The sequence below is a fragment of the Pseudomonas sp. FW305-70 genome (genome assembly GCF_058783925.1).
On record NZ_JBYSYZ010000009.1, the window covers coordinates 1 to 57671 of the forward strand.

Here is a 57671-nt window from a genome sequence, read left to right on the forward strand (position 1 = left end):
ACGATGCATCGCCGATGGTAGTGTGGGGTTTCCCCATGTGAGAGTAGGTCATCGTCAAGATTAAATTCCGAAACCCCTATCTGCGTATGCAGGTAGGGGTTTTGTTTTTGCGCCTCCATACACCTCAAACGCTGTTCCCTGTAGGAGCGAGCCTGCTCCGGGCGGCGTTCCGACGAAGAACTTCAGCGCACCGCGTTACCCCAGGCAACCCGCGTCATCGTTGACGACCTTCGCGAGCGAGCTCGCTCCTACAAATGCTAAAGTCGTCCCTCGAATTTGTGTTTTCCAAGGAAGCCTTATGCCGGACGCCACGTCCCTCAGTGCTGGTTTTATGGTGGTTCACGGTAATCGCCTCGACGAGTTGCGCAGCCTGGTGGTCAGCTGGATGCGGCGCTACCCGCTGGCTCCCCTGGAGAATGAAATCGCGCTGGTGCAAAGCAACGGCATTGCCCAATGGCTGAAGCTGGCACTGGCAGAAGATGCCGAAGAAGACGACATGGGTGGCTGCGGAATCGCCGCCGCTATCGACGTGCAGTTGCCCGGCAGTTTCATGTGGCAGCTCTATCGCATGGTCCTTGGGCGCGATGAAATTCCGGCCAAGTCCCTGCTCGATAAAGCTCCGCTGACCTGGCGATTGATGCGCCTGCTGCCGCAGTTGATCAACCAGCCACACTTCGAGCCGCTGCAGCGCTTCCTGACCCATGACACCGATCTGCGCAAACGCTATCAATTGGCTGAGCGTCTGGCGGACCTGTTCGACCAGTACCAGGTCTATCGGGCTGACTGGCTTGAAGACTGGGCAGAAGGTCGACATCAGACAAGAAGCGCCAGGGGCGAGGCCAAAGCCCTGACGCCGGCCAATTGCTGGCAGGCAGAGTTATGGCGTGCACTCTTGCTGGATGTCGGAGAGCAAGGCATGGCGCAAAGCCGTGCCGGGGTCCATCAGCGATTCGTCGAGCGCATCAACAACCTCGAAAAAGCTCCCCAGGGATTGCCCTCGCGAGTGATCGTTTTCGGGATTTCTTCGCTGCCTGCTCAAGCCCTGGAAGCACTGGCGGGGCTGGCACGATTCAGTCAGGTCCTGCTGTGCGTACACAACCCGTGTCGTCACCATTGGGCGGACATCGTCGCCGATAAAGACCTGTTGCGTCATCAATACAAGCGTCAGGCCCGCAAGAGCGGCATGCCGGTAGTGATCGATCCGCAAACCCTGCACCAGCATGCTCACCCGCTGCTGGCTGCCTGGGGTAAACAGGGGCGGGACTATATCAACCTGCTCGACAGTTACGACGATCCCAACAGCTATCGCTCCGCATTTCGTGACGGGCGCATCGACCTGTTCAGTGACGGTCAGCCGCTGAATGTGCTCAACCAGTTGCAGGATGACATCCTCGAGTTGCGTCCCCTCAACGAGACTCGGGAGCGCTGGCCGGCCATCGATCTGCAGACGGACGAATCGATCCGTTTTCACATTGCCCACAGCGCCCAGCGAGAAGTCGAGATTCTCCACGATCAACTGCTCGCGCGCTTCAGTGCCGATCCGGCATTGCGCCCCCGGGACATCATCGTCATGGTCCCGGACATCGACAGCTACGCCCCGCACATTCGTGCCGTGTTTGGCCAGCTCGACCGTCAGGACCCGCGCTTCATTCCGTTTACGCTGGCTGACCAGGGCCAGCGTGGTCGCGATCCACTGTTGATTGCGGTCGAGCACCTGCTCAAGCTGCCTGACAGCCGATTCCCCGTCAGTGAGATTCTCGATCTGCTGGACGTCCCGGCACTGCGCGCCCGCTTTGGTGTCGAGGAGCGTGACCTGCCGACCCTGCACCGCTGGATCGAAGGTGCCGGCATTCGCTGGGGCATGAATGCCGAGCAACGTGCCGGACTCGGCCTGCCCAATGAACTGGAGCAAAACAGCTGGCGTTTCGGCTTGCGACGGATGTTGCTCGGTTATGCCGTTGGCAGCGCCGATGCCTATGAGGGTATCGAGCCCTACGACGAGATCGGTGGTCTGGACGCTGCGCTCATTGGTCCGCTGGTTGCGCTGCTGGACGCGCTGGAAGTGGCGCACCACGAACTCTCTCAGCCGGCACCGCCGCGCCAATGGGGCTTGCGCTTGCAGGCGTTGGTGCAGTTGTTCTTCCTCGCCAGCAACGAACACGATGACTACTTGCTGGCCCAGCTAGAAGAGCTGCGCGAGACCTGGCTCGAGACCTGCGAGTCCGTCGGCTTGCAGGACGAGTTGCCGCTGACGGTCGTCCGTGAAGCCTGGCTTGCAGGCCTGGACCAGGGCCGTTTGTCCCAACGCTTTCTGGCCGGTGCGGTGAACTTCTGCACCTTGATGCCCATGCGCGCTATCCCGTTCAAGCTGGTCTGCCTGCTGGGCATGAATGACGGCGATTATCCGCGCGCGCAACCGCCGCTGGATTTCGATCTGATGGGCAGTGATTACCGGCCAGGCGATCGCTCCCGACGTGAAGATGACCGTTACCTGCTACTGGAAGCCTTGCTGTCGGCGCGTGATCAGCTCTACATCAGTTGGGTGGGCCGCAGCATCCGCGACAACAGCGAGAGGCCGGCGTCGGTATTGATCGGCCAGTTGCGTGACCACCTGGCCAGTGGTTGGCGATTGGCACAAAGTGGCGAGGATCTGCTTGAAGCCATGACCCGGGAACACCCCTTGCAGCCTTTCAGCGCCCGCTACTTTCTCGAAGGGGATGAGTCGTTCAGCTACGCCACCGAATGGCAGGTCCTCCATCAAGCGGCAGAGCAACAGGCGAGCGCCGAAGTGCTTGAGGCTCACGTTCAGGACGAACCCCTCAGCCTCGGTCAGTTGCAGGATTTCCTGCGCAATCCGGTACGGCACTTTTTCAGCCAGCGACTGAAAGTCTTCTTCGAGGCGGCTGAAGTGCCGTTGGCCGATGAGGAGCCTTTTGTCCTGGATGCACTGCAGCGTTACAGCCTCAGCGATCGCTTGCTCGAAGCGGCGCTGGCAGATCCGGGAAATACCGGACAGGCACTGGAGGATCAGGCCAAACGCCTGCAAAACAGCGGGCTGCTGCCCATGGCCGGTTTCGGTGAGTGCCTGCAACGTGAATTGATCGAACCATTGCCCGACTTGCTGCAACGCCACCAACAGCTCCTGGCTTTGTGGCCGACACCGCTCAGCAGTGCGTTGCCCGTCAATCTTGAACTGCAAGGCCTGCACATCGAGGGCTGGCTCAGCGGTCTGCATCAACGCGCTGATGGCGGTTTGCTGTCTGTCACGACGATCCCCAACAGTATCGGCTCGATCAAATCGCGCAAATGGCATCGACTCACGCGCCCGTGGCTCACGCATCTGGTGGCCTGTGCCAGTGGCATGGCGTTGACCACTGCACTGGTGGCCAGCGACGACAGCCTGTTGCTCGCACCGATGGACGAGTCCACGGCACGGAAAATTCTCGGTGACCTGTTGATGGCCTGGCAGTCGGGCATGCGCCAGCCTCTGCCGATCGCGGTCAAGACCGCCTTCGCGTGGCTGGGGCAAACCGCCCCGGACAAAGCCACGGCCTCTGCGCGCAAGGCCTATGAAGGCGACGGGCTGACGACGGACGGAGAGCGGCGCGAAAGTCCGGCACTTGCACGCCAATTCGCCGATTACGACGCCCTGACCGCCGATGAAACCTTCCCCGACTGGTGTGATGCGCTCTATCGCCCGCTGCTTGAAGCACCCTGGCGTTCACTGTCCAGCGAGGAGTCGCGTTGATGAGTACAAAGACACCCCTGGCCCTGGCCTTCCCGCTGCGTGGCAGTCAACTGATCGAAGCCAGCGCCGGGACCGGCAAGACCTTCACCATTTCCGCGTTGTACCTGCGCCTGGTACTTGGCAATGGTGGAGAGCACAGTGGCTTCGGACGTGAGCTCTTGCCGCCGCAAATCCTCGTCGTGACCTTTACCGACGCCGCCACTAAAGAGTTGCGCGAACGCATTCGCACGCGACTCGCCGAGGCCGCACGCTTTTTCCGCGATGAAACGCCTGCCCCCGACAGCCTGATTGCCGAGCTGCGTGATCAGTACTTGCCCGAGCAATGGCCCGGGTGCGCAAACCGCCTGGATATCGCCGCCCAATGGATGGACGAGGCAGCAGTGTCGACTATCCACAGTTGGTGCCAGCGCATGTTGCGCGAGCACGCCTTCGACAGCGGCAGCCTGTTTACCCAGACCCTGGAAACCGACCACAGCGATTTGCTGGGGGAGGTCCTGCGCGATTACTGGCGGCTGTTCTGCTACCCGATGCAAGGTGATGCGCTGAATTGGGTGCGCAGCAATTGGGGCGGTCCGGCGGCGCTGCTGCCGCGGATTCGTGCGCTGTTTGCCAGTGAGCGCGATACGCTTCAAGGCAAAGAGCCCGCCGAGATGATTTCGCAATGCTTGCAAGAGCGACGGGCTGCCCTGATCGAACTGAAAAAGCCCTGGCCGCAGTGGTCGGACGAGTTGCTTGCCATCTGCCACCAGGGCGTCGCGAGCAAGAGCGTCGACGGACGCAAGATGCAGGCACGCTATTTCGAACCATGGTTCGAAAAAATCAAAGCCTGGGCCGAAGACGAATCCCTCGAGCAACTGGATATCGGCACCGGTTTCACGCGCCTGACCCCGGATGGCATGGCCGAAGCCTGGAAGAGCGATGCACCTCGACATCCGGGGCTCGATGCGATGGCCGGTCTCAAGGCCTGTCTCGACGGGTTGCCAACGCCCGATGCTGCCGTGCTGCAACATGCCGCCCGCTGGGTCGGGGCACGATTCGAAGAAGAGAAACGCCGTCGTGCGGAAATGGGCTTCGATGACATGTTGCTGCGCCTTGATGCCGCCTTGCAGTCCGATGGCGGCGAGCGGCTGGCCACCCTGATACGTGAACAGTTTCCGGTCGCCCTGATCGATGAGTTCCAGGACACCGACCCGGTGCAATACCGGATCTTCGAGAGCATCTACCGCATTGAAGAGAACAGCCCCGAGTGCGGCCTGTTCCTGATTGGCGACCCGAAACAGGCGATCTACGCTTTTCGCGGGGCCGACATCCATACCTACCTGCGCGCCCGCCAGGCCACCACCGGCCGCCTGCACACCCTGGGCACCAACTTCCGCTCAAGCCATGGCATGGTCAACGCGGTGAACCATGTGTTCGAGCGTGCCGAAGCCCGGGAGTCGGGACGGGGCGCATTCCTCTTTCGGGAACCGAATGGCAATAACCCGGTTCCGTTCATGCCGGTGGCCTCCCAGGGTCGCAAAGAAGTCCTGCATATCAATAATCAGCCTGTCCCGGCCTTGAACATCTGGCACTTGCCGGCCGAACAACCGTTGTCCGGCGCGGTGTACCGGCAACATCTGGCGGCGGCCTGCGCCAGTGAAATCACGGCATTGCTCAATGGCGGGCAGCAGGGGCAAGCGGGATTCACCCAGGACGGCAAAGCCTTCAGGGGCCTGCTGCCGGCGGACATCGCCATCCTGGTGCGCGATGGCAAGGAAGCGCAGGCGGTGCGTGGCGAATTGACTGCACGGGGCGTGCGCAGTGTCTACCTGTCGGACAAGGACTCGGTGTTCGCCGCCCAGGAGGCGCATGACGTGCTGACCTGGCTCAAGGCCTGCGCCGAGCCGGATGTCGAGCGCCCGCTGCGGGCTGCGTTGGCCAGCATCACCTTGAACCTTTCGTTGACCGAGCTGGAGCGCTTGAATCAGGACGAATTGGCCTGGGAGTCCCGGGTCATGCAGTTCCGTGGCTATCGCGAAGTCTGGCGCAAGCAGGGTGTACTGCCGATGCTGCGCCGATTGCTGCACGACTTCCGCCTGCCCCAGGCGTTGATCGCCCGCAGTGACGGCGAGCGGATTTTGACGAACCTCCTGCACCTGTCCGAACTGCTGCAACAGGCAGCCGCCGAGCTCGACGGCGAACAAGCGCAGATCCGGCATCTGTCCGAGCATCTCGCGTTGTCCGGGCAGGCTGGCGAGGAGCAGATCCTGCGGCTGGAAAGTGATGAGCAACTGGTCAAGGTCGTGACCATCCACAAGTCCAAAGGCCTTGAATACCCCTTGGTGTTCCTGCCGTTCATCTGTTCGGCGAAACCGGTGGATGGCAGCCGCCTGCCGTTGCACTACCACGATGAATCAGGCAATGCCCAGGTCACGTTGAAGCCGACGCCAGAATTGATTGCCCTGGCCGACGATGAGCGTCTGGCCGAGGATCTACGCTTGCTCTATGTCGCCCTGACCCGGGCGCAGCACGCCTGCTGGCTGGGGGTGGCTGACCTCAAGCGCGGTAACAACAATGGTTCGGTGCTGCATCTGTCGGCCTTGGGTTATCTGTTGGGTGGCGGTGCACCATTGGCCGACTCCCCGGCGTTGCAGCAGTGGTTGCGCGACCTGCAACAGGACTGCCCGGCGCTGGCCTATGCCCAGATGCCTGACGCGACAACAGAGCATTACCTGCCACCGCAAAACGACGCGGCGCTGCTGGCTCCGCTGATCCCGAAACGCAAGGCCAGTGAAAACTGGTGGATCGCCTCTTACAGCGCATTGCGCATTGGCGACACCCTGAGTGTCGGCACGGACGAGGCGCCGGAGAGTCCACAGGCGCAAAAACTGTTCGATGACGAACGTCTCGACCCGCAGGCTCCCAGGGAAGTGGTGGCCAGTGGCGGCGATATCCATCGCTTCCCGCGCGGGCCGAACCCCGGCACCTTCCTCCATGGTCTGCTCGAATGGGCGGGGGGCGAGGGGTTTGCTGCGGCACCCCAGGAGGTGATCGACGCCATTGCCCGTCGCTGCAATCGCCGAGGCTGGGAGGGCTGGATCACCACGCTGAGCGACTGGCTGCAGCATCTGCTCAAGTCGCCGTTGCAACTGGGGGCCGATCAGGCGCCGGTGATATTCGGGCAGTTGACGCAATATCAGGTCGAGATGGAATTCTGGTTCGCCAGCCATAAGGTCGATGTACTCAAGCTCGATGCGCTGGTGTGCCAGTACACCCATGACGGCGTGGCCCGGGTGGCCGCCGAACCGGTGCTGCTCAACGGCATGTTCAAGGGCTTCATCGACCTGACGTTCGAACACGACGGCCGCTATTACGTTGCCGACTACAAATCCAACTGGCTTGGCGCCGATGATGCGGCCTACACCGTGCCGGCCATGGAGCAGTCGATTCTCGACAACCGCTATGACCTGCAATATGTGTTGTACCTGTTGGCCCTGCATCGCCAGCTCAAGGCGCGACTCGCCGATTACGACTACGACAGGCACGTCGGCGGTGCGTTGTACCTGTTCCTGCGGGGTACGCGTGCGGCCAGCCAGGGTGTGTTTTTCACCCGTCCACCAAGAGAACTCATCGAGCGTCTGGACAGGCTGTTCCAGGGCAAGCCAGAGCCCAAGGCCGAGCCCGCCTGGGAGCAGGGAGTACTGTTATGAGTCGCACCTTCACCGATTTGCTGCCGACATCGCTGGCAGCCGAAAGCCTGACCGATCTGGCGCCGCTGAGTCGTGCCGACGATTTGCTGTTGCTGCTCACGCGTTGGGTCGAACGTGGCTGGCTGCGCGCGCTGGACAAAGCCTTTGTGGCGTTTCTGCATGAGCTGGCCCCGGAGGATGATCCGTTGGTCTTGCTGGCAGCCGCGTTGACCAGCCACCAATTGGGCCACGGGCATGTCTGCCTCGACCTGTTCGAAACGCTGAAAGAACCGGACTTCGCCCTGTCATTACCACCCGAAGGTGACGTTCAAGGCGGCGCCATGCTGTTGCCGTCGCAATTGCTCGGATCGCTGGACGGTGCTCATTGGTGCAAGGTGCTGGCCGCCAGCAACCTGGTCGCCCTGGCCGCTGACAGCCGTGACAACGTGCGTGACCGACCTTTGGTGTTATCGGGCAAACGCTTGTACCTGCGCCGCTATTGGGCCTACGAGCGGCGGATCGACCTTTCGCTACGCGAGCGCCTGGCGGAGCACGAGTCCACGCCGAACGACCTGCTGCAGCGCCTCACCGGTTTGTTTGGGCCTGCCCGGCCGGGTGAAGTGATCGACTGGCAGAAGCTGGCCTGCGCCCTGGCGACCCGCAGCGCCTTCAGCATCGTGACGGGGGGGCCGGGAACCGGCAAGACCACCACCGTCGTGCGCTTGCTGGCGTTGCTCCAGGCGCCGGCGGTCGAGGCCGGCATGCCTTTGCGCATTCGCCTCGCCGCACCGACCGGCAAGGCCGCGGCGCGTCTGACAGAGTCCATCAGCCAGCAAGTCCGGACCTTGAAAGTCAGCGAAGCCATACGCGAGAAGATCCCGTCCGACGTCACCACCGTTCACCGTCTACTGGGTAGCCGCCCCGGGACACGTCATTTCCGGCACCACGCGGGCAATCGCCTGCCGCTGGATGTGCTGGTGGTGGACGAGGCCTCGATGATCGACCTGGAAATGATGGCCAATCTGCTCGACGCTTTGCCGGCCCATGCGCGCCTCGTGCTGTTGGGGGACAAGGACCAGCTGGCTTCGGTAGAAGCCGGTGCGGTACTGGGGGATCTGTGTCGCGACGCGGAGGCTGGCTGGTACAGCCCGCAGACACGCCAGTGGCTGGAAGCCGTCAGTGGCGAAAGCCTGCAGGCCGGCGGATTGCAGGAGGATACCCAGGGCGCTCATCCACTGGCCCAACAGGTGGTGATGTTGCGCCATTCCCGGCGATTCGGTGAGGGCAGTGGTATTGGTCAGCTCGCTCGTTGGGTCAACCAGCAGCAACCGGAAGAAGCCCGCAAGTTGTTGTCTGCGCGAAGCCATGACGATGTGTATGGCTTGTCCCTCAAGGGCGAGCAAGACCGGACCCTGGAGCGTTTGCTGCTCGAAGGCCATGGTGAGGGGCCGCAGGGTTATCGGCATTACCTGACCCTACTGCGCAAACAGCGGCCGCCACTCGACAGCCCGCTGGACGATTCGAGCTGGACCGACTGGGCCCGGGAGGTGTTGCAAGCCTTCGACGCGTTCCAGCTGTTATGTGCCGTGCGCAAGGGGCCGTGGGGTGTGGAGGGCCTGAACCAGCGAGTGACGGAGGCGTTGCTCAGGGCACGCCTGATCGAAAGCGACCAGCAGTGGTACGAAGGTCGCCCCGTGCTGATGACCCGCAACGATTACGGGCTGGGTTTGATGAACGGCGATATTGGTATCGCTCTCAAGCTCCCGGAGCAGGAGGGCCACGGAAAACAGGTTTTGCGTGTGGCGTTCCCACGCAATGACGGCCAGGGCGGTGTGCGATTTGTCCTGCCAAGCCGTCTGAATGATGTCGAAACCGTGTACGCCATGACTGTGCATAAATCCCAGGGCTCGGAGTTCGCGCACACCGCGTTGATTCTTCCTGACGCCTTGAATCCGGTCCTCACCAAGGAATTGATCTACACCGGGATTACCCGGGCCAAGGATTGGTTCACCCTGATCGAATCGCGCGCGGGCGTGTTTGAAGAGGCGGTGAAACGCCGGGTCAAGCGCTTGAGCGGGCTGATGCTGGAGCTGAAGGAAGACAGCGGGCCCGCAGGCTGAAAGGTCAGTGACAGGTTGTAGGAAATTGTCTGAGGCCGCGTAGTTCGTGGCCGCACCAGGAATCGCTGGGGCGCAATCGTGGTCAACTCCGACTAATCGGCAAACAACATCTCCCGGCTTTCGCCCATCAGCAGGCCGTGATTCTGCTCGGTCACCTGGCGGATGTAATCCCACAACAGGGTGATCCGCTTGAGCTTGCGCAGGTCTTCGCGGCAGTACATCCAGAACTGTCGGGTGATGTTGATTTCCTGCGGCAACACCGGCAGCAGGCGCGGGTCTTGAGTGGCGAGGAAGCACGGCAGGATCGCCAGTGAGCGCCCTTGCTGCGCCGCCACGAACTGCGCGATCACACTGGTGCTGCGCAGGTTGGCGCTGGCGCCTGGCAGTACATTGGCCAGGTACAACAGCTCCGAGCTGAACGCCAGGTCGTCGACGTAACTGATAAACGAATGTTTCGCCAGGTCTGTCGGGCGGTGGATGGCCGGGTGGTTATCGAGATAATCCTGGGTCGCGTACAGCTGCAACCGGTAGTCGCACAGTTTGCAGCAGACGTACGGGCCATGCTCCGGACGTTCCAGGGCGATGACGATGTCGGCCTCGCGCTTGGACAGGCTGATGAAGTGCGGCAGCGGCAGGATGTCCACCGAGATCGCCGGGTAGGTGTCGACGAAGTGGCTCAACTGCGGCGTGATGAAAAAGCTGCCGAAGCCTTCGGTGCAGCCCATGCGCACATGACCGGACAGCGCCACGCCGGACCCGGAAACCTGCTCGCACGCCATGTGCAAGGTGCTTTCGATCGATTCGGCATACCCCATCAACCGCTGGCCTTCGGCAGTCAGGACAAAGCCGTTGGTCCGGGACTTCTCGAACAGCAAGGTGCCCAGCGCCGTTTCCAGCGAACTGATGCGCCGCGACACCGTGGTGTAGTCCACCGCCAGGCGCTTGGCCGCGGTGCTGGCCTTGCGGGTGCGGGAGACTTCAAGGAAAAACTTGAGGTCATCCCAGTTCAGCGAACCGAGGGAGGTGATGTTTTTTTGCATGTTGGACCGGTTTTTATGTGCGTTCTTATCAGAAGTTTGCACATCTATACTCCAAAAACAGTCCGAGAACCAATTCGCGACAAACAGCTCATCTCAGGGCGACCCTTTCGCCCTGGCTCCCAAGATAACAACAAGGATCCGGAGACCCACATGAACGTATCGCTCACGCCTAACGAAACCACCGTGCAAAAGGTCAAACTGTTGATCGACGGCGAGTGGGTCGAGTCCAAGTCCACCGAATGGCACGACATCATCAACCCGGCGACCCAGCAAGTGCTGGCCAAAGTGCCGTTTGCCACCGCCGAAGAAGTCGATGCCGCCATCAGCGCCGCTCATCGTGCGTTCCAGACCTGGAAGCTGACGCCCATCGGCGCGCGGATGCGCATCATGCTCAAGCTCCAGGCGCTGATTCGCGAGCACTCCAAGCGCATCGCCGCGGTCCTGAGCGCCGAGCAGGGCAAGACCATTGCCGACGCCGAAGGCGATATTTTCCGTGGCCTGGAAGTGGTCGAGCACGCCTGCTCCATCGGCAGCCTGCAAATGGGCGAATTCGCTGAAAACGTCGCCGGTGGCGTCGACACCTACACCCTGCGCCAGCCGATCGGCGTGTGCGCGGGCATTACCCCGTTCAACTTCCCGGCGATGATCCCGTTGTGGATGTTCCCGATGGCCATCGCCTGCGGCAACACCTTCGTGCTCAAGCCGTCGGAACAGGACCCGATGTCGACCATGCTGCTGGTGGAACTGGCGATCGAGGCGGGCATTCCGGCCGGCGTACTCAACGTCGTGCATGGCGGCAAGGATGTGGTGGACGGGCTCTGCACCCACAAGGACATCAAGGCGGTTTCCTTTGTCGGCTCGACCGCCGTCGGTACTCATGTCTATGACCTGGCCGGTAAGCACGGCAAGCGCGTGCAATCGATGATGGGCGCCAAGAACCACGCCGTGGTGCTGCCGGACGCCAATCGCGAACAAGCGCTGAATGCGCTGGTGGGTGCCGGCTTCGGTGCTGCCGGTCAACGTTGCATGGCCACTTCGGTGGTGGTGCTGGTGGGGGCGGCCAAGCAATGGCTGCCGGACCTCAAGGCGCTGGCGCAAAAACTCAAGGTCAATGCCGGCAGCGAGCCGGGCACCGATGTCGGTCCGGTGATTTCGAAAAAAGCCAAGGCGCGGATTCTCGACCTGATCGAAAGCGGCATCAAGGAAGGCGCCAAACTTGAACTGGACGGTCGCGAGATCTCGGTTCCAGGTTACGAGAAGGGCAACTTTGTCGGCCCGACCCTGTTTTCCGGCGTGACCCCCGACATGCAGATCTACACCCAGGAAATCTTCGGCCCGGTGCTGGTGGTGCTGGAAGTCGCCACCCTCGACGAGGCCATCGCCCTGGTCAACGCCAACCCGTTCGGCAACGGCACGGGCCTGTTCACCCAGAGCGGTGCGGCGGCACGTAAATTCCAGAGCGAGATCGATGTCGGCCAGGTCGGTATCAACATCCCGATTCCGGTGCCGGTCCCGTTCTTCAGCTTCACCGGTTCGCGCGGCTCCAAGCTCGGCGACCTCGGTCCGTACGGCAAGCAAGTGGTGCAGTTCTACACTCAGACCAAGACCGTCACCAGTCGCTGGTTCGATGACAATAGCGTCAACGACGGTGTGAACACCACGATCAACCTGCGATAAGGAGCCGGACATGAAAATCGCTTTTATCGGCCTGGGCAACATGGGTGCGCCGATGGCGCGCAACCTGATCAAGGCCGGCCATGCGCTGCGCCTGGTAGACCTGAACAAGGCTGTGCTGGCGGAGCTGGAACAGCTGGGCGGCAGTATCAGTGCATCGGCCCGTGAAGCGGCGGAGGGCGCCGAACTGGTGATCACTATGCTGCCTGCGGCGGTGCATGTGCGCAGTGTGTGGCTGGGTGAAGACGGCGTGCTCGCCGGTATCGGTAAAGGCGTACCGGCCGTCGATTGCAGCACCATCGATCCGCAGACCGCGCGGGACGTGGCCGCCGCCGCTGCCAAACAGGGCGTGACCATGGCTGATGCGCCGGTCTCTGGCGGTACCGGTGGTGCCGCCGCCGGGACCCTGACCTTCATGGTCGGCGCCACGCCTGAACTGTTCGCCACCCTGCAGCCGGTACTGGCGCAGATGGGCCGCAACATCGTCCATTGTGGTGAGGTCGGCACCGGGCAAATCGCTAAAATCTGCAACAACCTGCTGCTGGGGATTTCCATGGTCGGCGTCAGCGAAGCCATGGCCCTGGGTGATGCACTGGGCATCGACACCAAGGTGCTCGCGGGCATCATCAACAGCTCCACCGGGCGTTGCTGGAGTTCGGAGATGTACAACCCGTGGCCGGGTATCGTCGAAACAGCACCTGCATCGCGCGGTTACACCGGCGGTTTCGGGGCCGAACTGATGCTCAAGGATCTGGGGCTGGCCACTGAAGCGGCGCGTCAGGCGCACCAGCCGGTGGTGCTTGGCGCGGTGGCACAGCAGCTGTATCAGGCGATGAGTTTGCGTGGGGAAGGTGGCAACGACTTCTCGGCGATCATCAATAGCTATCGCAAACCCTTGTAGGAGCGAGCTTGCTCGCGATGGTCGTTAACGATAATGCGGGGAGGCTGACACCCCGCGTTGTTCTCGGGTTTTTCGCGAGCAAGCTCGCTCCTACAAAAATTGCATGTACCCAAAGATATTTACCGGGAGATCACGTCGGGTGATCTTCCGGTTTTTTTGTATCAGGCAAACACGAAATACTTGCGCACGGTTTCCACCACTTCCCAGGTGCCTTTCATCCCGGGCTCGATGACAAAAATGTCACCCGCGCGCAGGTGGATCGGCGCCATGCCTTCGGGGGTGATGACGCAGTAGCCTTCCTGGAAGTGGCAGTACTCCCACTTCACGTATTCCACGTACCACTTGCCGGGCGTGCAGATCCAGGTGCCCATGATCTTGCTGCCGTCTTCACTGGTGTAGGCGTTGAGGTTGACGGTGTGCGGGTCGCCTTCGAGCTTTTCCCATTTGCAGGCGTCGAGCACGGGCAGCGGGTGGGTGTCGCGAAGAACGGTAATCGGTGCGGTCATGATGACTCCGGGCAGTGGGCTCAGGAACTGAAGTCGCACCCTATAGCGCCTGTCCGTGTGTCAGTTGTCTGTGCTCGACACTGAGCTGTCCAGAAACGCACAGCCCTCAAAGACGGGTCAACGTGCAGTCGAGCCTGGATTGCTCGAGGCTGCTTTCGAACTCGACCAATTGCGCGTGCTGTTGCGACAGCGCCGCTATCCGTTCGGCGATTTCCCGTTTTTTGCTGGCGATGACCTGATGGGCCCGTTCCCATGGCAACGGCGGGCCCTGATGTCCGGCGAAGGCTGACTGTAATTCCTTGAGTCTGAAACCCAGCTGCTGCGCACATTTGATGAACATCAGCAGATCGACACTGTGCTGGTCATAGATGCGGTATTTGCCCTGACGTCGGGCGGCAGGCAGCAGGCCAATCGACTCGTAGTGACGGATGCTTTTGACAGTGGTTCCAGAACGTTGCGCGGCTTGGCCGATGTACATGGGAAGGTCCTTTTCTCCGAGGATAAAGCTCGGCGCATTATCGACCGACTCAAGCGCTGGCGATAGCTTCGGCCTGGCGTAACCAGGCCGCATGCCGGTCTGCGCTGGCGCCGAGAATGGGCCCGAAGGTGAGGGTTCGGGTTGGCTTGATGCCACAGAATTCCAGTGTGGTTTTACGGACCTGATGCAAGCCGGGCATGCGGTAGATCCAGCGGTAGTACCAGGGCGGCGTGTCCATGGTCACCAGCAGGTGGGCGGTTCGGCCGCGCAGGAGTTTGTCGGGGAAGGCTTTGCCCTGGCGATACTTGAAGGCAAAACCCGGCAAGAACACCCGGTCGAAAAAGCCCTTGAGCAAGGCCGGTACGCCGCCCCACCAGATTGGATAAACCAGCGTCAGCTGTTCGGCCCACAGGATGTCGGCCTGGGCGTTACGCAAGTCGGCCTCCAGTGGCTGAACCTGCTGATAACCTTCGCGCAGCACCGGGTCAAAATCCAGGGTGCCGAGAAACAACTGACGCACCTCATGCCCGGCGCGCACGGCCGACAGTGTGTAACGCTCGGCAAGGGCGGCGCAGAAGCTGTTGCTGGACGGATGCCCGAGGATCACCAGTATTCGTTTACCCATCATCGCTGTCCTTGAAGATCAAACCTCAAGGATAAAGTCTGCCCCTCAGGGGAGAGTCAAGGCGTGCAGCAGGGCCTTGGCATAACCGGGCAGTGCGGCGAAGTCCCGTGCACAGAGCAGCAATTTGCGTTGGCCCCAGGGTTCCTGCAGGGCGAGGCTCTTGAAGGACAGTCCGCCTGACCCGCGCTCGACCGCAGCCAGCGGCACAATCGCCAGGCCCGCGCCACGGGCGACCATGCGCATCACGCCATCGAAGCCATCGGCGCGGATGCGAATCTGCATGCGCAGGCCGGCGTGCAGTGCCTGTTCTTCGAGATACACCGCCAGCGCGCTGTTGGCATTCAGGCCGACGTAGTCGTGATGCAGCGTATCGGTGAAGCTCACCGAGGTTGCCTGTGCCAGGGGATGTTCGCGGGGCATGATCAGCACCAGCGGATCATCGCGGAACGCTCGGGTCTGCAAGTCATCGGTGTCCACCGCATCGGAAACGATGCCCAGGTCCGCCGCGCCCTGGCGCAAGGCGTGGGTGATGCGGGCGCTGGGCAGTTCCTGCAGGTCGATGTCGAGGTTGGGGTGGCTGTGCAGGAAGTCCGCGAGCAGCTCCGGCAGGTATTCGGTGATCGCCGTGGTATTGCACAGCAGTCGTACCTGGCCTTTGACGCCCTTGGCGTATTCGGCCAGTTCCTGTTGCAGGCGTTCGGCCTGTTGCAGCAGAACCCGGGCATGCCGGGCCAGAGCATCGCCGGCCGGCGTCGGGCTGACCCCGCGACGGTTGCGCTGAAGAAACTCGACGCCCAGTGATGCCTCCATGGCGCGAATTCGTGCGCTGGCCGCCGCGAGTGACAGATGACTGCGTGCGGCGCCGGCGGTGATGTTGCCGGTGTCGAGGATGTTCAGGTACAGGCGCAGGTCGGTCAGGTCGAAGTGCATTGTCATCCCCGGTTTATTTGCTGTCTGGACTGGCCCCTTCGCGAGCAAGCCCGCTCCCACAGTGGATAGCGTCACCTGTGGGAGCGGGCTTGCCCGCGAAGGGGCCAGTCGCTTCAGCGAAATTCTCAGCCTCTGTCATAGCAAGAGGCAGCCTCAGTATATGGCAGATTTTCAATCAACCCCCGCGGGCCCACCATAGCCCCATGAACACACTCTCGGCGTTTTACCAGAATCTCGGATTAGCCCTGTCACTGTTGGTGATCGGTACCTTTGTGCTGGCCGGTATGATCAAGGGCGTGATCGGCCTCGGCCTGCCAACGGTTGCCATGGGACTGCTGGGTCTGGCTATGGCGCCGTCGCAGGCAGCCGCGCTATTGATCATTCCGGCAACGCTCACCAACGTCTGGCAACTGGCATTCGGCGGGCATTTGTCCGGATTGATCAAACGACTGTGGCTGATGTTGCTGGCGATTTTCATCGGCACCGGGGCAGGCACGCTGTGGATCGGCATGAGCGGTGGCCATTGGGTGGTGCGAGGGTTGGGCGCTGCGTTGTTGCTGTATGCGCTGAGCGGATTGTGCCTGCCGACCTTGCGTGTGGGGCGGCGCAGCGAAAACCTCCTCGGTCCACTGTGTGGCCTGCTGACCGGCGTCATCACTTCGGCCACCGGCGTGTTTGTGATTCCGGCGGTGCCCTATCTGCAAGCGCTGGGTTTGAGCCGGGACGAACTGGTGCAGGCGCTGGGCCTGTCGTTCACCGTCTCGACCCTGGCCCTGGCCGGTGGCTTGTTATGGCGCGGCGCGCTCGGTGGGGGCGAGTTGAGCGCGTCGCTGCTGGCGCTGATCCCGGCCATGCTCGGCATGTGGCTGGGACAGTCGCTGCGCCAGCGGATCAGCGCCCTGTGGTTCAAGCGCGTGTTTTTCGTTGGCCTGGGGGGGCTTGGCGGCCATTTGCTGATCAGCGGCTAGCGGACGACGGGCTGATCATGTCGATGGCGCGGATGTCGAAGTCCCGTTCCAGATATTCATCGCGCTGCTCGAGGAATTGCTTCATGTGCGGCAGGTTCGAGTGCACGTCCAGATGGGCCTGGGACTGCCAGATCTCGTAGAAGATGAACAGGGTCGGGTCCTGTTTATCGCGCAGCATGTGGTATTCGATGCAACCGGGTTCGGCGCGGCTTGCTTGCACGTAGCCGCTGAAAAACGCTTCGAAGGCGTCGGATTTTTCCGGACGGGTCTTGGCGTGCAGGATGAAGCCCTGGATTTCACTCATCTACATCTCTCCTCAGGTCAGAATGGGCGCCAGTCTAAGGCAACAATCGACTGTGGATTCGTGCTTGTGGGTCAAATGAATTTTGCCAAATCGACGCTTATTCCGCGCGAGGCCGACCGGTACTCTGCCGCTATCGAATTCCCGACCCTTCCCGAGACCTTCCATGAAAAAAGTCCTGTTGCTCAACGGCGGCAAACAGTTTGCGCACTCCGACGGCCGCTACAACACCACCCTGCATGAAGCCGCGTTGAGCGTGCTGGATCGCGGTGGTGTGGATATCAAAACCACCTTCATCGACGAGGGCTACGACGTCGCCGAAGAAGTGGCCAAGTTTCTCTGGGCCGACGTGATCATTTACCAGATGCCCGGCTGGTGGATGGGCGCGCCGTGGACCGTGAAGAAGTACATTGATGAAGTCTTCACCGAAGGTCATGGCAGCCTCTATGCCAGCGACGGTCGCACCCGTTCGGACGCGTCGCAGAAGTACGGCAGCGGCGGCCTGATTCACGGCAAGCAATACATGTTGTCGCTGACCTGGAACGCGCCGCAGCAAGCCTTCGATGACCCGACCGATTTCTTCGAAGCCAAAGGTGTGGACGCGGTTTACTTCCCGTTCCACAAGGCCAACGAGTTCCTGGGCATGACCGGTTTGCCGACGTTCCTCTGTGTGGACGTGATGAAGCGCCCGAACATCGAGGGCGACGTGGCGCGTTATGAGCAGCATTTGATTGAGGTGTTTGGCCTGTCGGCGTAACTGTTTCGGGCTACTATCGATTATTTGAGTCCGGCACCGTTCCTGTGGCGAGGGGGCTTTTGTGGCGAGGGAGCTTGCTCCCGTTGGTGCGCGAAGCGGACCCAAAACCGGCGCATGTGGTTATGCAGGTACTGCGGGTTTGCCGACTTTACGACGGCTCCGCCGCCGAACGGGGGCAAGCCCCCTCGCCACAATGGTTTATATGTGCCCAGAAGAACGGCGCAGGACTATCGATAAGGGACACACGTGAAAGCCAGATCCGATGAATTGCAGATATTCGTCTGCGTGATTGAATGCGGGTCGATTTCTGCGGCGGCCGAGCAGGTCGGGCAAACGCCTTCGGCGGTCAGCCGCACGCTGTCGCGCCTGGAGGCCAAGCTCGACACCACCTTGATCAATCGCACCACGCGACGCATGGACCTGACCGAGGAGGGCAAGTATTTCTTCGAGCATGCCAAGCGCATTCTCGATCAGATGGACGAGCTCGAAGAGCGCCTGTCTTCACGCCAGCAAACACCGTCCGGGCGCCTGCGGATCAACGCGGCATCACCCTTCATGCTGCACGCCATCGTGCCCTACATCGATGAATTCCGCAGGCTTTACCCCGACATCCAGCTCGAACTCAACAGCAACGACTTGATCATCGACCTGCTGGAACAGAGCACCGACATCGCCATTCGCATTGGCACCCTGACCGACTCGACACTGCATGCCCGCTCCCTGGGTTGCAGCCCGCTGCACATCGTCGCCAGCCCGGCCTACCTGGAAAAGCACGGCACACCGCAAGCCGTGGCTGACCTGACCAACCATACGCTGCTGGGGTTCACCCAGAACGAAGGCCTCAACCAGTGGCCGCTGCGTTATGTGCATGGCGATCGCTGGCCGATCCAGGCATCGATCAGCGCCTCCAGCGGCGAGACCATCCGCCATCTGGCACTGGACGGCCAGGGCATCGCCAGCCTGTCGCACTTCATGACCATCGAGGACATTCGTGCCGGACGCTTGAAAGTGTTGCTGGCCGAATTCAATAGCGGCTATCGCCAGCCGATCAATGCGGTGTACTACCGCAACTCGCAACTGGCCTTGCGGATTCAATGCTTCCTGGACTTTATCCAGGGCAAGTTGGCGGATTATGCGAGCGCGGATTTCAAAGGCTGATTCGTGATCCCTGCGCAAAATTGAATTGGGTCAGAGGGCATTTTTCAGCAGTCATCGCTCCTTGATACTCCCTGCATCACTTACCCACGCAGGGAGTTTCTCCATGAACGTATTCGTCACCGGCGCTGCCGGATTTATTGGCGGCTCCATCGCCACGGGCCTGGTCCAGGCCGGCCACGCTGTCACCGGTCTGGTGCGCAGCGCCGAACAGGCCGATGAGCTGCGTGCTTTGGGCATTTCTCCGGTGGTGGGCAGTCTGGACGACCGCGACCTGTTGACCGATCAGGCGCTTGCAGCCGATGCAGTGATCAACGCGGCCAGCAGCGATCATCGTGGCGCGGTGGAAGCCTTGCTCGATGCCTTGCGCGGCTCTGGCAAAGTGTTCCTGCACACCAGCGGTTCGAGCATTGTCGGGGATGCCTCGGGCGGTCAATCCAGTGATGTCATCTACTTCGAAGACCATTTGCCGGAACCGACTGTCGACAAGGCGGCGCGCGTGGCCATCGATCGCCTGATCCTGGCGGCGGCCATGGAGGGGGTGAACTCGGCAGTGATCTGCAACACCTTGATCTACGGCCACAGCCTGGGTGTCCATCGCGACAGCGTTCAGCTGCCACGCCTGCTCAAACAGGCGCGCAAAAGCGGTGTGGTGCGCCACGTCGGCACGGGCCGCAACATCTGGTCCAACGTGCACATCGAGGACGTGGTTGCGCTATACCTGCTGGCGCTGACTAACAATGTACCCGGCACGTTCTACTTCGTTGAAAGCGGTGAAGCGTCGTTCATCGACATGACCAAAGCGATGGCTCGGGTACTGAACCTGGGCGAGCCGCAGGACTGGCCGCTTAAGGATGCCGAAGCCGAGTGGGGCTACGAAATGGCCAACTATGGTCTGGGTTCCAACAGTCGGGTTCGCGGCAAGCATGCGCGGGAACTGTTGGGGTGGGTGCCCAAGCGCACTTCGGTGGTTGAGTGGATTCGCGACGAGATGGTTTGAGTTTGCTTTAGACCGCGTCATCGTTCTTCGCGAGCAAGCCCGCTCCCACAATTGATCGCGCTCCGTCGGAAGGAATGCGATCGAATGTGGGAGCGGGCTTGCTCGCGAAGCTTTTTCAGCAGCCCATTAACTGGTCGGGCCGTCCTCGATTCCGTAACATCCGTACACTCTTTTTCGTCTCTCCCTGTGTGCGGTCCCCCCCATGAAAGCAAAACGTCTACGCGCCGATGTCCTGGCCGGGCTTACCACGTCCTTCGCCCTGTTGCCCGAGTGCATCGCTTTCGCCCTGGTGGCCCACCTCAATCCGCTGATGGGGCTCTATGGCGCGTTCATCATCTGCACCCTGACCGCGCTCTTCGGCGGGCGACCGGGCATGGTGTCCGGCGCGGCCGGCTCGATGGCCGTGGTGATCGTCGCGCTGGTGGTGCAACACGGCGTGCAGTACTTGCTGGCCACGGTGTTGCTGGGCGGGCTGATCATGATGGCGTTCGGGCTGCTCAAGCTCGGCAAACTGGTGCGCATGGTGCCGCACCCGGTGATGCTCGGTTTCGTCAACGGCCTGGCGATCATCATTGCCCTGGCGCAACTGGAGCACTTCAAGGACGGTGAGGCCTGGCTGAGCGGCACGCCGCTGTACATGATGCTTGGCCTGGTCGCGGTGACCATGGCCGTTGTCTACGTACTGCCGCGCCTGACCCGCACCGTACCGCCGGCGCTGGTGGCGATTCTCGGCGTGGGCCTGGCGGTGTATCTGCTTGGCTTGCCAACCCGCACCCTGGGCGACATGGCGCACATTGCCGGTGGCCTGCCGACGCTGGCGCTGCCGGACATTGCGTGGAATCTGGACACCCTGCGCATCATCGCGCCCTACGCGATCCTGATGGCGCTGGTCGGGTTGCTGGAAACCCTGCTGACCCTCAACCTCACCGACGAAATCACCGAGAGCCGTGGCTACCCGGATCGCGAGTGCGTGGCGCTGGGAGCGGCGAATGTGGTGTCCGGTGCATTCGGCGGCATGGGCGGTTGCGCCATGATCGGCCAGACCGTGATCAACCTCAGTTCCGGCGGCCGCGGTCGCTTGTCCGGGGGGGTGGCCGGGGTGTCGATCCTGCTGTTCATCCTGTTTCTGTCGCCGCTGATCGAGCGTATTCCATTGGCCGCGCTGGTCGGGGTGATGTTCGTGGTGTCGCAACAGACTTTTGCCTGGGCCTCGTTGCGGGTGCTGAACAAGGTGCCGCTCAACGACGTGCTGGTGATCATCGCGGTGACAGTCATTACTGTGTTCACCGACCTGGCCACCGCGGTGCTCTGCGGCATCATCATTGCGGCGCTGAACTTTGCCTGGCAGCAGGCCCGTCAGCTGTATGCCGACAGTCATCTGGAGAACGACGGCAGCAAGCTGTATCGGGTGCATGGCACGCTGTTCTTCGCCTCGACCACACCCTTTCTCAATCAGTTCGATCCGGCCAATGACCCGGCGCAAGTGACCCTGGATTGCCAGCACCTGAGCTTTGTCGACTACTCGGCCATCGCCGCGCTGGGCACCTTGCGCGAGCGCTACGCCAAGGCTGGAAAACACTTGCGAGTGCTGCACTTGTCCGAGCGCTGCAAAAAGCTGCTCAAGCGCGCCCGGATGCAGCATGACTGAAATCAGCCATTCGATCTTTCCCACGCTGAGCGGGGAAAGATCGGTCGGTGATGATCACCTGCCGCAGGGAGACTGACATGCAGTACGACACGCTGATTCGCAATGCCCTGATCATCGACGGCAGCAACAGCCCCGGTTACCCCGCTGACGTGGCGATACTGAACGGTCGCATCAAGCGTATCGGCGACTTGCGCGGTGCCCGTGCCACCGAAGAAATCGACGCACAGGGCCATGTGCTGGCGCCGGGTTTCATCGACGTGCACACCCATGACGACACCGTGGTCATTCGTCAGCCGCAGATGCTGCCCAAGCTCAGCCAGGGCGTGACCACGGTGATCGTCGGCAACTGTGGGATCAGTGCTTCACCGGTGAGTTTGCGCGGTGATCCGCCGGATCCGATGAACCTGCTCGGCACGGCCGCTGCGTTCGTTTATCCGACCTTCCGCGACTATCGGGCGGCGGTCGAAGCGGCGAATACCACGCTGAACGTCGCCGCTTTGGTGGGTCATACCGCATTGCGCAGCAACCACCTCGACGATCTGTTTCGCACTGCCACAACCGAAGAAATCACCGCGATGCGCGAGCAGCTGCGCGAAAGCCTTGAGGCTGGTGCGCTGGGCCTGTCCACCGGCCTTGCCTATGCCAGCGCCTTCTGCGCATCGACCGATGAAGTGATGCAACTGACTGAAGAGTTGACCGCGTTCGGCGCGGTCTACACGACCCATTTGCGCAGTGAATTCGAACCGGTGCTGGAGGCCATGGACGAGGCGTTCCGGATCGGCCGCCATGCGCAAAGCCCGGTGATCATTTCCCACCTCAAATGTGCCGGTGCCGGTAACTGGGGGCGCAGTCCACAGTTGCTGGCGTCCCTCGAACAGGCGGCGAAGAGCCACCCGGTGGGCTGCGACTGTTATCCCTACGCCGCGAGTTCATCGACCCTGGACCTCAAGCAGGTGACCGATGCCCACCGCATCACCATCACCTGGTCGACGCCGCATCCGGAGATGGGCGGCCGCGACCTGATGGAGATCGCCGCCGAATGGAACCTGTCGTTGCTCGATGCCGCCCGCCAACTGCAGCCGGCCGGTGCGGTGTACTACGGCATGGATGAGGCGGATGTGCGCCGGATCCTCGCGCATCCGCTGTCGATGGTCGGCTCCGACGGCTTGCCGGAAGACCCGTTCCCACACCCACGCCTGTGGGGCGCATTCCCCAGGGTGCTCGGACATTTCAGCCGTGACGTAGGACTGTTCCCGCTGCACACCGCCGTGCACAAAATGACCGGGCTGTCGGCGGCACGCTTCGGTTTGAAGGCACGCGGTGAAATACGCGAAGGCCATTGGGCGGACCTGGTGTTGTTCGATCCGGCGACCATCCGTGATGTCGCCGATTTCAACGATCCGCAGCGGGCGGCGGTGGGCATTGAAGGGGTGTGGGTCAACGGTGTGTTGAGTTACCTCGATGGCCAGGCCAACGGACGCAGGGAAGGGCGGTTTTTGGCGCGGCAAGGGGATTTGCGTGACGGGTTTCATTGATTGATGTGGGGCGAAAAGATCGAATAGTGGCAATATGCAATCAAGTAATCCCGAATTGCTGACATCAAGCCCGACAACCTGATGCTGTTCAGTCATGTAGGAGCGAGCTTGCTCGCGATGGAGTCAGAAGCGCCGCGTTTAGCCAGGCAAAACGCGTTATCGTTGACGACCATCGCGAGCAAGCTCGCTCCTACAGGGAGCAATCCGATGAACTTCGGTCCCGCGTATTTTCGACGAAGCCAAGGCAGTGGATCGAGACGGATGAGCCGGGGCAGTCAGGACATGACCATCGCTGACCCGTTCGGCAATCGGTTGGTGATCACCAACGCGATCAGTCTCTGAACCTTCAACCCTTCAGCCTTCGTTCGGCACCCGGTGGGTTTGGCGAAACTCGCCGGGCGGCATCCCGCGCCGGCTTTTGAACGTGCGGTGAAACGAGCGGGGTTCGGTGAAACCCAGGTATTGGGCGATGTCCTGGATCGGCAAGGTGCTGTTGAGCAGGTAATGCTCGGACAGTTCCTGGCGCAGGTCATCGAGGATCTGCTGGTACGACGTACCGGCCTGATGCAGTTGGCGTTGCAGCGTGCGCACGGACACGGCGAGATGCTCGGCCACCTGCTCCTTGCGTGGCAGGCCCTCCTTGAGCAGCTGGCGCAGGATGCTTTTGACCCGCTGTTCCAGCGACGCGTCCTCCAGTGTGGCCATCAACCCCAGGGCATGTTCTTCCAGGGTGCGCAGCAATTGCGCATCGGCCTGGCGCAAGGGCAACTGCAAATACGGTAACGGCACAATCAGCGCCGAATAAGGCTGGTCGAACAGTACCGGGCAGTCGAAGAACTGCTCGTACTCTGCCAGCGTCGTGTCAGCCGGGCAGGCATGTTCCAGCCAGACGGCGGCCGGCGACATTTGCGTGTCGGCGATCCAGCGCGCGTATTGCAGCCAGGAGCCGAGCACGTTTTCCACCAGGTGCCGGCGAATTCGCGGGCGTTGATGGCGGCAGGTCCAGATCAGGTGCACGTCGCCGTCCTGCACCTCGGCGCGGCTGACACCCATGTCTCCCACCAGCTTCTCGAACGGCATGATGCGGCTCATCGCATCGCCCAGTGTCGCGCAGTTCATGGTGATGTAACCCAGCACGCTCCAGGAGTTGGGCAACACAAAACGCGCGGCGTTGAGACCGAACAACGGATCGCCCGAGTGTTCGCAGAAATAATCGAGCAGCCGTTCATGGGCTTCACCGGGCAACCGCAGGCTGTTGTCGCTCAACTGCTGCGCCTGCAACCCGGCAGCCGCCAACGCCGGCTCGATGGCCATGCCCAGTTGTTCGGCATGACGCAGGTATTTGAGCAGCGGCGGAACGGAAGTGAAGCCCAGGGATTGCATGATCGTATTCCTTTGATCAAGGCCCGCGTGCGCGGATGAATGCCCTGAAAGGTAATTTGAAAGCACGACTAAAGTAAATGGCTGACGCCTGCGCGACGTTTGACTCAATTGGCTACTCGAACTGGCCCGATGCGACCGTGACACTTTCCGGCGGCTGACTAGTATGGGGGCCTGAAATATCACTGATCAGAACCGCAAAAGGACACACGCATGCGACGCTGGAACGGCTGGGGAGATGCAACCACGGTGGTCGAACTGCCGGCCCAGGGCGCGAGTTTTCTCGCCCGGCGGGTAGGTGACGGTCGAGCGCTGCCCGACGCGACGCTTGAGACGGCATTGGCCCGCGTGCCCCCGTCGCGGTTGCAGCAACACTTCCTGTACAGCGTGGATGCCCATGATCGATTGCTGCATGCTCGCGGCCAGAGCCTGCCGGACTGGCTGGCGTTGCGTGAGGGCGCGCTGGGCAATTATCCCGACGCCGTGGCCTATCCCACGAGCGCTGAACAGATTCGCCGTTTACTGCAGCTCGCCCATGAACAGGACCTGTGCCTGATTCCCTATGGCGGCGGCACCTCGGTGGCCGGTCACATCAACCCGCCGAGTTCCGCGCGGCCGGTGGTGACGGTTTCCCTGGCCCGCATGAGTCGCCTGCTGGACCTCGACGAAGAGAGCCTGCTGGCCACCTTCGGCCCCGGCACCAGTGGCCCGCAGGTGGAAAGTCAGTTGCGTGCCCGTGGTTACACCCTGGGGCACTTCCCGCAGTCATGGGAGCTGTCGACCCTGGGCGGTTGGGTTGCCAGCCGCTCCAGTGGCCAGCAGTCATTGCGCTATGGGCGGATCGAGCAACTGTTCGCCGGCGGAACCCTGGAAACCTTTGCCGGACCTTTGGACATTCCCTCCTTTCCGGCCTCGGCGGCCGGACCCGATCTGCGCGAAGTGGTGTTGGGTTGTGAGGGCCGCTTCGGGATCATTTCCGAGGTGAAGGTACGGGTCAGCGCACTGCCCGCCGATGAACGTTTCTACGGTGTGTTCCTGCCCGATTGGCCCAAGGCGCTGCAAGCCATCCGCCAGTTGGCCCAGGCGCGCGTGCCGCTGTCGATGCTGCGCCTGTCCAACGCGGTGGAAACCGAAACCCAGCTGGCGCTGGCCGGTCACCCGCAGCAGATCGCCTGGCTGGAAAAGTACCTGGCCCTGCGCGGCGCCGGTGAGGGCAAATGCCTGCTGACGTTCGGTGTGACCGGCAACCGTCGGCAAAATGCGCTGTCCCTGCGTCAGGCCCGGCAGCACCTCAAGGCGTTCGGCGGGGTGTTTACCGGCACCTTGCTCGGCAAGAAGTGGGCGCAGAACCGCTTCCGTTTTCCCTACCTGCGCGAGAACCTGTGGAACGCCGGTTACGTGGTCGACACCCTGGAAACGGCCACCGACTGGAGCAACGTCGATAACCTGCTCACGCTGATCGAAACCAGCCTGCGTGACGCCCTGGCGGCGCAGGGCGAACGGGTCCATGTGTTCACCCACCTGTCCCACGTCTACGACGAAGGGTCGAGTATCTACACCACCTATGTGTTTCGCCCGGCGGCGGATTACCCCGCCACCCTGGCGCGCTGGCAGGCACTCAAGCAGGCGGCCAGCCAGACCATCGTCGACAACCACGGCACCATCAGTCACCAGCATGGCGTGGGCAAGGACCACGCGCCGTACCTGCTGCGCGAGAAGGGCGCGCTGGCGATGGACACCCTGCAGGCATTGAGTCGGCACTTCGATCCGGCCGGGCGACTGAACCCTGGCACGCTGTTGCAGGAGTGACGGCCATGAGCCTGGACTGGAACGCGACGTGGCGTCAGCAGGTGCTGCCGACGCTGGCGGCTGAAACCTGGGACCTGATCGTCATCGGCGGTGGCATCAGTGGCGCCGGCATCCTGCGTGAAGCCGCGCGCCGAGGGTGGCGTTGCCTGCTGCTGGAACAGCGCGATTTCGCCTGGGGCACCTCCAGCCGCTCTTCGAAAATGGTCCATGGCGGCTTGCGTTACATCGCCAAGGGCCAGTGGCGCCTGACCCGCGATTCGGTGCGTGAACGCCAGAGGCTGCTGGACGAAGCGCCGGGGCTGGTCGAGCCGATGAGTTTCATGATGCCGCATTACCGTGGCGGTTTTCCCGGACCGCGGGTGCTGGGTGGATTGCTGTCCATCTATGACGCGTTGGCCGGGCGGCGCAGCCATCGCTTTCATGACGCGCAGCAACTGCGGTATCTGGCCCCCGGGGTGAAGGACCATGACCTGCTGGGCGGCACCTGTTTTGTCGATGCGCTGACCGATGATGCCCGCCTGGTGATGCGTGTCTTGGGTGAGGCCCGGGCCGACGGCGCCGTGGTGCTCAACGGCGTGCGCGTGCAGCAATTGCTGCGTGAGGAGGGACGTGTTTGCGGGGTTCAGGTCGAAGACTGCGAGGGGGGCGGACTACTGACATTGCGTTGTGGGGTGTTGGCCGTGGCCACCGGCGCGTGGGCCGAGCGTTTGCGCCTGCCCGATGCGCCTCGCCAGTTGCGCCCGTTGCGTGGCAGTCATCTGTTGTTCCCGGGCTGGCGTTTGCCTGTGGCGCAAGCCTTCACCTTCCTGCACGAGCGTGACCGTCGACCGGTGTTCGTTTTCCCCTGGGAGGGTGCCACGGTGGTCGGCACCACGGACCTCGATCATCGCGAGGATCTGGATCAAAGCGCGAGTATCAGCGCTGAGGAACTCGACTATCTGCTGGCGGCTTGTACTCAACAATTTCCCGGCGCTGAAGTGGTCGCAGCCGATGTGCTGTCGACCTGGTCGGGCGTGCGCCCGGTGATGGGCAGCGTGGCGGGTGAACTCCAGCCGTCGAATGAAACCCGTGAGCATGTGCTGTGGCAGGAACCGGGTTGTGTGACCCTGGCCGGCGGCAAGCTGACCACCTTTCGCCCGCAGGCGATCGAAGTGCTCAAGGCCTGCGCGAGCATGCTCGAGCGGCCCTTCAATGATGACGCTGCGCCGGTTTTCGCCGTCGTGCCGCTGCTGGCGATACCGGGGCTCAGCGCCAGCCAGTGGCGGCGCCTGGCCGGGCGGCATGGTCGTGACCTGCCGAGGCTGGCGCAACTGATCGCCCGATTGGGCCATGAAAGGGTAGGCAGCACGGACACCTTGTGGGCGGAACTGGCCGTCGCCTGCGAGGCGGAAATGGTTCTGCATCTCGATGACCTGCTGTTGCGCCGCACCCGTCTGGGCTTGCTGCTACCGCGCGGCGGCGAGGATTATTTCACTGCCATTCGCCAACTCTGCCAGCCGCGACTGGGCTGGGACGATGAGCGTTGGCAGCAGGAGATACAGCGATATCGGGCGTTGTGGCAACGCCATCACGGATTGCCGGATGCCACGCATTGATGCCCATTGAAGAGAGCTCCATGGATAACCACCCGAACAAGCGTTACCTGTTGGCCATCGACAATGGCACCCAGAGCGTGCGCGCACTGCTCTTCGACCTGCAAGGCAATCTGCTGGGCAAAGGCAAGGTCGAGTTGCAGGCCTATTACTCGGCACAACCGGGGTGGGCCGAGCAGGACCCGGAATATTACTGGGACAAGTTAGGTGAAGCCTGCCAGCAGGTGTGGCAGCAAACCGGGATCGATCGCTCGCAGATTGCCGGCGTGTCCCTGACCACCCAACGCGGCACGGTGATCAATGTCGATGCCCAGGGCAAACCTTTGCGCCCGGCCATTCTGTGGCTCGATCAGCGTCAGAGCGAAGTCGAAGGCGGTATCAAGGGACCGTGGGGCTGGTTGTTCAAACTGGTCGGCGCGCAAGCCACGGTGGACTACTTCCGCGCCCAGGCCGAGGCCAACTGGATCGCCCGCCACCAGCCTGAAGTGTGGGCGGCGACCGACAAGTTCCTGCTGCTCTCGGGGTTTCTCACCCATCGTCTTTGTGGGCGCTTTGTCGATTCCGTGGGCTGTTGCGTCGGTTACTTGCCCTTCGACTTCAAACGCCTGAAATGGGCCGTACCCACCGACTGGAAATGGCAGGCGCTGGCGGTGCGTCCCGAGCAACTGCCGAGCCTGCACAAGCCCGGTGAAACCCTGGGCTACATCAGCGCCGAGGCCAGCCGCCACACCGGCATTCCCGAGGGGCTGCCGCTGATTGCCGCAGGTGCCGACAAGGCCTGCGAAGTCGTGGGTTCCGGCGTCGTCGACGCCGGCACCGTGTGCCTGTCCTACGGCACCACGGCGACGATCACCAGCACCCGCTCGCGCTACCTGGAAATCGTCCCGTTGATTCCGCCTTACCCGTCGGCGGTGCCGGATCAATTCAACTGCGAGGTGATGATCTATCGTGGTTACTGGATGGTCAGCTGGTTCAAGAACGAGTTCGGCCTGCGGGAAATGCAGCAGGCCAAAGCCCAGGGGGTGGAGCCCGAGCAGCTCTTCGATGCGCTGGTCGAGGCCGTGCCACCTGGCTCCATGGGGTTGATGCTGCAACCTTACTGGTCGCCCGGCATCCGCGAGCCGGGTGTGGAAGCCAAGGGCGCGATGATCGGCTTCGGCGACGTGCATACCCGCGCGCACATTTACCGGGCCATCCTCGAAGGCCTGGCGTATGCCTTGCGCCAGGGCATGGAGAAGATCGAGAAACGTTCGGGGGGCTCCATCACGCGCTTGCGCGTCGCCGGTGGTGGTTCCCAGAGTGATGCCGCGATGCAACTCACGGCGAACATTTTCGGCCTGCCGGCCGAGCGTCCGCATGTCTACGAAGCGTCCGGCCTGGGCGCGGCCATTTGCTGCGCGGTGGGGCTGGGACTGTACGCGGACTTCCCCACGGCGATGGCCGCCATGACGCGGGTCGGTGCGGTCTTCCTGCCGCAACCCGAAGCGCAACAGGTCTATGAGCGACTGTACAAAGAGGTCTACCTGCGCATGTATCGACAGCTCAAGCCGTTGTACCAGAGCATCCGCAAAATCACCGGTTACCCCGCCTGAAAAAACACCGTAGATCTCCCTGTGGGAGCGGGCTTGCTCGCGAAGGCGGAATGTCAGTCGCCATTGATGTCACTGACACATCGCCTTCGCGAGCAAGCCCGCTCCCACAATGAACTGTGGTGTTTCTTCTATCTTGCATGTGGCGCTATCGGAGAACTTTTCTGGTGAGATTGGACAGTGTCAGGGGCAGGGTCGGTTGTTAGGCTCAACCCTCACTGCACATCCAATAAGAACCAGGCAATGAAGCTGACATTCCTCCTGTTGCTGCTTTGTGGAACGGCGCCGATGGCGTGGGGCTGGTCCAACCATACGGTGGGCAGCTACCTGGCGTTGCAGGACCTGCCGGCCTTGCGCGACGCACCGCAGGTCGACGTCGAGCCTTTGGAGCAGTTTCTCTGGCAACAATACGAGGCTGTGAGCGCGTTGCTCGACGAGCAGGAGCGCTTCGCCCGGGAGCACTTCGCCCAGTACCCGCCGCGCCCCGACAACCTGCGAATGCCAGCCGTGCCTGGGGACAATCTGCGCCACGACTTCCTCACCGCACTGCGCATCAATCCCGGGATTCATCTGGCGATGGTCATCCAGCCGATGCCGGGCAAGGATCAACCCGAGCGTGAGCACCTCAAGGCCGAGCAGGTCATGGTCGAGCAGACCCTGTCACCGTGGAATCGCCAGCGCTTCATCGTTGTAGCGGACCACGAACAAGTCGCGCCCCTGGCCGTGTTGGCCAGCGCTGCCGATGAGCCGGACTACGGCCACGACATCAACCTGTTCAGCGACAACCCCGGCGACGTCGGCGCGCTGTACGGCTTCGGCCCGCAGCCCTTCGGTGACGCGCGGTTTCAGTACAGCTCCCAGGCGCCGTTCCACATGGGGTTCTTCCATGAGAGCCCGGTGGTGTACGCCGCTGCCGGATTTCTCCAACGCAGTTGGCCCGACTGGCGCGCCTATCAATACATGGGATTGGCGCGGCTGGCCTTTGCCACCGGCCATCCATATTGGGGTTATCGCTTTCTCGGCTGGGGCCTGCACCACATTCAGGACCTGACCCAGCCTTATCACGCCAAGCCATTGCCCGGTGTCGATCTCGCCAGTCTGCTTCTGCTGGAAGGCAAGGCACTGGCCGGTTTCGCGGCCGACAAGCAGGCATCCATCGAGCGCGTTGCGACCCGGCACATGGAAGTGGAGAAGTATCAGTCGAGCTGGTTGCGTCGTTTGCTGCGCACGGGCCAGCCCCATCCGATGCTCGACGCCTATGCCGATTCTGCCCAGGACGCGGGTTACCCGCCGTACTCGGTGGACTACCTGCGCGAAGTGGTGAGTGCCGAGTCCGTCGACGCGTCCGCAGCGTTCGATGACGCCATCGGCCAATGGCTGGACAGAGCACCGATCACCGGCGATTTCAGCCGCGGTAATCAACTGCAGCGCGAAGACTTCGACCATCCGGCACTTAATCGGCAGCTGTTCAAACTGCTGGGACATTTCGGCGCACACAGCCGGATTTATGCCGGTGCGGGATTGGCGCCCCAAGCCTCGCAGTAACGCACACAACAACAATAAATCCAGGGAAAGAGGAACAGATCATGAGCACTCGATTTCGCCTGTCTGGCGCGGCGCTTCCCGGTGTGGGCCTGGCAGGGCTGCTGCAACTGTGCGCGGTCGACGGCGTGCAGGCCGAGGAGTTCAGCGTGCTGGACAACCAGGTCACCGGTTCATTTGACAGTACCTTGTCTTATGGCCGCTTGTGGCGGGTCCAGGGCCGGGACAAGAACAACGACGACGTCAACACCAACGACGGCAATCGCAACTTCGACACCGGGCTGGTTTCCGAGGTGTACAAGATCACCTCGGAGCTCGAGGCCAACTATCAAAACTACGGGATGTTCGTGCGCGGTACCGCGTTCTATGACACCCAACTGATGGACAAGCGCAACGATTACTACGACAACAACAACCCGTCGCAACCCAGTCAGAGTTACCCGCAGGACGACCATTTCACCAGCCAGACCCGCGATATCGCCGGTAGCCGGGCGGAGTTGCTCGACGCCTACCTCTATGGCAATTGGGACGTGGCGCAGATGCCGGTCACCGCACGTATCGGGCGCCAGGTGTTCAACTGGGGCGAGGGGATTTTCTACCGTGGCGGGATCAACACCACCAACCCGGTGGATGCGGCCAAGTACCGTTTGCCCGGGGCCGAAGTCAAGGAAGTGCTGGTCCCGGTAGAGGCACTGAGCTTCAACATCGGCCTGACCGACAGCCTGACCATGGAAAGCTTTTACCAGACCAACTGGAAGGAAACCCGCATCGACCCGGTCGGCACGTTCTACTCGCAGACGGACCTGTTCGCCGACGGCGGCAACACCGCCTACAACAACTTCAGCGGCACCGCGCTGGACACCCCGGTGCCAGGCTTCGGCAACGTGATCGATCTGTACAGCGCACTGGGCAACAATCCGCTGCTCAACCAGGCCCTGAGCACCACCGGCCTGTATGCCAACGGGGTTACCCCGACCTTTGGCAACACCGTCAAGGTGGCCACGGTCGGCAAGGATTTCAACGCGCGCAACGACGGCCAGTTCGGTTTCGCCTTTCGCTACATCGCAGAAGAACTCAACAGCACCGAGTTCGGGTTGTACATGGTCAACTACCACGCCAAGGAGCCGACCATTTCCGCCGATCTGGGCGGGTACCAGGGCATCGACATGAATGCCCTGACCAACCTGTTGGCCGGTGTCGCCGGCAGCCAGGCGGGGCAGTTGGCCAATGGCCTGGCGACCGTGGATGTGCTGGGCAATATTCAGGCGCACCGGCGCTACGCCGAAGACATCCGCATGTATGGCTTCAGTTTCAACACCACCCTGGGCCAGGCGTCGGTGTTCGGTGAAGTGGCGTATCGGCCGAACCTGCCCATCGGGATCGCCGCCACCAACGACCTGATCGGCGACCTGGCCAACGGCGCTGCCGCAGCGGCAGGCGGCCAGACCATCAACATCGGCGGGCAGCAGGTCACGCTCGACAGCCAGATCAATAACGCCGAGCGGGTGGAGGCGTTCAACACGTCCCTGGGCACCATTTACAACTTTGGCCCCAGCCTGTCGTTCGACTCGATGTTCGGCGTATTCGAGCTGGCCTCCGAGCACCTGCGCGGCAGCAGCCTGCAATACACCGCTTATGACGGCAGCAACCGTTACTACGCGGGCACCGGTAACTTTTCCTATGTGTCCGGTGGCGAGCGCGGCGACCAGGTCAACCGCAACGCCTACAGCTACACGGCGATGCTCAACGGCACCTGGAACGACGTGTATGCCGGGGTCAACGTCTCGCCCTATGTCGTCTACAAGGATGACTTCGAGGGCAACAGCTATCAGGCGGGCAACGTCATTGAGGGCCGCAAAGCCTACACCCTGGGGATCAAGGCCAACTACCAGAACAGGCTGGAGGCCGAGCTGCAATACACCGAGTTCTATGGCGGCGGGCAGGACAACGGCCTGCGTGACCGCGACAACATCGGCTTCAACCTCAAGTACTTCCTTTGATTGTTGCGCACACCCCCCTTGTGGGAGCGGGCTTGCTCGCGAATGCGGTGTATCAGGCGACACCTGTGCGGGATGTGCCGCCCTCTTCGCGAGCAAGCCCGCTCCCACATTGGATCTTTTGTGTATTTCGGAGAACGTCCATGTTTAACCTTCCACAACTGACCAAGACCACGCTGGCGCTGTTCCTGAGCCTGGCCGCCGGCAGCGCGCTGGCCGCGGTCACGCCCCAGCTGGCCGAACAACTGAAAACCACCCTGACCCCATTGGGCGCCGAGCGTGTCGGCAACGCCGCCGGGACCATTCCGGCCTGGACCGGCGGCATCACCCAGGCGCCGGCGGGCTACAAACCAGGCCAGCATCACCCGGACCCGTATGCGGCGGACAAGCCGCTGTTCACCATCACCAAGGCCAACCTTGAACAGTACAAGGCCCACCTCAGCCCGGGTCAGGTCGCCCTGTTCAACAGCTACCCCGACACCTTCCAGATGCCGGTCTATCCCTCACGCCGCTCTGGCTCGGCGCCGCAGTGGCTGTATGACAACACCTTGAAGAATGCCACTGCGACCAAGCTGCTCGATGGCGGCACCGGTTTTGCCGATGCCTATGGCGGTGTGCCGTTCCCGGTGCCCAAGGACGGGGTCGAGGTACTGTGGAACCACATCACCCGTTATCGCGGTATCTATGTGGTCCGTCGCGCCTCCGAAGCGCCGGTGCAACGCAACGGCAGCTTCGCGCTGGTGACCTCGCAGCAGGAGGGACTCTTCAACTATTACCGCCCGGGTGGGCAATTCGTCGACCTGAAAAACATCCTGTTCTACTACCTGGCGTTCGTGAAGAGCCCGGCCCGCCTGGCGGGTGGTGCGGCCCTGGTTCACGAGACCCTGGACCAGCTCAAGGACCCGCGTCAGGCCTGGGTCTACGATGCGGGCCAGCGCCGTGTGCGCCGGGCGCCGAACCTCGCCTATGACACCCCGATCGCCTCATCCGACGGCCTGCGCACGGCGGACGATACCGACCTGTTCAACGGCTCGCCGGACCGCTACGACTGGAAGCTCAAGGGCAAGCAAGAGGTCTACATTCCCTACAACAACTACAAAGTCGGCAGCCCCGAGGTGAAGTACGCGCAGCTGCTCACACCGGGCCACCTCAACCCGCAATACACCCGTTATGAGCTGCACCGGGTCTGGGTGGTCGAAGGCACGCTCAAGCCGGGCGCGCGGCATATCTATTCCAAGCGCGTGCTGTTTCTGGACGAGGACAGTTGGGGGGCCGCATTGGTGGATCAGTATGACGGGCGAGGGGAGTTGTGGCGGGTGTCGATGGCCTACCTGAAAAACTTCTACGACCTGCCCACCACCTGGAGCGCGCTGGACGTATTCCATGACTTGCAAGCACGTCGTTACTACGTGCAGAACCTGGATAACGAAGAGCAGGGCACTGTGGACTTCACCCAACCGGTGCCGGAAGACGCGTACTTCATGCCGTCGGCGTTGCGCCAGCGTGGGACGCGGTGAGCCGCGTAGCACACACTTTCAGATACGGTCTGTGAGATAGCCATCGCGGGCAAGCCACGCTCCCACAGGGTTTTGAGTCGTTCACAGATTCTGTGTTCGACTCTTTACCTGTGGGAGCGGGCTTGCCCGCGAATGGGTCTTCCAATCACCGCAGGTATACGGTCAAACGCGGAAGTGGCTCACCATCTGCTGCAATTGACCACCCAACCGCGCCAGTTCAACGCTGGATTTGGCCGTCTCATCGCTCGCCGCAGCCGTCTGCTCCGACACATCGCGCACGTTGATGATGCTGCGGCTGATCTCCTCGGCCACGGCGCTTTGCTGTTCGGCCGCCGCGGCGATCTGCTGGTTCATCGACTGGATGTTGGACACCGTGCGGGTGATGCTCTCCAGTGACTCGCCGGCCTTGCGGGTCAGGGCCACGCTGCTGTCGGTGAGGACGCGGCTGTTGTTCATCACGGCAGACACTTGTTGTGTGCCGTTCTGCAGGCCGGCCACCAGGCCTTCGATTTCCTCGGTGGATTTCTGCGTGCGCTGGGCCAGGCCGCGGACCTCGTCGGCCACCACGGCGAAACCACGACCGGCTTCACCGGCGCGGGCTGCTTCGATGGCGGCGTTGAGCGCCAGCAGGTTGGTCTGTTCGGCCACGGCCTTGATCACGTCCATGACGCTGCCGATCTTGTCGCTTTCCTGTTGCAGCACGCTCATGGCCTCGGTGGAACGTACCACTTCGCTGGCCAGACGCTCGATCTGGGCGATGGCTTCGTTGACCACCTTGTCGCCTTCACGAGCTTCGCCGTCCGCCGCCGCAGCGGCTTGCGAAGCTTCTTCGGCGTTGCGCGCGACTTCCTGCACGGTGGCGGTCATCTCGTGCATGGCGGTCGCGACCTGATCGGTCTCGACTTTCTGGCTGTTGACCCCGGCACTGGTCTGTTCGGTCACGGCCGAGAGCTCTTCGGCGGCGCTGGCGATTTGGGTCACGCCGTCGCGGATGCCGCTGATCAAGTCGCGCAAGGTCACGCCCATGCGCGCGATGCCTTGCTGCAACACGCCGAGTTCGTCACGACGGGTGACCAGCACGTTCTGGGACAGGTCACCGCTGGCGATGCGGTCGACCACCGCCAGGGTTTCGCGCAATGGACCGGTGATCTGGCGCGTGATGACCACGGCAGCAATGATGCCCACCAACAATGCCAGCAGCGTGCTGATCAGTTGCAGCGTGCGCGCCCGGGCGCTTTCGGCGTCACGGCGGTCGAGCTGGATCTGATACAGCTGATCGCTCTGGGACACGATGGCGGCGCCCTGGTCGGTCATTTCCTTGCGCGCCTGCACCGCGTCATTGCTGGCGGCCTTGTAGGCCTGCAAGGCACTGCGATAGTTGCCCAGCGCGGTTTCCAGCTGACGCAGGGCGTCTTGCTGGGTGTCGGCGAAATGCGCGTTCAGCGGTTTCAGGCTGGCGATGGCGGCGTCCAGCTGGCTGACCGCTTTTTGCTCGGTTTCGGTATTGGTGGTGGCGGTGTAACCACGTACTTCGTAACGCGCCAGCAGGAACGCTTCCTTGGCCGATGTAATGGCCTGGAACTGTTCGAAGCGCTGGTCGCTCAGGGGCATTTGCTGCACGCGGGTGTTGATCTCATTGATCAGCTTTTGGGCGGTTTCGGCGTTGACGCTCATGGCGTCGCGGGCGCTGTTGCCGGCGCGATAAGCGTTGCGCATTTTGCCCAGGGACGTCCTGTAGGCGTCGATCACGGTGCCTTGCTCACGGAGCAGCTTGAGGTTTTCCGGGCTCTTGAACTTCGCCAGAAGGGCCTGTTGCTGGGCCGAGAAAGCGTCGAGGGTGGTCTGCACGCCCTGCGCGGCGGTTTCGTCGCCGTTGGTCAGCATGTATTGCAGGCGAACCACGCGCAGCTTGGTCAGGCCGGCGTTGAGCTGGGTGATGTCGCTCATCCAGTTGCTGCGGTCGATCAACCCGCCCAGGCTGGTCCAGCCGGTCAGGGCGAGGACGCAGGTCAGTGCCAGCACAAGGCCAAACCCAAGGCCCAGTTTCAGGTTCACGCTGATGTTGCCGAACCAGCTATTCATCCAATTCCTCCAGGAACGTAGTGCTTCTATTTCGTCGGCTGGCTGGAAGATTGTTTTTTTTGGGGGGCCGCCAAGCTGTGTAAGCAGGATGTATCGGCAGCAATGGCGGGAGCTGAAAGGATTTTTCCAAACGGATTCTGTAACAAGATCTTTACAGCGCTTTTAAGCTTTTTTTCACACGGGTTTCACCCGCCGCCGACGCACGCTTCTTTAACCTCCGGGGATCTAATGAGGTGGTGCGTGCCGGCGAGGCGGCTTGATGTGGAATTAAGACTGAGTCTTTTCGGCGTAAAACGCTCGATAGATCTGAAGCGCTTCGCCCGTTATCGCAACGCTGCGGTGGTGTTGGCCTCGGCGCTGCTGGTGATCCCGTTGACGGTGTTTTTACTGCGACCGGCCACCGTTCCGGACCTGGCTCATGGCAATGTGCGCGGTGCACAGGCGTTGATGAAGGGGTGGGCCAAGGGCGATCTGATCGTGCTGGTGCGCCACGTCGAACGCTGCGATCACTCTTCGGCTGCCTGCCTGATCGGCAACGATGGCATTACCGAGCGTTCGCGCAGTGTTGCCACAAAAGTCGGGGCGCATTTCCGCAACCTGGGCCTGGACAAGACCGACATCTACCACAGCCCGATCCTGCGTACGGCGCAGACCGCTGGCTTCATGTTCAACAAGGTCGGCGCGGGCGAAGACTGGTTGATCAGTTGCAAGGGCACCATGCTGCGCGACGCGTTGGCGCACAAGGTGGCCGGGCGTAACCTGATTCTGGTGACCCACAGCGAATGCATGGCGCAACTGGAAAAAGACCTCGATTTGACGACTTCAACCCTGGGTTACGGGGCGTCTCTGTTTATCTCCGCCGAAACCCCGAACAGTCCGCGCATGCTTGGTTTTATCGAAGCATCGGATTGGCCCACGGTGACACCCCGTTGAACTTCAGCCTCCCTTTGAATCAGGATTGAGCATGCAGACCGCCTCCCGCTACCGCTTTTATTGGGTGAACTTTGGTATTCCGCTAGCCTGCGCGGTCGTGGTGTTCCTGACGTTCGACATGACCCGCATCGACATCGCCTTCAACAACTATTTTTTTGACCCGGTGACGCAGACGTACCCGCTGGACCAGGTTCACCTGTTCGAAAAAATCACCCATAAATGGGCGCGGATCATCCCGAACTGGACCGGCGAAATTGCGATTATCGGTGCCTTGCTGTCGTTTCTCTGGCCGCGCCTGAAGGCTGAAAAACACTCGAAAATCATCACCTTCCTGGAAAAAATCAAAGTCGCACCGGTGCTGCGCTTTGCCAACCGCCATCGACGCGACTTTCTCTACGTGGTGTTCGCGTTTTCCATCAGCACCGGGGTCATTCACTACCTCAAGGGCCACACCAGCGTGTATTGCCCGATCGAGACGACACTGTACGGCGGCAAAATGCAGCACGTTGAGTGGTATGAAAATTTCGACCTGCTGAAAGTTGCCGGTGACGGCCGCTGCTGGCCGGGTGGACATGCCTCGGGCGGTTTCACCATGCTGGCGTTGTACTTCGTGGCTCGCCGCTATCGCTGGCGCTATGCCAAGGCGATCATGTACGGCTCGCTGACCCTCGGTTTCATCTACGGCACAACGCGGGTGCTGCAAGGCTGGCACTACATGTCCCACACCTTCTGGGCCGGGATCTTCGTGTGGCTGGCGTGTTTGCTGACGGCGCTGGCGTTTTACGGGCGAGCGCGGCTGGAACTACCGGTGCTCTGCGAAGCGAATTCGCAGGCAAAAAAAAGCCCGCGGGAGGGCGGGCAAACCGTAGTTTCTTGAATGAGCGAGTGAAATGTACAGGCTGGCGCGAGAGGGTGGGGTGAAGAAAAATTCATCTCGAACAAAGCCCCGCACCAGAGCCTGCGACACCGCTACGGCAAATGATCGGCGGCAAAGTCGGCTTCCGACCGCGCACGTAAACGGCCCTTGCGGCAGGCTTGCTGGAATCGCTCGAAATCGCGTTCGTTCTGCTCGGTATAGCCCTGGGCGTATTTGTAAAGCGCATCGGCCAATGCCTCGCTCTTGCCGATGTAGCCGCTGATCACCGCCGCGTGCCCGGAAGACTTGGCATGGGCGCGAGCCAGGGCTCGGCCGCAAAGCCGGCCATAGGCCGCGAAGGCATCGCCATCGAAGGTCTCGAGTTCGGCGGAGATTTTCATATCGCGCAATTGCCGCGATTGAAGGTGAACGGCGACACCAGCATGCGCCCGTAACGCAGCTCCACCAGCGATTTGACGCGCCCCTCACTCGACGCCTTGATCAGCGGTATCGGGTCGCGATCGACATTGCCCAAGGCTGCTTGCGAACTGCGCGAGCACTTCTTGCGCGCATCCTTGCCTTGCTTCAAACGGTCGGTGAGGGTGGTCATGGGGGCCTATTCGACGGGTGATGTAGGGCGTTTGCGAATGAAGTGCAGAAGGGCTTTATGGGTTCATCCGAAGTGTTTTCCTGGCGACTGACCTGTCTGGCATCGGCATGTATCGATCCATCTCAAGCCTCTGCTTCGTCGAGTGGCGCGATGTTGTCCAGTGCCCGGTTCACCAGCAATTGCGCCAGCACAGCCAGTTGCTGGATTGCCAGGGCGATGTTGCGACGCGAACTCTCAAGATCACAGGCAAGGTCGGTGCTCATGACGTTGAGCGAGGCGAGGGTTTCGCTGGCGTGGGTGAGCAGGGACGGTGTGTCGATGTCGGGGCGGATGGTGAAGACGTGGCTGACGGGGTCGAGGTGATTGGGGTTGCGCAGGCGGGCGCTGATGGCGGGTTCGGTGGTGTTGGAGAGGTTGGATACGTCGGGTGTTTCGGTTGTTGTATCAGGTGAAGAGTCTTGCAGGGTGGGGCTGTGTCTTTTCATGATGGAGATCCTGGTTTGTTTATAGGAGCTGCCCCGTTTTTCAGCCTGTCAAAGCCGGTCGCTGATGTGCAGCGACCCAAGAAGGCTATCGTCGAGAAGCAGCGTCCGCCAGTTCATGAAAGGCGATGCGTTTTGCGGGAAATGTCCTAGGACGCGGTGAAGTCACAGGTCGCTCGATTTCACCGTGTGCTTGAAATGATGCTCCCAAAGCCTGACCCCCAACCCGCCCGTCCGGTCCAGCGACGACCCCACCGTCAAATCCGTAATCAAGGTCGGCTGCAAGCCCGCATCAAACAGCGCAAACCCCGCCGCCAGGCAGCAGGTTTCGGTCTGCAGGCCGCACACCAGCACGCGCTCGACGTTCAGGCTTTTCAGGTAGTCGATGGTTTGCGGCGTGGGGGCGTAGCCGTGCTTGATGAAAATGCGGTCGGCGGGAATCAGGCTGTCATCGTCCGGCGCGGGGTGCCAGCCTAGCTGTTTTTCGAAGGGGGTTATGGACTCGTCGTGACGCTCGACCGTGGCGACACTGGGCAGGGTGCCGATGAGTGCCTGGATACCGTCGACCAGCCACTGCGGCGGGGCGAAGCTGGGTTGTACGTCGATGATCAGGAGGGCTTGGCGCATGGGCTTCTCCGGGAGAGAGGGTGGTGACGCGGGGACCTGCGGTTGGAAAACATCGGGGCGGTTTCGCTGGCCTCTTCGCGGGCAAGCCCGCTCCCACAGGGTGCGGTGTCAGGCATGAATTATCAAACCCCAGATGCAATAAGGCCCGCACTGGGCGGGCCTTGTCAGCTTTGATTGGTGGGCCGGGTCAATGGGTTACCACAATGCGATGTCATAAGTCAGGTACAGGCGATAGTTATCTCGATCGCTGGCGTAGGTAGAACGATAAGTGGCTTTTCGCACTTCGATGCCTATGCCTTGGAACGCGCTGCTCTGTATGACATACCGCAGATTGGTGTCGGATTCCCACTCTCGGGTTTCGTGTCCTTTGTACTCCCCGTTCTCGCCCTTGTAGTAACGGGTCATCAGGCTCAGGCCAGGCACAAACGCAGCAAAGTCATAGTCGTAGCGCAGCATCCAGGTCTGCTCACCGGCCTGGATGAACTTTCCGACGCCGGCATTGGAGAACGAATAGACCGTCGACACGCTGGTGTAGGGCAATGCCGTATCGCCGCTGACCTTCTGATAACCCAGACCAAGTGCATGGCCGCCGAGGCGATAGGTGAAAAGACCGCTGAACATATCGGCATCCACCGCACCATTGCGTGCCTCACCGGCATCGCCACTGATGAAGTAGCGCAAATCGCTGGTCAGGCTGCCACTGCCCATCGGTAGTTTGTGCACCAGACCGAAAAACTGCTGCCGGTAGAACTCGCGCATCTCCCCGTAATACCAGGTGCCGCTGAGGGTTGGCGTGAACTTGTAGGTGGCACCGGCAAAATCAAAGTCAGTGCCTTTGCTGCCGGTGTAGCCCTGTGGATAGATATCGACGCTGTCGGTGGAGTTGCGCTGCTTGAACTTGTCCAGATGACCGCTGTGCAAGTACAGATCGCGGATGCCGCTGTACTCGATTTGCGTACCGCGAAAGGTTTGCGGCAACAGGCGCCCATCGTTGTAGACCAGCACCGGAATCCTCGGCATCAGGTTACCGGTCTTGATCACGGCCTCGCCGATACGCATTTTTGCAGTGATACCCAGGCTGGAAAAACCATCCGCTGCATGGCCATCGTCGTGCACCGGCAGCAAACCGGTGCCCGCATGCGTCGGGCTGGAATCGAGCTTCAGGCCGGCCAGGCCCAGCGCATCCAGACCGAACCCCACCGTACCCTCGGTGTAGCCCGATTGCAGGTTGAGCAAGAAACCCTGCGCCCACTCTTTGCGGTCCTCGCCACCGTCGCGATAGCCATCGTTGAAGTAGTAATTGCGCAAGGTCAGTTTGCCTTGGGAATCTTCGAAAAATCCTTGGGCCATCAGCGCTGGCGACAGACCCGCCAGCAATCCTGCGGACACAATGCCGCCTCTCGTGAACAGTCCACGCATGGTGTTTTCCTCAGCCCCGCATTATCGGTTTTATGGGCAGTCGCAAAGGTCCCGGAATCGGGATGGGTCTCGATGTTGTTGGTCTGCGAAGCTGGACTCAGCGGTGCATTGCGGCGGACACTAACGGCTCGACAGCGCGTCCACAACGTTATGCGAGAAGCGCATCAGGCTATGCGAAAGCTGGTTTTTCGCGGGCGGGCACCGTTGCAAAACCAGGGGAATCGGCATCGTGAATCTCAAGCAACTCGAGGCTTTCAAAGCCATCATGGCCACCGGTTCGACCATCGGCGCCGCCACTCGCATGGGGCTATCCCAATCGGCCGTAAGCCGCTTGCTGACACAGTTGGAAGAAGCATTGGGCTTCGCCTTGTTCCTGCGTAAAAAGGGCCGTTTGATGGCCACGCCGGAAGCCGAAGAGCTGCTCGCCGAGGTCACGGGGCTGGTGGATGGAATGCAGCGCATTCAACGCATGGCCGATGAGCTGCGCATCGGTCGCTCGCACAAGAGCCTGCTCAAGGTGGGCGTGCCGACCAGCATGACCCAGGAGCTGCTGCCGAAAATCGTTGCCGAATTTCTCAAGAGTCACGAGGACATCGTCGTCGAGTTGCTCACCGGCTCGTACGACACCATCGAGCGCGCCGTGCTCGACCGGTCTGCCGATCTCGGCTTCGTGCGTTTGCCTACGGAACTGTCCGACTTCGACATTGAACCGGTACTGGAAACCGAAGGTGTCTGCGTCATGCCCGCGGATCATCCGTTGACCCGCCATGCAGTGATCGACGTGCAGCATCTGCGCAATGTGCCGCTGGTATTGCTGGGCCGGCAACGGGCCTTGCGCGCCGAGCTCAATCAGGTGTTTCGCGCCGTCAACCTGACACCGCAAGTGCGCATCGAAGTGCATTCGGTCGGCGCCGCCTGCAGCTTTGTCGCCGAGGGCCTGGGGGTGTCGATCGTCAATGGATTGCTGGCCAGTCACTTCACTCATTTGCCGGTTGTCACCCGACCTTTTCGCCCGGCACTGCGCTACGAATTCGGTCTGGCATTCCGTCGGGACGAGCAGCGCCCACCGATGGTGAGTGCCTTTGCCGCCCATCTCAAACAGCGTCTGAACGAGTCGATGAAGACCGTCCACGCATCACAAAACGCATAGCCCGACCCGCTCCACGCATAACGTTGTAGCCCCTTGGCGTTTGCCCTAGTGTCTGCCCCATCGAAACATTGACACTCAGAATAAAAACACCAAAGGGTTCACCGCCATGTCCCAGATCGACCTCGCACAACCGGGCGCTGCCGAAAGTCAGACGCAACCCGTCAAGCCGACTGTACGCAAAACCATCAACCCGGCCATCATCCTGCTGAGCATCGTGTTGCTCGCGGTCGGGTTCACGTATGCGGTCAACTCCGGCAGCTTCCAGCGCCAGAACGGGCTGGTGGTACCGGGCTCTTATCAAGTCCTGGAAAAGAGTCATTCCCTCACTCATCTGTTGGCTGTCGAACCACGCGCAGCCAAGGATGCGGAGGCCCGCCCGGTGTCGCTGATCGAAGGGTTCATGGCGATCCCGCAGGGCATCGAAAAACGCGCCGGACTGATTTTCATGGTGCTGTTCATCGGCGGCATGTTCGGCGTGCTGAACAAGGCCGGGGTGATCGACGCCGGGCTAGAACGCTTGCTCGGCATGACGCGCGGCAACATCTACGTGCTGGTGCCGATGCTGATGCTGGTGTTCTCCGCCGGCAGCACCTTCATGGGGTTGGCCAAGGAATTCATCCTGATCGTGCCGCTGATGGTCGCGATGGCCAATCGACTGGGGCTGTCGAACCTGATCGGTCTGGCCATCGTCTGTATTTCAGTGAAGATCGGTTATCTGGCATCGATCACCAATCCGGTCGCACTGTCCGTGGCGCAACCGATGGTCGGGCTGCCGATTTTCAGCGGCATGAGCATGCGCATTGCCGCTTTTGCATTGTTCCTCGCCGTTGGCATTGTCTTCGTGCTGTGGAGCATTCGTCGCCACGGCTATGACGCCAGCGCGGTCATTACCTTCGAAAGCCAACCGCTGCCGTTGCGCCATCTGCTCAACCTGCTGGTGCTGGCCTTCGGCGTGGGCTTTATGGTGTTTGCGTCAAACCGCTGGGGCTGGAAGTACCACGAACTGTCGGCGTTCTATCTGCTGCTGAGCGTGATCTTTGCAGCCATCCACGGCATGGGCGCCAGCACCGCCGCCAGTGCTTTTGTCGACGGCATGAAAAAAGTCCTGATCGCCGGTGTGTTGATCGGTCTGGCGACTGCGGTGGAAATCATCCTCAGCACCGGTCAGGTGCTCGACACCATCGTCAACGGCCTGGCCAGCGTGGTCAGCGATCATGGCCCAGTGGTTTCGGCCTACGCGATGTTCTTCTCGCAACTGGGCCTGGATGTGCTGATCCCGTCCACCTCCGGTCAGGCGGCCGTGACCATGCCGATCTTCGGCCCGCTCGGCCAACTCTCCGGAGTCAGCCCGCAAACCACGGTGTATGCGTTTTTGCTCGGCAATGGCCTGACCAACATGATCACCCCGACCTCCAGCGGTCTGCTGGTGCTGCTCGCCACCGCACAAGTCGGCTGGGGTCAGTGGGCGCGCTACATCTTGCCGTTGTTCCTGATCTATACCGTGCTGGCGATGGTGTTGCTGGCGGTCGCAGTGACCACCGGTTACTGAGTTCCAAGGCGTCCACCCGCAAGGGGACGGGCGCCGGTTTCCACAAGGTTCTGATATGACTTCGCTGAACGAACAGGCATTGCCCGCCATGCGCTTGCTGCGTGACCAGATGATCCGTCTGCGTGACGGCATCCACCTCGCGACCGATATTTACCTGCCAACCGATAGCGCAGGCCCGTGGCCGGTGGTGATAGAGCGCACGCCCTACAACAAGAGCAGCCCCTCGCGCTCGGAAAAACAACTCGACGCCCAGCACATCTCCCGCAGGGCCATGGCCGAGCGTTTTACCGCTCAAGGTTTCGTGGCGATCTTTCAGGATTGTCGCGGGCGCTACGCCTCCGAAGGCGTATTCACCAAATACACCTCGGAAGGCGAAGACGGTTTTGACACCCTCGCCTGGATCGTCGAGCAACCCTGGTGCAACGGGCGAATCGGCAGCATGGGTTTGTCCTACGCGGCCCATACGCAATTGGCGATGGCCTGCCTGCATCCACCGGGACTGCAAAGCATGGTACTCGACTCCGGCGGCTTTGCGAACGCGTTCCAGTGCGGCATTCGCCAAGGGGGCGCATTCGAATTGAAACAGGCGACATGGGCCTGGCGGCAGGCCAAGGAAAGTCCCGCTGCGATCGCCAACCCGAAGATCCGCGAAGCCCTCGAGCAAGAAGACATTCACCAGTGGTTCGCCCGCATGCCGTGGCAGGCCGGACACTCGCCGATTCGCCATGTGCCGGAGTACGAAGCCTATCTACTGGAACAATGGGCGCAGGGTACTTTCAGCGATTACTGGCGCAAGCCCGGCATCTATGCCGAAGGACACTACGACAACCTGCCGGATATTCCGGTGCTGTTCATGTCCAGTTGGTACGACGCTTATGTCAGCTCGACGCTGGCCAACTACCGTGCCTTCAGCCGCAATAACCGCAGCGCCCAGCACTTGATCATGGGACCGTGGCTGCACGGCGATCGCAACATCAGTCATAGCGGCGATGTCGAGTTCGGTGTGGCGGCCAACTTCGATGGCAACGTCGCGCGCACCTGGCTGGATTGTCGACTGGACTGGTTTGCACGCTCGCTCAAGGATCAGACCGGCGAGGCTGCGGCCACGGCGCCGGTCCAGGTATTTCTGATGGGCGGGGGCGATGGTTCGAAAGATCAGCACGGCCGACTGCAACATGGCGGACGCTGGTTGAAAAGCTCGCAGTGGCCGCTTCCGGGCAGCCGTTCCCTGAGCCTGTACCTGAACGATCAGCGCCAATTGACCACGGATCAGCCTTCAGTGCGCGAGTCGAGCCTGAGCTATCACGCCGATCCCGATCATCCGGTGCCAACCATCGGCGGTGCACTGACCTCAGGTGCTCCGGTATTCGTCGGTGGTGCGTTCGATCAACGTGAGCGAGCGGATTTTTTCGGTACCCAGGGTAATGACCAGCCATTGTCCGAACGTGCCGATGTGCTGAGTTTCCAGACCCTGCCATTGACCGAAGACATGATTGTCGCTGGCCCGCTAAGCATTGAACTGTGGGTGGAAAGCGACGGCCTCGATACCGACTTCACCGCCAAACTGGTGGACGTTTATCCGGATGGTTATGCGATGAATATCACCGACGGAATCGTGCGATGCCGTTACCGCGACTCGTGGGAGAAGCCGCGGCTACTGACTCCGGGGCAACGGGTAAAAGTCGTGATCGAGCCGTTTGCCACCTGCAACCTGTTCAAACGCGGGCACCGCGTGCGCCTGGACATTGCCAGCAGCAATTTCCCGCACTTCGACATCAATCCCAACAGTGGTGAGGCCGAGGGGCAGGCTTTGTACAAGCGCATCGCGACCAACACGGTTCATATGTGCGCAGACTTCGCCTCACGCCTGGTGCTGACTACTCTTGAACCCGAAGTGCTGGTGAATCTGGATCGTCAGGCCGCCGAGTCGGATTGATGCAGGGCAGCCGGTGTTGCTGTTTATCAACCGGGACCGAGAAAAAAGGCTCTTCACACATTGCCGGGAAATTGTAGGAGCAGCCGGTCGACGCTCGATTGCTGGCGATGGACTCAAGTGCGCCGCGTTTGTCCAGTTCACACGCGTTATCGTTAACGACCATCGCTGGCAAGCCAGCTCCAAGGGGCCGCGTCCGAGTCGAAAATGAAGTGAACTCCAAACTAGTGAAGGCCCCCCAATAAAGCATCGGATGGCTGGAACACCGTTTGGAATACTCAAACGGCTGGACCGCAAAAAAACTCTGTGCGGCCCAATAGCACTAAAACGCTTGTCTTCACTGGATTTCAGGCACAAAAAAAGACGTCCTTGGACGTCTTTTTTCGTTGAAGTGGTGGGCCGGGGTAATTTGAAACAAGTCGGTATCTATCTGTTTTTTCTAGCTAATAATTTATTGGTCAACTTGCTTGGAATACCAGTTGGAGCGCTGCGTGGCCTGGATTCCGATGGACGGTGCCTTTTGAGCTCAAAGTTATATTCCCTATTCGTCCAGCTTCCGAAGAACCCCGGCCTACCAAAAGGTCTGCCGGGTTTTGCTTTTAGATGGCTCCTTTACTCAGCCATTAGTGCATCCGTTACCTCGAAACGCTCCATCCCGAAGACAACGCCTCGGCCTGCTGCAGCACCGTTTGCACTGCCATGTCTTGGAGGTCTGGCGGGTAGCCGTACTTGCGCAGAATGCGCTTTACCAACACTCGCATTCTTGCGCGGGCTGAATCCCGATGCGCCCAGTCAACCGAGACGTTCTCGCGTAAGCTCATCAGCAATTCGTGGGCGATCAGCTTGAGCTTGTCGTCACCCATCATCTGCACCGCGCTTTCATTCTCGGCCAGCGCGTCGTAGAAGGCGATCTCTTCATCTGACAGACCGGACTCTTCACCACGCTGGCGTGCCGCGCGGATGTCCTTGGCTAGTTCGATTAGCTCCTGCAGCACTTCGGCGGTGGTGATGGCATTGGCGTGGTAGCGGGCCACCGCGTCCTCTAACCGCTCCGAAAACGCCTTGGTCTGCACCACATTCGTCTTGCTGCGCGAGCGAATACCGTCGTTGATCAACTTGCGCAAGGCTTCCAGTGCAAGGTTCTTCCTCTCCATCTGCTGCACTTCCGCGAGGAACTCGTCCGAGAGGATGGAGATGTCCGGGCTCTTGATGCCCGCGGCGGCCAAGATGTCCACTATCTCGGTTGAAACCACCGCGCGGCTGACGATTTGCTGGATGGCCAATTCGCGTTCTTGTTGAGTCACTCCGGAGCCCGTGCTGCTCTTGACTAGCGCGGCACGGATGGCCTGAAAGAAGCCGACGTCCTCGCGAATGTCGCGGGCTTGGTCGGAGGCGGATGCCAGGGCGAATGCCTTGGACAAAGCCAGCACAGCGTCCTGATAGCGGCGGTGAGCGTTCTTCTTGCCTTCTTTAGTTTCCTCTTTTTCAGCCAGCTTTTGTTGCAGGTCGAGAATCCACTCGATGGCCCCTGCCATCATCGCCAGACGCTGCTGCGGCGTGCCGTTCATTGCGGAGACGTAATCGTAGCCGTGGTACATGTCCCGCACGATTTCGTACTTCTCCATCATCACTGCAGTGGCCTGTGCTTCGTCGACGCCAGTGTTTTCCTGGTCGTTCTTAGAGTACTGCTGTAGAGCAGACTTCAGGTTTTGCGCAATGCCAATGTAGTCCACGATCAGCCCTGCAGGCTTATCACGGAACACGCGATTCACTCGTGCAATCGCCTGCATCAGTCCGTGCCCCTGCATCGGCTTGTCCACGTACATCGTATGCATGCAAGGTGCATCAAACCCGGTTAGCCACATATCGCGAACGATCACCAGCTTGAGCGGGTCTTTGGGATCGCGGGCACGCTTGGCCAGCAGATCGCGTCGGGCCTTTTGGCCGATGTGCTGCTGCCATTCTTGCGGATCGCTCGCTGCGCCCGTCATCACGATCTTGACTGCGCCCGCGTTGTCATCAGTGCTGTGCCAGTCCGGCCGCAGCTTGACGATCTCATCGTAGAGCTTGACGCAAATGCGGCGGCTCATACACACCACCATCGCTTTGCCGTCGAGGGCTGCCACCCGATCCTCAAAGTGGGCGACCATATCTTGGGCCACCAGAGCCAGACGCTTGTCGCTGCCGACCAGGGCTTCGACCGTTGACCACTTCTTCTTGAAGCGCTCCTGATCGGCCTCTGAGTCTTCCTCGGTTAATTCGATAACCTCAGTGTCGATCTTTGGCTTTTCTTCCTCGTCGAGTTCGATGCGCGCCAGCCGCGACTCGTAGTAGATCGGTACGGTCGCGCCGTCCTCGACAGCACGGCTGATGTCGTAGACATCGATGTAGTGGCCGAACACCGCCGGCGTGTTGACGTCGTCAGCCTCGATGGGCGTGCCGGTAAAGCCAATGAAGGACGCGTTCGGCAGTGCGTCGCGCATATATTTTGCAAAACCGTAGGAAATTTCACCGGTCTTCGCGTCCACCTTGGCATTGAAGCCGTATTGACTGCGGTGTGCCTCATCCGCGATGACGACTACATTGCGGCGAGTGGTGAGCGGCTCCGCGATTTCGCCAAATTTCTGCAATGTCGTGAAAATCACGCCGCCCGAGGCCCGGCTCAGCGTTTTTTTCAAATCTTCGCGGCTACTGGCCTGTACCGGTGTCTGTCGGATTAGGTCGTGGCACATCGAGAAGGTCGAGAAAAGCTGATCGTCGAGGTCGTTCCGGTCGGTCAGAACCACCAGCGTCGGGTTGGCCATAGCCGGGTGCTTGACAAGTTGTCCTGCGTAGAACGCCATCAGCAGACTTTTGCCAGACCCCTGGGTGTGCCAGATGACGCCGATTCGTTGATTCCCCCCCGGCGAGGACGCACTCACCGTGCAGTTTACCGCGTGTCGCACTGCGTGGAACTGGTGGTAGCCCGCGATGATCTTGGCCAGTCCCGAACCGGTTTCGCCGAAGACCGTGAAGTGACAGATCAGATCGAGCAGGCGACGACGTTCGAAAATGCCCTCGATCAGAGTGGAGAGTTCCGGCGCGCCTTTCTGGGCAACGTTCGTGCCGTCGGTGGTGCGCCAGGGCATGAATCGCTCAAGGTCTGCCGATAGCGACCCCACGCGCGCTGCGATACCGTCCGACGTTACCAGCAGTGCATTAGTGTTGAACAGCGTCGAAATCTGCTGCTTGTAGGTCTGTAACTGGTTGAAGGCACCCAGCAGATGCGCTCCGGCACTTCCGGGTGCCTTCAGCTCAATTACCCCTAGAGGCAAACCGTTCACGAACACCACCACATCGGGCCGCCGCTTGCTCTGGCCGTTGATCACTACGAACTGGCTGACTGCCAACCAGTCGTTCTGCTCTGGGTGCTCGAAGTCGATGAGCGCGACCTTGCCTGCGGTCAGCGTGCCATCGTCGGCGTAGTACTCAACGTCCACACCTTCGGTCATCAGCTTATGGATGCGACGGTTTTCTTCGAGCAGCGATGGCAGCTCGAACTGCATCACGCGCCGCACGGCAACCTGACGCGCCTCCAGTGGCAAACTAGGGTTCAAGCGTGCAACAGTGTCCTCAACCCGCTTCTTGAGTATGACCTCATCGTGACTCTCGCGCTCGGGGCGGTGTCCATCTGGGCCGATATCCTCCTCGCGTTCGATGATGTAGCCGAGAGTGCGCAGCTGATCCAGCAGCGCTTGCTCCACCGCGGCCTCAGATAGAAACGCCACTATTGACCTCCTGCTAATTTCAACCTGAGCATTTCTACTCCGCCCCTAATCCAAAAAGTTCACGCAGCTCATTTATCTCTGTTGTAAAAGTATCTCGGTCTTCTTCATGGCGTGTAGCCTCGCCAATAATTTCGTATTCAAGCCGGCGATCGGGCGCCTGACCTCGTATCTTTCTAAAAATGCAAAGACGAGTTGTATGGCCGACACCGTCTTCGCGATAGTAAATCATCGGACGAAGACCAAAAATAAGTCCGTCAGCAATCACAAGCATCTGCCCTTGCTGAAAATACTTGGCAGAGTCCAACATCTGCTGATGACTAATTTTTATATTCTGAATTGTTCTTGTTGAACTATGCCCTCGAAATGTTTCGCAACGCAGGGTTGTTCCGTTAACTTGGCTCAAATACCGAGCAATCTGAATGTTTTCTAGACCATCCAGTTTTGCGAGAACTTCCACTACGTCTATGTAACATTCGCTAATCCAAGTCCGCGCCTGCGCCTCAGACTGTGCCGCGCTATGAGAGAAGGCATTTCGGGACTGATTGAGCTCTTTCATCGCAGCAAGTGTTGCCGCAGGTGAGATTGTTGCGACGGCGGACAGAATTCCTGCGTCACTCAACTGTGCACTAATTCCCTCGATATTCTCGAGCCTTTTTGCGACGCTATCAGTGAAAAAATCCTTAAACTTCAGCGGATCTACAATCGAAATATTTCGATGGCGGCATTCTGCCACGGCTAACGCATGCAGAATATCGATGACTGACTCCCAGGTGTCCCGAAGAAGGTGCAGGCGTTGCAAATCACTCTCGTACCCATTTTCGAATCGGTAGAAATAGTAAGCAATGGGGGACGGGAATTGATTATATACGGACTCTTTTATTTCTTCTTCGCGCTGTTGTGTGAAATCGGAAAATGATGCTTCATAAGTGTCTGGGCTCATGCTAAAAAGAACAAAGCTCGGTCTAGGCTGATAACCGAGAATGTCGAGTGTTTCGCCCGACTGTTCTGAGTACTGCTCATCCAACCATTCGTTGTATGACGGACAAGCATCATAGTCATTAGAATCAAGTTGAAGCTTCATGTGGTAAAGCACCCACTGATGCGCTCAGCATCCGGCACGCGTAGCTCTCCGGAGATGAGCTTGGGCAGCAGGGTATCACGAAGTTGGGCTAGGGAGCGGGAGCTCTCTACGTTTGAAAGAATAACTTCAAACCATGGGGCGACATATTTCTCGAACTCCTGAAAGATTGCCGGCGGCGGCTCTGGCCTTTGTGTCGCTTCGAAGGTTTGCCTGGTGATGGTCGAAAAAACCGAACCATGAGCCATGGATTTCAGTTGGCTCACCATCTGCATCGCAAGCAAATAAACGAAGTAATCGCCTGTGCCATCGGCTCCTCGAAGTCCATAACAGGACTGGTTAAACGTCATGTCTCGACTAGCAATCGCCAGGTTTCCGACAGTTCCTCTTGCGGAAATGATCGTAGTCCCTTTGGGGATTAGTTTGGCCGAACTGCCATCTAAACCTTCTTGAGTTATCGATTTCTCGGTATCAACCACAAAGACTTCGCCAGTTTTTGGCGTATCAACCACTGAGAACCAAGGAATGTCTCCACCCCAGTAGCTAGGATTGGATGTTTTTGGCGTGCCGCCACCGATAATTTCCACAGTATCGGAAAAACTACCAACTCCCCACCCTTCCGGAATCTCTCCCAATTCCGAGTCAATTAGGCGGTCGGGGAAGAGGTCGTAGAGGTGCATGGGCAGGCCGGGCAGAGATTGGCTGCGCTGCCAGCGACCTTCCAACTTGGCGCGCACGGGCTCGAAGTCTACGAACCAGGCTTTGTACAAGGTGCGGGCCATTGCCTCGAGCGTTTTGTTCTGCTTGCGATTGAGTTCAATCTTGTCGTCGAGCGTGCCTAGGATGTTGGTGATGGCGCATTGTTCCGCTATGGGCGGCAACGTCACTTCTATTTTGCGAAGTTCGCTTTGCTTGATGCCCATAACCGTTGTCCCGGAGCTACGACCGGCCAGCTTCTCCTGCATTCCCTGGGATTGCATTAGGTAAAGCAAGTAGCCACTATCAAGCAGATCTCGCTTGCCCCGCAGCGTGACGATGCGTTGGGCCAACGCGACCGGCAGGAATTTTATTTGCGCAACTTCGCCAAGTGGGGCTTCGGTGGTCAACACGACATCGCCAACTTCAGGATAACCACGCGTCATCCACGTTCCGTAATCTTCTTCGGCGATGAACTCATCCGGCGTTTCGATGCGCCCCGACTTGACTACTTTCGCAGTAATTAACGGAATGCCGAAATCCGTTTTGCGTGGTGTCTTGCCGCGATAGTCAATCAGAGCGTCAAGACAATCTTCCAGCGGAAGAACGGCCAACTCAATCGCCATACCCAAGCTCCTTTAGGTTGGCCTCAATCGCGGCATCCAGCTTGGCCGCATGCGTCAGTTGCTCGCGCCATTGCAACGAGAGCCGCGCCATCTTTTCCTCGAAGGGCTCGCCATCGTCCTCCACATTCGCCGCGCCGACGAAGCGCCCCGGCGTTAGCACGTGGCCGTGTTTTCGGATGTCGTCCATTGATGCCGATTTGCAGAAGCCAGCCACGTCGGCGTACTCACTAGCACCTTCCTCTCCGCGCCAGGCATGGTAGGTATCGGCGATCTTTTGTACTTCCTCGTCGGTGAGTTCACGCCGGGTGCGATCCACTAGTACGCCCAGCTTGCGAGCATCGATGAAAAGCACTTGGCCGCGCCGGTCGCTCAGGCCTTTGCCGGGGTTCTTGTTGCGGGCCAGGAACCACAGGCAGGCGGGGATCTGCGTGGAGTAAAAGAGCTGCCCGGGCAGAGCGACCATGCAATCTACCGCGTCGGCCTCAAGCATCGCCCTGCGAATCTCTCCTTCGCCTGATTGGTTCGAACTCATCGAGCCATTGGCCAGCACCACGCCCGCCGTGCCGTTGGGCGCGAGGTGGTGGTAGATGTGCTGCAGCCAGGCGTAGTTCGCGTTGCCCACGGGCGGTGCGCCAAACTTCCAGCGCACGTCTTCACGCAAGCGGTCGCCGCCCCAGTCAGAGATGTTAAATGGCGGGTTGGCGAGAATGTAGTCGGCCTTGAGGTCACGCAGTTCGTCCTTGTGGAAGCTACCCTCGTTGTTCCAGCGGATGTCGGAATCGATACCACGCACGGCCAGGTTCATCTTGGCAAGTCGCCACGTGGTGTAGTTCGACTCTTGTCCGTAGATTGCAATGTCGCCGATGCGGCCGCCGTGCTCCTGCACGAACTTTTCCGACTGCACGAACATCCCGCCCGATCCGCAGCAAGGGTCATAAACCCGGCCCGCCACGCCCCGCGCGGGATCAGGCAGCGGTTCGAGCATTTCAACCAGCACACGCACAACCGAGCGAGGGGTGTAGAACTCGCCGCCGCGCTTGCCTTCGGCGCCGGCGAACTGGCCGAGGAAGTATTCATACACTCGCCCGAGGATGTCCTTGGAGCGATCGCTTTCCGCGCCCAGCGCAATGCCGGAGATTAGGTCGATCAGCTCACCTACCATCACCTTGTTGAGGGCGGGTCGGGCGTAGTCCTTTGGCAGCACACCTTTGAGCGACTCGTTGTCCTTCTCAATGGCACGCATGGCGTCGTCGATCAACGTACCGATGGTGGGCAGCTTTGCACTGGCCTGCAGGTGCGACCAGCGTGCCTCCTTCGGCACCCAGAACACGTTGTCCGCAAGGTATTCGTCCTTGTCCTCGGCGGCTTGTGCGTCTTCGGCCAGCAGTGCCTTGTGCTTGGCCTCGAAGGCGTCGGAGATGTACTTCAAGAAGATGAGCCCGAGAGCGACGTGCTTGTAGTCGCTTGGTTCCATGTTGCCGCGCAGCTTGTCGGCGGCCTTGAAAAGATTTGCCTCGAAACCGAGGTTGCCGCCGTTGCCGCCGTTGCCGTTTGTGGCTGTATCGTTCTGTGCCATCGTGTTCTTATCCGTAAAGTGATGTCTTGGCTGCCCCGGCGCGAGCTTTACGCTCTCGACGCCGTACAGCGCTTTGGGTCGCTGAGGCATGGCGGGACTTGCAGTTTTACCTGATTATCAACGCATCAGCTTGTAGCGTGATTACGGCGCAACCTCTTGCCGTATCGCCTCATCCTCTATGGTACTGAGCTATTGGGTGAGGGTTCGCAAACGCCAGAAGCCGGCAGCAAGGATGACTTGCTCGTCACGCGGTTGCTGAATTTGGCCTTTGAATTGTGCCTCCTGCTCGAAGGATTTTACCAACTTGACCATTGCTCCGCAGACGCTATTGGAATGCTCAGCTCCTCTAGCACAGATAGCTGAATCGAGGAAACAGCGGTTTCCAAATCCCGCAACCATGCGTCTAGCAGGGCCGGACCGACTTCTGAATGAGGGTACGTTGATAGCAAAGCAGTGGGGTCAGTGCCAGAAGCTGCATGGAGGACGACTGTTCTAGTGCACTGGTCATAGCTGTGGCCATATACAATCATGATGCCAGAATTTGAGACTCATGCGCCTCAATGATGATCATTGTTCCCCGGAAGAAGTTGGTGCTGGCGATTCTAAGCAGCATCACCTCAGGCATAGCTGGAAGAAAACCGGGCGGTTATAAGCGCTTGCAATCGATATTTGGAAGACTGTTGGCTTTCGGCGACGATCTGAGAGCCTTCTGATGTGCGGCCAGGAAGGCCTGTGAGATCGATCAGTAGCCCCTGCATCTGTGTGGCGAGCCGGGTGCGCAACGTGTGTTCCGCGTAGGTGAATCGTCACCGGTCTCACTGATCCTCGATGATTTTTTTGGAAGATTATTGCCCTTCGTAAAGGGCAGCTTAGATTGCGGCCGGTCTCGATGGGGACTGCATCTACTCAAAGGACGAGTACCCATGACGCCCCCAAGCGTCGAACGATCAATCTAATGGTGAGCAGATAATAATATCGCGTGTCCGCACCATGCTTTTCCAAGCGACGCTTGAGAAACCAATTCAGATGCTTCTGCTTCCAACCCCAAGGCGTCTCCCGCTGCCACCGCTCAGCGATTGCAGTCTGGATGATTTTTGCCTGTCGCACATGGCGTTGTCGGGTTGCGTGCGAGCCGGTTAGGACTCCAGCCAGAAACAGCTCCATGTCGAATTGCTTACTCACGCCAACCACCAATGTAGGCCGTGACCACGTCGATCCGAGCGTGCCCCAGCTCATAGCTGATCTGTTTTCGGGCCTCACGATCAAGGTGCCTATCTACCTTGCCACATTGGCCGCCGTTGGTAGGCGCTCGGTGTTGGGTGATTTGCTCATAGCGCTCACATGCGTACGCCGCTCGTAGCTCATGGAAGCCTTTGAGGTTGTGTGCATGCAGAATGTCCCGCGCAGGGCGGATGATCTTTTGCAAAATACTCAGATAGCTTTCGTGTGGCGCAATCAGGTTGCGGCTTCCCGCAGGCGACACCTGCCGTGCAAGCCTAAGTGCACCTCGAACATGGTCGTCCACCACAATCCAACGTGGCGCCGAAGCCCCCGCGCGGCCACCTTTGGTGCCATCCTGAATGTTAATCCTGCCTAGATCGCAAGCCTCACGATCCAGCCTTGGCAGGTCAGCCAAGATGGCCTCACGCAAGCGCATGCCGGTGGCTCGCGCCAACAAAGCAATCGCGGCGGCCCGTAGCTGATGTTGGCTGCAAAGCGCATTAACGATCTGCTCAACCTGTTCACGATCTTGGCCCTGTGGCACCGAAAGACGAACCCCGGTGCGCTGCATGCCCAACACCTTACTCGGACTGGGCAATTTCACGCAGTGATCACCGCGAAGCGCCGCCATGGTCCTGTTAACGCTGGATAGCCGGTTGTGTGCGGTACTGACGGCCAGGTCACCGCGTCCAACAGCATTGCGCAGGTAGGCCGCATAGTCGGCCAACACCTTCCGATCAATCTGCCGCGCATCATTGATACCGGGTCCCTGTTCGGAGCGGCACCACTTCACGAAGGCTAACCACCGATCACTGTGCGCTTTGACCGTGCCGTAATGACCACCGCCGAACATGTCTTTCAGCGCCTGCGGTCCTGCGTAACTCAATTGCCGGCCGTAGCCGAAATTACGGCCATCACGCCTACCCACCAATGCCATGTCGGTCACCTCATCTTTCTATCTCCGATCCTCGCCCCACGTCATCCCGCCAAGAATGCTGAGTGTTATCAGGGATCAAGGCCCCTGCGACCTGTGGGGAATGTCCACTACGCGGGACTTGCGGCTCCTTACGTCCGGGAGCAAGGGCATCTCATGATCTGGCCTCCTGAGCACCGTTACCGGTGGGCGGGTGGAGGCAGCACTGGCTGACGAGACCAGCGCCTGAAGATCCTGAGTCGGGTGAACGCAGCAGTGTGATGACCGGGGCATGCCTGACTGTCAGTCAGGTGCAGTCCATTCCCTGGTCTGCGACACCATCATCTGCAGCGCTGTTGCTGGTGACATCGGCGTTTGTCACGCCGATTGTCACGAAGGGAGTTGCCGCAAAGCCAAGTGCGATGAGGACTGCAGCAGTGTTAGAAGCGCCCGTCTCTTTCCAGTAGAAAGAGACGGGCGCAGGTTGGCGCAAGATTCGGCCAAGCGGATAGGTTGCTGCAGGGCAGCGAAGTAGGAGGTGTTGTCTGGCGCACGAGGGCCATGATCTGAAGTAGGCATCCATCACCGGGGAGGTGACCGGGCGAGCTGCCGGATGCGAATCGCCCTTGGGGAGAACCACCGCGGGAGCGGCGTGACCTTTAAGGTTCGGGTCACCTGGGGTGCTGTCATCGACAGCGCTTGCACGGCCAGTTCTACGCCTGTGGATAAACCCGGTCAAGGGCCGAAATTCAGCGCTCTTGGGGACGTGAAAATCGGTTATCCATCGCTGGAATTCCGTGGTAAATCCCGGACAACGTCGTGGCTTTTAGCTCTTCAAAGTGAGGTCCATCCAAACAGGGCGGCTTTGCAGCCCTGTTTGGATGGACCCGCGCTGACAAGCGGATAAACGAGGCTGCTTCCCTGAATCTTGAACGCTCAGTTGCTGTCGCCGCCGTTATTGCGCCTGTACAGCGCTAGCGGATCGGCACCACGTTCTTGTCTCTGACTTGGCCGTACGCTGAGGCGAGCAGGCTGCCGGTGGCGGCTTTCTGGATGTACTCACTCCACCAGGCCATCATCGGGCGCCGGCGCTCGATGTAATCGGCTCGGTTGTAGGCGCTACGCACCTCATCCTTGTCGACATGTGCCAGTGCGACCTCAATGAGCTCCGGGTCCCACCCATGCTCATTCAAGATGGTGCTGGCCATCGAGCGCATGCCGTGGCTGACCAAGCGATCCTGGAAGCCCATGCGTTTCAACGCCATGTTGGCCGTTTGGCTATTGGCGTGGGTACGTGGATTCCTGTCTGCAGGGAAGACGTATTCGCGATGGCCGCTGTGAGTCTTCAGTGACTCCAACAGTGCGACAGCGTGATCACTCAACGGGATGCTGTGTGGGCGGCGCTTCTTCATCCGTTCCGGAGGGATAGTCCAAACACGCCTTTCAAAGTCGATGTCTGCCCAGCGAGTAGTCGCCGCTTCGGCGGGACGAGTCATCGTGTGCAACTGCCATTCGATCAGACAGCGGGTCGTGCGTTTGATGCTGGCGTTCGCGATCTCCAACATGAGCTCGGGGAGCTCTTCGGGCGGAAGCGCGGCCATGTTCTCTTTTTTGGGCTTTTTGAATACTGCTCTGATGCCGCTGAGAGGGTTGGCGAAGATCAGGCCGGAGTT

General features: G+C 60.5%; 41 protein-coding genes and 3 pseudogenes (1 of these 44 running past the window's edge). 23 read left to right on the forward strand and 21 right to left on the reverse strand.

Annotated features, from left to right (window positions below; translation table 11 throughout):
• The first annotated feature begins 298 nt into the window (after nucleotides 1-298).
• Genes recC through recD form a run of 3 tightly spaced genes read left to right on the forward strand, consistent with a single transcriptional unit; the run spans nucleotide 299 to nucleotide 9536 of the window.
• A complete protein-coding gene (gene recC / locus AC3WN7_RS09235) occupies nucleotides 299-3748 on the forward strand; it encodes an exodeoxyribonuclease V subunit gamma (RefSeq protein ID WP_102674165.1) in 3450 nt (1149 codons plus the stop codon).
• Nucleotides 3748-7437, forward strand: coding sequence for an exodeoxyribonuclease V subunit beta (gene recB / locus AC3WN7_RS09240; RefSeq protein ID WP_102674164.1), 3690 nt, complete (start codon nucleotides 3748-3750; stop codon nucleotides 7435-7437). The genes recC and recB overlap by 1 nt, the downstream gene beginning before the upstream one ends.
• The gene (recD, locus tag AC3WN7_RS09245) at nucleotides 7434-9536 is read left to right on the forward strand and encodes an exodeoxyribonuclease V subunit alpha (protein ID WP_102674163.1); all 2103 of its coding nucleotides are present in this window, start codon (nucleotides 7434-7436) and stop codon (nucleotides 9534-9536) included. The genes recB and recD overlap by 4 nt, the downstream gene beginning before the upstream one ends.
• 92 nt (nucleotides 9537-9628) lie before the next feature.
• Here recD and AC3WN7_RS09250 read toward each other — a convergent pair whose 3' ends face one another.
• Nucleotides 9629-10576, reverse strand: coding sequence for a LysR family transcriptional regulator (locus AC3WN7_RS09250; RefSeq protein WP_102674162.1), 948 nt, complete (start codon nucleotides 10574-10576; stop codon nucleotides 9629-9631).
• A gap of 150 nt (nucleotides 10577-10726) precedes the next feature.
• Here AC3WN7_RS09250 and AC3WN7_RS09255 point away from each other — a divergent pair, with 150 nt between their 5' ends.
• Nucleotides 10727-12253 (forward strand): CoA-acylating methylmalonate-semialdehyde dehydrogenase, encoded by a 1527-nt coding sequence (locus AC3WN7_RS09255; RefSeq protein ID WP_102674161.1) that lies wholly within the window; start codon nucleotides 10727-10729, stop codon nucleotides 12251-12253.
• Between the two features lie 10 nt (nucleotides 12254-12263).
• Nucleotides 12264-13151: a 3-hydroxyisobutyrate dehydrogenase gene (mmsB, locus tag AC3WN7_RS09260; protein ID WP_095965984.1), complete on the forward strand. Its 888-nt coding sequence runs from the start codon at nucleotides 12264-12266 to the stop codon at nucleotides 13149-13151.
• A 161-nt stretch (nucleotides 13152-13312) separates the two neighbouring features.
• On the opposite strand, the gene AC3WN7_RS09265 is transcribed toward mmsB, so the two are convergent.
• The 4 genes from AC3WN7_RS09265 to AC3WN7_RS09280 form a co-directional block, all read right to left on the reverse strand.
• Nucleotides 13313-13657, reverse strand: coding sequence for a cupin domain-containing protein (locus AC3WN7_RS09265; protein ID WP_007988984.1), 345 nt, complete (start codon nucleotides 13655-13657; stop codon nucleotides 13313-13315).
• A gap of 106 nt (nucleotides 13658-13763) precedes the next feature.
• A complete protein-coding gene (locus tag AC3WN7_RS09270; protein ID WP_102674160.1) occupies nucleotides 13764-14135 on the reverse strand; it encodes a MerR family transcriptional regulator in 372 nt (123 codons plus the stop codon).
• A 49-nt stretch (nucleotides 14136-14184) separates the two neighbouring features.
• Nucleotides 14185-14763 (reverse strand): NAD(P)H-dependent oxidoreductase, encoded by a 579-nt coding sequence (locus AC3WN7_RS09275; protein WP_102674159.1) that lies wholly within the window; start codon nucleotides 14761-14763, stop codon nucleotides 14185-14187.
• A 42-nt stretch (nucleotides 14764-14805) separates the two neighbouring features.
• The gene (locus AC3WN7_RS09280) at nucleotides 14806-15690 is read right to left on the reverse strand and encodes a LysR family transcriptional regulator (RefSeq protein WP_102674158.1); all 885 of its coding nucleotides are present in this window, start codon (nucleotides 15688-15690) and stop codon (nucleotides 14806-14808) included.
• Nucleotides 15691-15893: 203 nt separating this feature from the next.
• Here AC3WN7_RS09280 and AC3WN7_RS09285 point away from each other — a divergent pair, with 203 nt between their 5' ends.
• Nucleotides 15894-16658 carry a sulfite exporter TauE/SafE family protein gene (locus tag AC3WN7_RS09285; RefSeq protein ID WP_102674157.1) on the forward strand — a complete coding sequence of 255 codons (765 nt, stop codon included), beginning with the start codon at nucleotides 15894-15896 and terminating at the stop codon, nucleotides 16656-16658.
• Here the strand turns inward: AC3WN7_RS09285 and AC3WN7_RS09290 are convergent.
• Nucleotides 16648-16962 carry a putative quinol monooxygenase gene (locus AC3WN7_RS09290; RefSeq protein ID WP_015093360.1) on the reverse strand — a complete coding sequence of 105 codons (315 nt, stop codon included), beginning with the start codon at nucleotides 16960-16962 and terminating at the stop codon, nucleotides 16648-16650. The genes AC3WN7_RS09285 and AC3WN7_RS09290 overlap by 11 nt on opposite strands.
• A gap of 163 nt (nucleotides 16963-17125) precedes the next feature.
• Here AC3WN7_RS09290 and mdaB point away from each other — a divergent pair, with 163 nt between their 5' ends.
• The 6 genes and pseudogenes from mdaB to AC3WN7_RS09320 all read left to right on the forward strand — a co-directional run.
• The gene (gene mdaB / locus AC3WN7_RS09295) at nucleotides 17126-17716 is read left to right on the forward strand and encodes an NADPH:quinone oxidoreductase MdaB (protein WP_095965978.1); all 591 of its coding nucleotides are present in this window, start codon (nucleotides 17126-17128) and stop codon (nucleotides 17714-17716) included.
• 246 nt (nucleotides 17717-17962) lie between these two features.
• A complete protein-coding gene (locus tag AC3WN7_RS09300) occupies nucleotides 17963-18874 on the forward strand; it encodes a LysR family transcriptional regulator (protein WP_095965977.1) in 912 nt (303 codons plus the stop codon).
• Nucleotides 18875-18977: 103 nt separating this feature from the next.
• The gene (locus AC3WN7_RS09305) at nucleotides 18978-19871 is read left to right on the forward strand and encodes an NAD-dependent epimerase/dehydratase family protein (RefSeq protein ID WP_095965976.1); all 894 of its coding nucleotides are present in this window, start codon (nucleotides 18978-18980) and stop codon (nucleotides 19869-19871) included.
• Between the two features lie 202 nt (nucleotides 19872-20073).
• Nucleotides 20074-21519, forward strand: coding sequence for a SulP family inorganic anion transporter (locus AC3WN7_RS09310; protein ID WP_102674156.1), 1446 nt, complete (start codon nucleotides 20074-20076; stop codon nucleotides 21517-21519).
• A gap of 77 nt (nucleotides 21520-21596) precedes the next feature.
• Entirely contained in the window at nucleotides 21597-23054 is a 1458-nt protein-coding gene (locus AC3WN7_RS09315; protein ID WP_102674155.1) for an N-acyl-D-amino-acid deacylase family protein, read from the forward strand.
• 261 nt (nucleotides 23055-23315) lie between these two features.
• Nucleotides 23316-23396 (forward strand): annotated as a pseudogene (locus tag AC3WN7_RS09320) (VOC family protein); the annotation flags it as partial.
• A 12-nt stretch (nucleotides 23397-23408) separates the two neighbouring features.
• On the opposite strand, the gene gliR reads toward AC3WN7_RS09320, so the two are convergent.
• Nucleotides 23409-24437, reverse strand: coding sequence for an AraC family transcriptional regulator GliR (gene gliR / locus AC3WN7_RS09325; RefSeq protein WP_102674154.1), 1029 nt, complete (start codon nucleotides 24435-24437; stop codon nucleotides 23409-23411).
• 210 nt (nucleotides 24438-24647) lie between these two features.
• On the opposite strand from gliR, the gene AC3WN7_RS09330 reads away from it, so the two are divergent.
• From AC3WN7_RS09330 to AC3WN7_RS09355, 6 genes are all read left to right on the forward strand, one after another.
• A complete protein-coding gene (locus tag AC3WN7_RS09330) occupies nucleotides 24648-26243 on the forward strand; it encodes an FAD-binding oxidoreductase (protein WP_102674153.1) in 1596 nt (531 codons plus the stop codon).
• Nucleotides 26244-26248: 5 nt separating this feature from the next.
• Entirely contained in the window at nucleotides 26249-27838 is a 1590-nt protein-coding gene (locus AC3WN7_RS09335; protein ID WP_102674152.1) for a glycerol-3-phosphate dehydrogenase/oxidase, read from the forward strand.
• 20 nt (nucleotides 27839-27858) lie between these two features.
• Complete coding sequence (locus AC3WN7_RS09340) at nucleotides 27859-29427, forward strand: FGGY-family carbohydrate kinase (protein ID WP_102674151.1); 1569 nt, start codon at nucleotides 27859-27861, stop codon at nucleotides 29425-29427.
• A 240-nt stretch (nucleotides 29428-29667) separates the two neighbouring features.
• A complete protein-coding gene (locus AC3WN7_RS09345; protein ID WP_102674150.1) occupies nucleotides 29668-30969 on the forward strand; it encodes a phospholipase C/P1 nuclease family protein in 1302 nt (433 codons plus the stop codon).
• A gap of 41 nt (nucleotides 30970-31010) precedes the next feature.
• On the forward strand, nucleotides 31011-32966 hold the full coding sequence (locus AC3WN7_RS09350; protein ID WP_173862077.1) for a DUF1302 domain-containing protein: 1956 nt from the start codon (nucleotides 31011-31013) through the stop codon (nucleotides 32964-32966).
• Nucleotides 32967-33106: 140 nt separating this feature from the next.
• A complete protein-coding gene (locus AC3WN7_RS09355; protein WP_102674147.1) occupies nucleotides 33107-34480 on the forward strand; it encodes a DUF1329 domain-containing protein in 1374 nt (457 codons plus the stop codon).
• A gap of 162 nt (nucleotides 34481-34642) precedes the next feature.
• On the opposite strand, the gene AC3WN7_RS09360 is transcribed toward AC3WN7_RS09355, so the two are convergent.
• The gene (locus tag AC3WN7_RS09360; RefSeq protein WP_371317832.1) at nucleotides 34643-35506 is read right to left on the reverse strand and encodes a methyl-accepting chemotaxis protein; all 864 of its coding nucleotides are present in this window, start codon (nucleotides 35504-35506) and stop codon (nucleotides 34643-34645) included.
• A 42-nt stretch (nucleotides 35507-35548) separates the two neighbouring features.
• Nucleotides 35549-36562, reverse strand: a pseudogene (locus tag AC3WN7_RS09365) (methyl-accepting chemotaxis protein); the annotation flags it as partial.
• 261 nt (nucleotides 36563-36823) lie between these two features.
• On the opposite strand from AC3WN7_RS09365, the gene pmrG reads away from it, so the two are divergent.
• Both pmrG and AC3WN7_RS09375 read left to right on the forward strand, forming a co-directional pair.
• Nucleotides 36824-37495 (forward strand): lipopolysaccharide core heptose(II)-phosphate phosphatase PmrG, encoded by a 672-nt coding sequence (gene pmrG / locus AC3WN7_RS09370; protein WP_102674145.1) that lies wholly within the window; start codon nucleotides 36824-36826, stop codon nucleotides 37493-37495.
• Nucleotides 37496-37526: 31 nt separating this feature from the next.
• Nucleotides 37527-38372, forward strand: coding sequence for a phosphatase PAP2 family protein (locus AC3WN7_RS09375; protein WP_102674144.1), 846 nt, complete (start codon nucleotides 37527-37529; stop codon nucleotides 38370-38372).
• A gap of 92 nt (nucleotides 38373-38464) precedes the next feature.
• Here the strand turns inward: AC3WN7_RS09375 and AC3WN7_RS09380 are convergent.
• From AC3WN7_RS09380 to AC3WN7_RS09400, 5 genes and pseudogenes are all read right to left on the reverse strand, one after another.
• Nucleotides 38465-38779, reverse strand: a pseudogene (locus tag AC3WN7_RS09380) (DUF2252 family protein); the annotation flags it as partial.
• Nucleotides 38749-38961: a DUF2252 family protein gene (locus tag AC3WN7_RS09385; protein ID WP_102674143.1), complete on the reverse strand. Its 213-nt coding sequence runs from the start codon at nucleotides 38959-38961 to the stop codon at nucleotides 38749-38751. The gene AC3WN7_RS09385 and the pseudogene AC3WN7_RS09380, both read right to left, overlap by 31 nt.
• Before the next feature lie 122 nt (nucleotides 38962-39083).
• Complete coding sequence (locus AC3WN7_RS09390) at nucleotides 39084-39446, reverse strand: DUF6124 family protein (protein WP_102674142.1); 363 nt, start codon at nucleotides 39444-39446, stop codon at nucleotides 39084-39086.
• Nucleotides 39447-39608: 162 nt separating this feature from the next.
• A complete protein-coding gene (locus AC3WN7_RS09395) occupies nucleotides 39609-40070 on the reverse strand; it encodes a cysteine hydrolase family protein (RefSeq protein WP_102674141.1) in 462 nt (153 codons plus the stop codon).
• Between the two features lie 195 nt (nucleotides 40071-40265).
• Entirely contained in the window at nucleotides 40266-41489 is a 1224-nt protein-coding gene (locus AC3WN7_RS09400) for an OprD family porin (protein WP_102674140.1), read from the reverse strand.
• 229 nt (nucleotides 41490-41718) lie between these two features.
• Here AC3WN7_RS09400 and AC3WN7_RS09405 point away from each other — a divergent pair, with 229 nt between their 5' ends.
• From AC3WN7_RS09405 to AC3WN7_RS09415, 3 genes are all read left to right on the forward strand, one after another.
• Complete coding sequence (locus AC3WN7_RS09405) at nucleotides 41719-42639, forward strand: LysR family transcriptional regulator (RefSeq protein WP_102674139.1); 921 nt, start codon at nucleotides 41719-41721, stop codon at nucleotides 42637-42639.
• Nucleotides 42640-42745: 106 nt separating this feature from the next.
• Entirely contained in the window at nucleotides 42746-44188 is a 1443-nt protein-coding gene (locus tag AC3WN7_RS09410; protein WP_102674138.1) for a YfcC family protein, read from the forward strand.
• Between the two features lie 88 nt (nucleotides 44189-44276).
• The gene (locus AC3WN7_RS09415) at nucleotides 44277-46124 is read left to right on the forward strand and encodes a CocE/NonD family hydrolase (RefSeq protein WP_102674168.1); all 1848 of its coding nucleotides are present in this window, start codon (nucleotides 44277-44279) and stop codon (nucleotides 46122-46124) included.
• Between the two features lie 632 nt (nucleotides 46125-46756).
• Here AC3WN7_RS09415 and AC3WN7_RS09420 read toward each other — a convergent pair.
• The 7 genes from AC3WN7_RS09420 to AC3WN7_RS09450 all read right to left on the reverse strand — a co-directional run.
• The gene (locus AC3WN7_RS09420) at nucleotides 46757-49888 is read right to left on the reverse strand and encodes a type I restriction endonuclease subunit R (protein ID WP_102674136.1); all 3132 of its coding nucleotides are present in this window, start codon (nucleotides 49886-49888) and stop codon (nucleotides 46757-46759) included.
• Between the two features lie 34 nt (nucleotides 49889-49922).
• On the reverse strand, nucleotides 49923-50969 hold the full coding sequence (locus tag AC3WN7_RS09425; protein ID WP_102674135.1) for a hypothetical protein: 1047 nt from the start codon (nucleotides 50967-50969) through the stop codon (nucleotides 49923-49925).
• Nucleotides 50966-52288, reverse strand: a complete 1323-nt coding sequence (locus tag AC3WN7_RS09430) for a restriction endonuclease subunit S (RefSeq protein WP_173862075.1) — start codon at nucleotides 52286-52288, stop codon at nucleotides 50966-50968. Before AC3WN7_RS09430 ends, AC3WN7_RS09425 begins: the two co-directional genes overlap by 4 nt.
• Nucleotides 52278-53864: a class I SAM-dependent DNA methyltransferase gene (locus tag AC3WN7_RS09435; RefSeq protein WP_102674134.1), complete on the reverse strand. Its 1587-nt coding sequence runs from the start codon at nucleotides 53862-53864 to the stop codon at nucleotides 52278-52280. The genes AC3WN7_RS09430 and AC3WN7_RS09435 overlap by 11 nt, the downstream gene beginning before the upstream one ends.
• A 906-nt stretch (nucleotides 53865-54770) precedes the next feature.
• Nucleotides 54771-55046 (reverse strand): hypothetical protein, encoded by a 276-nt coding sequence (locus tag AC3WN7_RS09440; RefSeq protein WP_102674133.1) that lies wholly within the window; start codon nucleotides 55044-55046, stop codon nucleotides 54771-54773.
• Nucleotides 55039-56022, reverse strand: a complete 984-nt coding sequence (locus AC3WN7_RS09445) for an integrase domain-containing protein (RefSeq protein WP_102674132.1) — start codon at nucleotides 56020-56022, stop codon at nucleotides 55039-55041. The genes AC3WN7_RS09440 and AC3WN7_RS09445 overlap by 8 nt, the downstream gene beginning before the upstream one ends.
• A 950-nt stretch (nucleotides 56023-56972) precedes the next feature.
• Nucleotides 56973-57671, reverse strand: partial view of an integrase domain-containing protein gene (locus tag AC3WN7_RS09450; protein WP_102674131.1) — the 3' portion only. 558 nt of this gene lie beyond the right edge of the window; the window shows 699 of its 1257 coding nt (coding positions 559-1257); the start codon falls outside the window, past its right edge — the gene reads right to left on this strand; the stop codon is at nucleotides 56973-56975.

Coding starts and splice junctions, on each gene's coding strand:
- AC3WN7_RS09275 (WP_102674159.1), bottom strand. CDS start 14,763: ATGATGGGTAAACGAATACTGGTGATCCTCGGGCATCCGTCCAGCAAC.
- AC3WN7_RS09385 (WP_102674143.1), bottom strand. CDS start 38,961: ATGACCACCCTCACCGACCGTTTGAAGCAAGGCAAGGATGCGCGCAAG.
- AC3WN7_RS09330 (WP_102674153.1), top strand. CDS start 24,648: ATGCGACGCTGGAACGGCTGGGGAGATGCAACCACGGTGGTCGAACTG.
- AC3WN7_RS09445 (WP_102674132.1), bottom strand. CDS start 56,022: ATGGCATTGGTGGGTAGGCGTGATGGCCGTAATTTCGGCTACGGCCGG.
- AC3WN7_RS09395 (WP_102674141.1), bottom strand. CDS start 40,070: ATGCGCCAAGCCCTCCTGATCATCGACGTACAACCCAGCTTCGCCCCG.
- AC3WN7_RS09270 (WP_102674160.1), bottom strand. CDS start 14,135: ATGTACATCGGCCAAGCCGCGCAACGTTCTGGAACCACTGTCAAAAGC.
- AC3WN7_RS09265 (WP_007988984.1), bottom strand. CDS start 13,657: ATGACCGCACCGATTACCGTTCTTCGCGACACCCACCCGCTGCCCGTG.
- mdaB (WP_095965978.1), top strand. CDS start 17,126: ATGAAAAAAGTCCTGTTGCTCAACGGCGGCAAACAGTTTGCGCACTCC.
- AC3WN7_RS09375 (WP_102674144.1), top strand. CDS start 37,527: ATGCAGACCGCCTCCCGCTACCGCTTTTATTGGGTGAACTTTGGTATT.
- AC3WN7_RS09345 (WP_102674150.1), top strand. CDS start 29,668: ATGAAGCTGACATTCCTCCTGTTGCTGCTTTGTGGAACGGCGCCGATG.
- AC3WN7_RS09335 (WP_102674152.1), top strand. CDS start 26,249: ATGAGCCTGGACTGGAACGCGACGTGGCGTCAGCAGGTGCTGCCGACG.
- AC3WN7_RS09310 (WP_102674156.1), top strand. CDS start 20,074: ATGAAAGCAAAACGTCTACGCGCCGATGTCCTGGCCGGGCTTACCACG.
- AC3WN7_RS09340 (WP_102674151.1), top strand. CDS start 27,859: ATGGATAACCACCCGAACAAGCGTTACCTGTTGGCCATCGACAATGGC.
- AC3WN7_RS09410 (WP_102674138.1), top strand. CDS start 42,746: ATGTCCCAGATCGACCTCGCACAACCGGGCGCTGCCGAAAGTCAGACG.
- AC3WN7_RS09285 (WP_102674157.1), top strand. CDS start 15,894: ATGAACACACTCTCGGCGTTTTACCAGAATCTCGGATTAGCCCTGTCA.
- AC3WN7_RS09315 (WP_102674155.1), top strand. CDS start 21,597: ATGCAGTACGACACGCTGATTCGCAATGCCCTGATCATCGACGGCAGC.
- AC3WN7_RS09350 (WP_173862077.1), top strand. CDS start 31,011: ATGAGCACTCGATTTCGCCTGTCTGGCGCGGCGCTTCCCGGTGTGGGC.
- AC3WN7_RS09400 (WP_102674140.1), bottom strand. CDS start 41,489: ATGCGTGGACTGTTCACGAGAGGCGGCATTGTGTCCGCAGGATTGCTG.
- AC3WN7_RS09390 (WP_102674142.1), bottom strand. CDS start 39,446: ATGAAAAGACACAGCCCCACCCTGCAAGACTCTTCACCTGATACAACA.
- AC3WN7_RS09255 (WP_102674161.1), top strand. CDS start 10,727: ATGAACGTATCGCTCACGCCTAACGAAACCACCGTGCAAAAGGTCAAA.
- AC3WN7_RS09435 (WP_102674134.1), bottom strand. CDS start 53,864: ATGGCACAGAACGATACAGCCACAAACGGCAACGGCGGCAACGGCGGC.
- recD (WP_102674163.1), top strand. CDS start 7,434: ATGAGTCGCACCTTCACCGATTTGCTGCCGACATCGCTGGCAGCCGAA.
- AC3WN7_RS09250 (WP_102674162.1), bottom strand. CDS start 10,576: ATGCAAAAAAACATCACCTCCCTCGGTTCGCTGAACTGGGATGACCTC.
- AC3WN7_RS09430 (WP_173862075.1), bottom strand. CDS start 52,288: ATGGCGATTGAGTTGGCCGTTCTTCCGCTGGAAGATTGTCTTGACGCT.
- AC3WN7_RS09360 (WP_371317832.1), bottom strand. CDS start 35,506: ATGGGCGTGACCTTGCGCGACTTGATCAGCGGCATCCGCGACGGCGTG.
- AC3WN7_RS09280 (WP_102674158.1), bottom strand. CDS start 15,690: ATGCACTTCGACCTGACCGACCTGCGCCTGTACCTGAACATCCTCGAC.
- mmsB (WP_095965984.1), top strand. CDS start 12,264: ATGAAAATCGCTTTTATCGGCCTGGGCAACATGGGTGCGCCGATGGCG.
- AC3WN7_RS09425 (WP_102674135.1), bottom strand. CDS start 50,969: ATGAAGCTTCAACTTGATTCTAATGACTATGATGCTTGTCCGTCATAC.
- recB (WP_102674164.1), top strand. CDS start 3,748: ATGAGTACAAAGACACCCCTGGCCCTGGCCTTCCCGCTGCGTGGCAGT.
- AC3WN7_RS09415 (WP_102674168.1), top strand. CDS start 44,277: ATGCGCTTGCTGCGTGACCAGATGATCCGTCTGCGTGACGGCATCCAC.
- gliR (WP_102674154.1), bottom strand. CDS start 24,437: ATGCAATCCCTGGGCTTCACTTCCGTTCCGCCGCTGCTCAAATACCTG.
- AC3WN7_RS09305 (WP_095965976.1), top strand. CDS start 18,978: ATGAACGTATTCGTCACCGGCGCTGCCGGATTTATTGGCGGCTCCATC.
- AC3WN7_RS09290 (WP_015093360.1), bottom strand. CDS start 16,962: ATGAGTGAAATCCAGGGCTTCATCCTGCACGCCAAGACCCGTCCGGAA.
- AC3WN7_RS09355 (WP_102674147.1), top strand. CDS start 33,107: ATGTTTAACCTTCCACAACTGACCAAGACCACGCTGGCGCTGTTCCTG.
- recC (WP_102674165.1), top strand. CDS start 299: ATGCCGGACGCCACGTCCCTCAGTGCTGGTTTTATGGTGGTTCACGGT.